This is a genomic window from Thermomonospora echinospora (assembly GCF_900108175.1).
GTDB classification, from domain to species: domain Bacteria; phylum Actinomycetota; class Actinomycetes; order Streptosporangiales; family Streptosporangiaceae; genus Thermomonospora; species Thermomonospora echinospora.
This window is the reverse complement of record NZ_FNVO01000009.1, coordinates 1-55,313: the sequence shown is the minus strand read 5'-3', so window position 1 is coordinate 55,313 and position 55,313 is coordinate 1. Positions and strand designations below refer to the sequence as shown.

General features: G+C 72.1%; 58 protein-coding genes (1 of these 58 running past the window's edge). 31 read left to right on the top strand and 27 right to left on the bottom strand.

What is annotated here, in order from left to right; genetic code table 11:
• From C4U03_RS20835 to C4U03_RS20825, 3 genes are all read right to left on the bottom strand, one after another.
• A protein-coding gene (locus C4U03_RS20835) for a HEAT repeat domain-containing protein (protein WP_200827368.1) crosses the window boundary here: on the bottom strand, positions 1–113 show its 5' portion. The gene continues 229 nt to the left of window position 1, outside the view; 113 of the gene's 342 nt are visible here — the first part of the coding sequence; its start codon is at positions 111–113; its stop codon lies off the left edge, out of view.
• A 63-nt stretch (positions 114–176) separates the two neighbouring features.
• A complete protein-coding gene (locus C4U03_RS20830; protein WP_103939515.1) occupies positions 177–620 on the bottom strand; it encodes a hypothetical protein in 444 nt (147 codons plus the stop codon).
• A gap of 144 nt (positions 621–764) precedes the next feature.
• Positions 765–2,096, bottom strand: a complete 1,332-nt coding sequence (locus C4U03_RS20825) for a helix-turn-helix domain-containing protein (protein ID WP_103939514.1) — start codon at positions 2,094–2,096, stop codon at positions 765–767.
• A gap of 162 nt (positions 2,097–2,258) precedes the next feature.
• On the opposite strand from C4U03_RS20825, the gene C4U03_RS20820 reads away from it, so the two are divergent.
• The 8 genes from C4U03_RS20820 to C4U03_RS20785 all read left to right on the top strand — a co-directional run bounded on the left by C4U03_RS20820 (position 2,259) and on the right by C4U03_RS20785 (position 10,426).
• Positions 2,259–2,594: a hypothetical protein gene (locus C4U03_RS20820; RefSeq protein WP_103939513.1), complete on the top strand. Its 336-nt coding sequence runs from the start codon at positions 2,259–2,261 to the stop codon at positions 2,592–2,594.
• A 577-nt stretch (positions 2,595–3,171) separates the two neighbouring features.
• Positions 3,172–6,057 carry a Na+/H+ antiporter subunit A gene (locus C4U03_RS20815; protein WP_103939512.1) on the top strand — a complete coding sequence of 962 codons (2,886 nt, stop codon included), beginning with the start codon at positions 3,172–3,174 and terminating at the stop codon, positions 6,055–6,057.
• Positions 6,054–6,467 (top strand): Na(+)/H(+) antiporter subunit C, encoded by a 414-nt coding sequence (locus tag C4U03_RS20810; protein ID WP_103939511.1) that lies wholly within the window; start codon positions 6,054–6,056, stop codon positions 6,465–6,467. The genes C4U03_RS20815 and C4U03_RS20810 overlap by 4 nt, the downstream gene beginning before the upstream one ends.
• Complete coding sequence (locus C4U03_RS20805; protein ID WP_103939510.1) at positions 6,464–8,014, top strand: Na+/H+ antiporter subunit D; 1,551 nt, start codon at positions 6,464–6,466, stop codon at positions 8,012–8,014. Before C4U03_RS20810 ends, C4U03_RS20805 begins: the two co-directional genes overlap by 4 nt.
• A complete protein-coding gene (locus C4U03_RS20800; protein WP_103939509.1) occupies positions 8,011–8,535 on the top strand; it encodes a Na+/H+ antiporter subunit E in 525 nt (174 codons plus the stop codon). Before C4U03_RS20805 ends, C4U03_RS20800 begins: the two co-directional genes overlap by 4 nt.
• Positions 8,532–8,798, top strand: coding sequence for a monovalent cation/H+ antiporter complex subunit F (locus tag C4U03_RS20795; protein ID WP_103939508.1), 267 nt, complete (start codon positions 8,532–8,534; stop codon positions 8,796–8,798). Before C4U03_RS20800 ends, C4U03_RS20795 begins: the two co-directional genes overlap by 4 nt.
• Positions 8,795–9,124 (top strand): monovalent cation/H(+) antiporter subunit G, encoded by a 330-nt coding sequence (mnhG, locus tag C4U03_RS20790; protein WP_103939507.1) that lies wholly within the window; start codon positions 8,795–8,797, stop codon positions 9,122–9,124. The genes C4U03_RS20795 and mnhG overlap by 4 nt, the downstream gene beginning before the upstream one ends.
• 3 nt (positions 9,125–9,127) lie before the next feature.
• Positions 9,128–10,426: an AI-2E family transporter gene (locus C4U03_RS20785; RefSeq protein WP_268817523.1), complete on the top strand. Its 1,299-nt coding sequence runs from the start codon at positions 9,128–9,130 to the stop codon at positions 10,424–10,426.
• Between the two features lie 277 nt (positions 10,427–10,703).
• Here the strand turns inward: C4U03_RS20785 and C4U03_RS20780 are convergent, their stop codons facing one another.
• Both C4U03_RS20780 and C4U03_RS20770 read right to left on the bottom strand, forming a co-directional pair.
• Positions 10,704–11,051 (bottom strand): hypothetical protein, encoded by a 348-nt coding sequence (locus C4U03_RS20780; protein ID WP_103939506.1) that lies wholly within the window; start codon positions 11,049–11,051, stop codon positions 10,704–10,706.
• Positions 11,052–11,489: 438 nt separating this feature from the next.
• Positions 11,490–12,374 (bottom strand): serine hydrolase, encoded by an 885-nt coding sequence (locus C4U03_RS20770; protein WP_103939504.1) that lies wholly within the window; start codon positions 12,372–12,374, stop codon positions 11,490–11,492.
• 267 nt (positions 12,375–12,641) lie between these two features.
• Between C4U03_RS20770 and C4U03_RS20765 the strand changes: the two genes are divergently transcribed.
• On the top strand, positions 12,642–13,214 hold the full coding sequence (locus C4U03_RS20765; protein ID WP_103939503.1) for an exonuclease: 573 nt from the start codon (positions 12,642–12,644) through the stop codon (positions 13,212–13,214).
• Between the two features lie 67 nt (positions 13,215–13,281).
• Here C4U03_RS20765 and C4U03_RS20760 read toward each other — a convergent pair whose 3' ends face one another.
• The 5 genes from C4U03_RS20760 to C4U03_RS20740 form a co-directional block, all read right to left on the bottom strand.
• Entirely contained in the window at positions 13,282–13,821 is a 540-nt protein-coding gene (locus C4U03_RS20760; RefSeq protein ID WP_103939706.1) for a hypothetical protein, read from the bottom strand.
• A gap of 90 nt (positions 13,822–13,911) precedes the next feature.
• Positions 13,912–14,982: an NAD(P)H-dependent flavin oxidoreductase gene (locus C4U03_RS20755; RefSeq protein WP_103939502.1), complete on the bottom strand. Its 1,071-nt coding sequence runs from the start codon at positions 14,980–14,982 to the stop codon at positions 13,912–13,914.
• 76 nt (positions 14,983–15,058) lie between these two features.
• The gene (locus C4U03_RS20750; protein ID WP_235018004.1) at positions 15,059–15,814 is read right to left on the bottom strand and encodes a CoA-transferase subunit beta; all 756 of its coding nucleotides are present in this window, start codon (positions 15,812–15,814) and stop codon (positions 15,059–15,061) included.
• A gap of 5 nt (positions 15,815–15,819) precedes the next feature.
• Positions 15,820–16,665, bottom strand: coding sequence for a CoA transferase subunit A (locus tag C4U03_RS20745; protein ID WP_200827388.1), 846 nt, complete (start codon positions 16,663–16,665; stop codon positions 15,820–15,822).
• Positions 16,666–16,720: 55 nt separating this feature from the next.
• Positions 16,721–17,512 (bottom strand): enoyl-CoA hydratase family protein, encoded by a 792-nt coding sequence (locus C4U03_RS20740; protein WP_103939499.1) that lies wholly within the window; start codon positions 17,510–17,512, stop codon positions 16,721–16,723.
• Positions 17,513–17,926: 414 nt separating this feature from the next.
• Here C4U03_RS20740 and C4U03_RS20735 point away from each other — a divergent pair, with 414 nt between their 5' ends.
• Together C4U03_RS20735 and C4U03_RS43150 are read left to right on the top strand one after the other, a co-directional pair.
• Positions 17,927–18,679, top strand: coding sequence for an SDR family oxidoreductase (locus C4U03_RS20735; protein ID WP_200827367.1), 753 nt, complete (start codon positions 17,927–17,929; stop codon positions 18,677–18,679).
• Between the two features lie 65 nt (positions 18,680–18,744).
• A complete protein-coding gene (locus C4U03_RS43150; RefSeq protein WP_103939497.1) occupies positions 18,745–21,093 on the top strand; it encodes an acyl-CoA dehydrogenase family protein in 2,349 nt (782 codons plus the stop codon).
• A 156-nt stretch (positions 21,094–21,249) separates the two neighbouring features.
• Here C4U03_RS43150 and C4U03_RS20725 read toward each other — a convergent pair whose 3' ends face one another.
• From C4U03_RS20725 to C4U03_RS20715, 3 genes are all read right to left on the bottom strand, one after another.
• Complete coding sequence (locus C4U03_RS20725; RefSeq protein WP_103939496.1) at positions 21,250–21,696, bottom strand: nuclear transport factor 2 family protein; 447 nt, start codon at positions 21,694–21,696, stop codon at positions 21,250–21,252.
• Between the two features lie 130 nt (positions 21,697–21,826).
• On the bottom strand, positions 21,827–22,702 hold the full coding sequence (locus C4U03_RS20720) for a TIGR03619 family F420-dependent LLM class oxidoreductase (protein WP_103939495.1): 876 nt from the start codon (positions 22,700–22,702) through the stop codon (positions 21,827–21,829).
• Between the two features lie 142 nt (positions 22,703–22,844).
• Entirely contained in the window at positions 22,845–23,624 is a 780-nt protein-coding gene (locus C4U03_RS20715) for a TetR family transcriptional regulator (protein WP_200827366.1), read from the bottom strand.
• 129 nt (positions 23,625–23,753) lie between these two features.
• On the opposite strand from C4U03_RS20715, the gene C4U03_RS20710 reads away from it, so the two are divergent.
• From C4U03_RS20710 to C4U03_RS20700, 3 genes are all read left to right on the top strand, one after another.
• Positions 23,754–24,695, top strand: coding sequence for an ABC transporter ATP-binding protein (locus C4U03_RS20710; RefSeq protein WP_103939494.1), 942 nt, complete (start codon positions 23,754–23,756; stop codon positions 24,693–24,695).
• Positions 24,695–26,317: an ABC transporter permease gene (locus tag C4U03_RS20705; RefSeq protein WP_103939493.1), complete on the top strand. Its 1,623-nt coding sequence runs from the start codon at positions 24,695–24,697 to the stop codon at positions 26,315–26,317. The genes C4U03_RS20710 and C4U03_RS20705 overlap by 1 nt, the downstream gene beginning before the upstream one ends.
• A gap of 199 nt (positions 26,318–26,516) precedes the next feature.
• Positions 26,517–28,709 (top strand): DEAD/DEAH box helicase, encoded by a 2,193-nt coding sequence (locus tag C4U03_RS20700; protein WP_200827365.1) that lies wholly within the window; start codon positions 26,517–26,519, stop codon positions 28,707–28,709.
• A 19-nt stretch (positions 28,710–28,728) separates the two neighbouring features.
• Here C4U03_RS20700 and C4U03_RS20695 read toward each other — a convergent pair whose 3' ends face one another.
• On the bottom strand, positions 28,729–29,424 hold the full coding sequence (locus C4U03_RS20695; RefSeq protein ID WP_146087448.1) for a hypothetical protein: 696 nt from the start codon (positions 29,422–29,424) through the stop codon (positions 28,729–28,731).
• Positions 29,425–29,721: 297 nt separating this feature from the next.
• Between C4U03_RS20695 and C4U03_RS20690 the strand changes: the two genes are divergently transcribed.
• A complete protein-coding gene (locus C4U03_RS20690; RefSeq protein WP_200827364.1) occupies positions 29,722–30,168 on the top strand; it encodes an ATP-binding protein in 447 nt (148 codons plus the stop codon).
• A gap of 71 nt (positions 30,169–30,239) precedes the next feature.
• Here the strand turns inward: C4U03_RS20690 and C4U03_RS20685 are convergent, their stop codons facing one another.
• The gene (locus C4U03_RS20685) at positions 30,240–30,713 is read right to left on the bottom strand and encodes a hypothetical protein (protein ID WP_200827363.1); all 474 of its coding nucleotides are present in this window, start codon (positions 30,711–30,713) and stop codon (positions 30,240–30,242) included.
• Between the two features lie 444 nt (positions 30,714–31,157).
• On the opposite strand from C4U03_RS20685, the gene C4U03_RS20680 reads away from it, so the two are divergent.
• The 11 genes from C4U03_RS20680 to hypE all read left to right on the top strand — a co-directional run bounded on the left by C4U03_RS20680 (position 31,158) and on the right by hypE (position 40,495).
• Positions 31,158–32,480 (top strand): hypothetical protein, encoded by a 1,323-nt coding sequence (locus C4U03_RS20680; RefSeq protein WP_235018003.1) that lies wholly within the window; start codon positions 31,158–31,160, stop codon positions 32,478–32,480.
• Positions 32,477–32,980, top strand: a complete 504-nt coding sequence (locus tag C4U03_RS20675; RefSeq protein WP_103939489.1) for a hydrogenase maturation protease — start codon at positions 32,477–32,479, stop codon at positions 32,978–32,980. Before C4U03_RS20680 ends, C4U03_RS20675 begins: the two co-directional genes overlap by 4 nt.
• 1 nt (position 32,981) lies before the next feature.
• Positions 32,982–33,359 (top strand): hydrogenase maturation nickel metallochaperone HypA/HybF, encoded by a 378-nt coding sequence (locus C4U03_RS20670; RefSeq protein WP_235018030.1) that lies wholly within the window; start codon positions 32,982–32,984, stop codon positions 33,357–33,359.
• Positions 33,356–34,414 carry an NADH-quinone oxidoreductase subunit B family protein gene (locus C4U03_RS20665; RefSeq protein ID WP_103939487.1) on the top strand — a complete coding sequence of 353 codons (1,059 nt, stop codon included), beginning with the start codon at positions 33,356–33,358 and terminating at the stop codon, positions 34,412–34,414. Before C4U03_RS20670 ends, C4U03_RS20665 begins: the two co-directional genes overlap by 4 nt.
• 46 nt (positions 34,415–34,460) lie before the next feature.
• Positions 34,461–36,254: a nickel-dependent hydrogenase large subunit gene (locus C4U03_RS20660; protein WP_103939486.1), complete on the top strand. Its 1,794-nt coding sequence runs from the start codon at positions 34,461–34,463 to the stop codon at positions 36,252–36,254.
• Positions 36,247–36,876, top strand: coding sequence for a NifU family protein (locus C4U03_RS20655; protein ID WP_103939485.1), 630 nt, complete (start codon positions 36,247–36,249; stop codon positions 36,874–36,876). Before C4U03_RS20660 ends, C4U03_RS20655 begins: the two co-directional genes overlap by 8 nt.
• Before the next feature lie 2 nt (positions 36,877–36,878).
• Entirely contained in the window at positions 36,879–37,460 is a 582-nt protein-coding gene (locus C4U03_RS20650; RefSeq protein WP_235018002.1) for a DUF5947 family protein, read from the top strand.
• A gap of 12 nt (positions 37,461–37,472) precedes the next feature.
• Positions 37,473–37,682, top strand: coding sequence for a hypothetical protein (locus C4U03_RS20645; RefSeq protein WP_103939483.1), 210 nt, complete (start codon positions 37,473–37,475; stop codon positions 37,680–37,682).
• Positions 37,683–37,990: 308 nt separating this feature from the next.
• Entirely contained in the window at positions 37,991–38,272 is a 282-nt protein-coding gene (locus C4U03_RS20635) for a HypC/HybG/HupF family hydrogenase formation chaperone (protein ID WP_103939481.1), read from the top strand.
• A 28-nt stretch (positions 38,273–38,300) separates the two neighbouring features.
• The gene (hypD, locus tag C4U03_RS20630; RefSeq protein ID WP_103939480.1) at positions 38,301–39,428 is read left to right on the top strand and encodes a hydrogenase formation protein HypD; all 1,128 of its coding nucleotides are present in this window, start codon (positions 38,301–38,303) and stop codon (positions 39,426–39,428) included.
• Positions 39,425–40,495: a hydrogenase expression/formation protein HypE gene (gene hypE, locus C4U03_RS20625; RefSeq protein WP_103939479.1), complete on the top strand. Its 1,071-nt coding sequence runs from the start codon at positions 39,425–39,427 to the stop codon at positions 40,493–40,495. Before hypD ends, hypE begins: the two co-directional genes overlap by 4 nt.
• Positions 40,496–40,557: 62 nt before the next feature.
• Here the strand turns inward: hypE and C4U03_RS20620 are convergent, their stop codons facing one another.
• The 7 genes from C4U03_RS20620 to C4U03_RS20590 form a co-directional block, all read right to left on the bottom strand.
• A complete protein-coding gene (locus C4U03_RS20620; protein ID WP_103939478.1) occupies positions 40,558–41,196 on the bottom strand; it encodes a hypothetical protein in 639 nt (212 codons plus the stop codon).
• A gap of 155 nt (positions 41,197–41,351) precedes the next feature.
• Positions 41,352–43,658 carry a carbamoyltransferase HypF gene (hypF, locus tag C4U03_RS20615; protein ID WP_200827362.1) on the bottom strand — a complete coding sequence of 769 codons (2,307 nt, stop codon included), beginning with the start codon at positions 43,656–43,658 and terminating at the stop codon, positions 41,352–41,354.
• Positions 43,636–44,286 (bottom strand): D-sedoheptulose-7-phosphate isomerase, encoded by a 651-nt coding sequence (locus C4U03_RS20610; protein ID WP_103939477.1) that lies wholly within the window; start codon positions 44,284–44,286, stop codon positions 43,636–43,638. The genes hypF and C4U03_RS20610 overlap by 23 nt, the downstream gene beginning before the upstream one ends.
• Positions 44,283–44,486 carry a HypC/HybG/HupF family hydrogenase formation chaperone gene (locus C4U03_RS20605; RefSeq protein WP_103939476.1) on the bottom strand — a complete coding sequence of 68 codons (204 nt, stop codon included), beginning with the start codon at positions 44,484–44,486 and terminating at the stop codon, positions 44,283–44,285. The genes C4U03_RS20610 and C4U03_RS20605 overlap by 4 nt, the downstream gene beginning before the upstream one ends.
• On the bottom strand, positions 44,483–45,100 hold the full coding sequence (locus tag C4U03_RS20600) for a D-sedoheptulose-7-phosphate isomerase (protein WP_103939475.1): 618 nt from the start codon (positions 45,098–45,100) through the stop codon (positions 44,483–44,485). The genes C4U03_RS20605 and C4U03_RS20600 overlap by 4 nt, the downstream gene beginning before the upstream one ends.
• A gap of 71 nt (positions 45,101–45,171) precedes the next feature.
• Entirely contained in the window at positions 45,172–45,561 is a 390-nt protein-coding gene (locus tag C4U03_RS20595; protein WP_235018029.1) for a PadR family transcriptional regulator, read from the bottom strand.
• A gap of 213 nt (positions 45,562–45,774) precedes the next feature.
• Complete coding sequence (locus tag C4U03_RS20590) at positions 45,775–46,311, bottom strand: carboxymuconolactone decarboxylase family protein (protein WP_103939473.1); 537 nt, start codon at positions 46,309–46,311, stop codon at positions 45,775–45,777.
• 58 nt (positions 46,312–46,369) lie between these two features.
• On the opposite strand from C4U03_RS20590, the gene C4U03_RS20585 reads away from it, so the two are divergent.
• On the top strand, positions 46,370–46,846 hold the full coding sequence (locus tag C4U03_RS20585; RefSeq protein ID WP_103939472.1) for a MarR family winged helix-turn-helix transcriptional regulator: 477 nt from the start codon (positions 46,370–46,372) through the stop codon (positions 46,844–46,846).
• Between the two features lie 130 nt (positions 46,847–46,976).
• On the opposite strand, the gene C4U03_RS20580 is transcribed toward C4U03_RS20585, so the two are convergent.
• Complete coding sequence (locus C4U03_RS20580; RefSeq protein ID WP_200827361.1) at positions 46,977–47,747, bottom strand: YwqG family protein; 771 nt, start codon at positions 47,745–47,747, stop codon at positions 46,977–46,979.
• A gap of 312 nt (positions 47,748–48,059) precedes the next feature.
• Between C4U03_RS20580 and C4U03_RS20575 the strand changes: the two genes are divergently transcribed.
• On the top strand, positions 48,060–48,455 hold the full coding sequence (locus C4U03_RS20575) for a hypothetical protein (RefSeq protein WP_200827360.1): 396 nt from the start codon (positions 48,060–48,062) through the stop codon (positions 48,453–48,455).
• 147 nt (positions 48,456–48,602) lie between these two features.
• Here the strand turns inward: C4U03_RS20575 and C4U03_RS20570 are convergent, their stop codons facing one another.
• Positions 48,603–49,034 carry an SgcJ/EcaC family oxidoreductase gene (locus tag C4U03_RS20570; RefSeq protein ID WP_103939702.1) on the bottom strand — a complete coding sequence of 144 codons (432 nt, stop codon included), beginning with the start codon at positions 49,032–49,034 and terminating at the stop codon, positions 48,603–48,605.
• 158 nt (positions 49,035–49,192) lie between these two features.
• Positions 49,193–50,095, bottom strand: coding sequence for an RNA ligase family protein (locus tag C4U03_RS20565; protein WP_160147044.1), 903 nt, complete (start codon positions 50,093–50,095; stop codon positions 49,193–49,195).
• 203 nt (positions 50,096–50,298) lie between these two features.
• On the opposite strand from C4U03_RS20565, the gene C4U03_RS20560 reads away from it, so the two are divergent.
• Complete coding sequence (locus C4U03_RS20560) at positions 50,299–51,252, top strand: sigma-70 family RNA polymerase sigma factor (protein WP_103939468.1); 954 nt, start codon at positions 50,299–50,301, stop codon at positions 51,250–51,252.
• Between the two features lie 64 nt (positions 51,253–51,316).
• On the top strand, positions 51,317–51,721 hold the full coding sequence (locus C4U03_RS20555) for a YybH family protein (RefSeq protein ID WP_103939467.1): 405 nt from the start codon (positions 51,317–51,319) through the stop codon (positions 51,719–51,721).
• A gap of 51 nt (positions 51,722–51,772) precedes the next feature.
• Here the strand turns inward: C4U03_RS20555 and C4U03_RS20550 are convergent, their stop codons facing one another.
• Positions 51,773–52,507: a TetR/AcrR family transcriptional regulator gene (locus tag C4U03_RS20550; RefSeq protein ID WP_103939466.1), complete on the bottom strand. Its 735-nt coding sequence runs from the start codon at positions 52,505–52,507 to the stop codon at positions 51,773–51,775.
• A gap of 122 nt (positions 52,508–52,629) precedes the next feature.
• On the opposite strand from C4U03_RS20550, the gene C4U03_RS20545 reads away from it, so the two are divergent.
• Positions 52,630–53,550, top strand: coding sequence for a TIGR03620 family F420-dependent LLM class oxidoreductase (locus C4U03_RS20545; RefSeq protein ID WP_103939465.1), 921 nt, complete (start codon positions 52,630–52,632; stop codon positions 53,548–53,550).
• 149 nt (positions 53,551–53,699) lie between these two features.
• Here C4U03_RS20545 and C4U03_RS20540 read toward each other — a convergent pair.
• Positions 53,700–55,313 (bottom strand): glycoside hydrolase family 6 protein (locus tag C4U03_RS20540; protein ID WP_103939464.1); only part of this gene is annotated, 1,614 nt, incomplete at its 5' end.

Genomic DNA, 55,313 nt, shown 5'->3' with positions numbered 1-55,313 from the left:
TCCTCGACGTAGGAGTCGGCGTGCTCGCGTAGGAAGTCGAAGCCCTTCTCGCGCAGCGCGGGGTCGGTGCTGCGCATCCGCTCCACCGCACGGGCGAACGGCTGATCCGGCACTGGCTTCCTCCCGGTCCGCGCTCCTCGCGGTGAATTGTCGCAGGTACGGCGTTCGACCCGAGGTCAGGGGGCCGACCGGCAGTACAGCCGGTGCCCCCGCCCAGCCGCCCGGCGGGCGACCTCCGCCAGATCCATCAGGAACTCGGCCAGATCGAGGGGATCCGCCTCCCCGTGGAACTCCTCCGACTCCGACCAGTGCACGGCGGTCTCCGCGATCATCGCCCCGTCCACCGTCGCCAGCGCCCGCGCCAGCGAGTCGGTCAACGTGACCACCCCCGGCTCGCCCGCCCGGGGAACCGGCCCCACCGGCCGGGCCGACCGCGGATCGGCGAAGACCTCCCGCAGCGGACGCCCGGTCAGCAACTCCTCCAGCGTCCCCATGTGCACCGCCGGGTCGATCCCCTTGGTGACCACCGAGTCGAACCCGCTCCCGTCAGGCCCGCCCCTCCGCCCGAGCACCGACGCGGCCTCCCCGTCATCGGCCGCCGCGAAGTAGTCGTAAAGCATGCCCGCATCCTGACAGAAACCACCCCCACCCCAGCACCCACGACCTACCCCGCCGGTCGGAGTCCGGGGCAGACCACTGCGTTGGACCGGAACGGCAGACGGCCTGTTGAACGGCCCGGGCGGCATGGTGCAGATGGGCGACGATCAGTTCTGGGCGGCGGGGAGGGTCAGGAAGTCGCGGTACTCCTTGACGGGTGGGCGGTTCGACTCGGATTCGGGGATCAGGAGGAGGACGTCGTGGGCGCCCTTTTTGAGGGACGTGGTCCGCTGCGTGGAGGGGAGGGCTTCCATAGTGCTGCGGGCGTGTTCGACGGCTTCGGTGATGTTGCCGTTGAGGACCAGGGACACCGCCTGGAGGAGCTTGATCTGGACGGCTTGGCGTCGCATGTCGGGGGGATAGGCGGCCAGTGCGGCGTCCAACGCGTCGTCGGCGGCCGGGCTACCGGCATGTGCGTAGACCCAGGCGCGGGTGTGCAGGAGCGCGGTTTCCGCCCAGAGCCCACAGTTGATGTCCTCGTACGGTGAGATTGAGGGCTGCTTTTCGAAGATCGGTTCCATCTGGTGCAGAACTCTTTCGGCTTCCCGGAGCCTGCCCATGGCGGAAAGGGCCTGGGCACGTGTGGCCATGGCCTCCAGTACGGAGGGGTCGGGGTCGTCGCCCGCGATCTCGATGGCCTCGTCGGTCATGGTGAGGACGACATGCAGTGGCCGCTGCCTGTACAGGGACGACATCGCCTCGAAGCCGCGCACCCACGCGCGCAGGGACGCCTTCTCCGCGTCGTCCGCCATGTGTCGTGCGACCCGCCACCAGTTCCGGGCATCACGCCGCATGTCGAGGCCGCCGAGAGCCATCGCCATCAGCATCGTCATGTGAGCGCCCACCGCGCACAGCGCGCGAGCGGTCGGCTCGCTCTCGCTGTTCTTGATCGCGTACTGCAGAGAGGCGACATCGACGGAGAGATCGCGAAGAACCTCGGCTGGATGTGTGACCAGATAGGTGTGCGAGTGCTCGACGGCGATCTCCTCCCAGTCCGAGACGGCGTACTGGGCCGCGTTGGGCAGCGAGGACGCCAGGGCGTGGCGGATGGGCTCCAGGGCCGTGGTGGCGGAGGCGACGCCGAGTGCGGTGAGGGTTTGCAGCAGGCGGCGGCGTTGATCGTCGAACTGAGCCATGTCGACCTCCCGGGTCGGTTGCTCTTGTCGAATGCGTAGATTCTCCAGCTCTGTTACCAATGCGTGCAATGCGATGAGGTGGCCGCCTGCCTGGAGTTCGGTGTCGATGCGGGTGATGGCGTCGGTGGGGGCGGGGCGTTCGGCGCGTTCCCATTTGGCGATCTGGGAGAAGTCGACGTAGGCGCGTTCGGCGAGTTCTCGCAGGTCAATGTTGCGGACCTCGTGGCGCCAGTGGCGGAGGGCGGCGCCGAGCAGATGGCGCGGGGATTCTTGTGGATCTATCCGGCGCGGTTGCTTCGGCATTGCGGCTCCGTTCGTGTCCGTGTGGGCGTGCCCGCGGCCCACAACAAAGTGCTGGTCAAGGTGTTCTGCTTCTGCGTCAATAAAAGCGTTGACGGGGCGCTGATGGGTAGCGAACGGCGAGTAACCGGAAGATTCATGTAGCCGGCGGGAAAGGACGGGGCGATGAGCGGGCCTGCCACTACGGAACGGTTGTTCTCCTGGACGGTCGTGGAACGGGGCGGCGATCCCCCGGCGCTCGGGGCGGTCGGGGTCTGTGACGACCAGGGAAAGGCCGTGCGGCGGCTGGCAGAGGCGTTGCGGGAGGCGCCGGCCGGGGCGCTGGGGCTCGTTCACTCGGTGACGCGGCCCTGGTGGACGGACGGCTACTGGTACGGCGACCTGCTCGTCCGCGTCCAGGTGGACTCGGGTACGGGGACGGTGGTCGCACGGCGGGGCGGCGGACAGCCGATGGACGACGTGTTCGCGGAGGCCGCTCGGGTGTGCGCCCAGATGTCCTGACGCGCCACGGACCGCGCGATGGCCGCCACGGTCACCCCCCAGACACGGCGGCCATCGCGCTGAGAGCCCGTACGGCACCGGCCGAAAGACGAGGGGAAGCGGCCGGACCCGTACGGACCGGCCGGTGGGCGGGCGGCTCCCGATATGGGTCGCTCACCGGCCAGGGGAGGGGCCGCGGTGGCTGGGGTGCAGCCGCGGCCCCGCTCCCGCCCACCGGAAGCAGAACGGCCCCGGCAGGTGGGGCTACACCAGTTCCCGGGGCCTTGACCAAGAACAGGTTCTCGGTCGAGCAAGATCATATGACGTTTCGCGGGCTTGCGCAGGCCCGAAACGATCTCAAGTTGGCCTTGGAACGCTCGCCGCGAAGGTTTCCGCAGGCATGCCTCAGGTGCGGACCGCTCACCCGTTCACCGTGGGTCCTGGAGGAGTCACCGGGGGCGCGTGGTCGCTGGCGAAGGGGGATGAAGTTCCTGGTCAGCGGTGAGAAGGGCTGATTTGGGCCGTTTCGGGCACGTCAGGTGGGTAGGTCGGTCGCACGCCCAGTGCGAGGGGGGGATGCGGTGGGGGACTCGCGGCCATGCTGATGCTCGTCCTGTTCCACGCCACCGTTGCGCTCGTCGTGCCCTGGGCGCTGCGGCATGACCGGCGGGTGATGACGTACGTGGCGGCGCTCGCCCCGCTGGCCACGGTGCTGTGGGCGGCCCGCCAGACGGGGGCGGTGGCCGAGGGGAGGCCGATCGCCGAGCGGTTCGACTGGGCGCCCGATCTGGGACTGGTGCTGCAGTTCCGGCTGGACGGGCCGGCCTGGGTGCTGCTGCTCCTGGTGGGCGGGGTCGGGGCGCTGGTGCTGGCGTACTCGGTCTGGTACTTCGGTCAGCCGCCGCCGCTGGGCATCGGGGTGCTGGTCGCGTTCGCCGGGGCGATGACGGGGCTGGTGCTGGCCGACAACCTGCTGGTGCTGTACGTGTTCTGGGAGCTGACCACGTTGTGCTCCTACATCCTGATCGGCGGGTTCAGCCCCGAGATCAAGGAGCACCGGCGGGCGGCCAACCAGGCGCTGCTGATGACGACCGGGTTCGGGCTGGTGATGCTCGCCGGGTTCGTGGTGCTGGGACAGGCGGCGGGCACGTACACGATCTCCGCGATCCTGGCCCGCCCTCCCCAGGGCGTCGCGGTGGACGTGGCGCTCGTCCTCATCCTGCTCGGGGCGTTCGCCAAGTCGGCGCAGGTGCCGCTGCACTCGTGGCTGCCCGCGGCGATGGTGGCGCCGACGCCGGTCAGCGCGTACCTGCACGCGGCGGCGATGGTGCAGGCCGGGGTGTACCTGGTGGCGAGGCTGACGCCCGCGTTCGCCGAGACCGGGGCGTGGCGGCCGCTGGTCGTCGTGGTGGGCCTGGTCAGCCTGATCGTCGGCGGGTGGCAGGCGCTCTGGCAGGACGACCTGAAACGGCTGCTGGCGTACGGGACGATCAGCCAGCTCGGCTTCCTCATGGTGCTGTGCGGGGCCGGAACGCGGACGGCGGCGCTGGCCGGGCTGGCGCTGCTGCTGGCGCACGGGCTCTACAAGGCCCCGATGTTCCTGGTGGTGGGCGTCCTGGACCACCGGTTCGGGACGCGGCGGGGCAGCGAGCTGTACCAGACGGGGCGGCGGATACCGTTCGCGGCGCTGGCGACGGCGCTGGCCGTGGCGTCGATGGTGGGGCTGCCGCCGTTCCTGGGGTACGTGGCCAAGGAGGCGGCGCTCGAAGCGTTCACCCATGGCGGAGTGGACGTGGCCGTGCTGGCGGGGGTGGTGGCCGGTTCGGTGTTCACGGTGGCCTACGGGCTGCGCTTCCTCCAGGCCGCGTTCGGCGGGAACACCGAGACGCCGACCGTCCAGGGGCTCAAGGACGACGCGGTGAGCGTGTGGCAGAGCGCGTTCCGCGGGGCCGACGGAGCGCGGGTGCGGCTGCCCCGGGTCGCGCTGTGGCCGATCGTGCTGCTGGCAGTCGCCGGGTTCGGTGCGGGGCTGGTGCCGGGACTGTGGCAGGAGATGATCGCCCCTTACGCGGACCGGCTGCCGGCCGTGGGCAAGGGCTATGAGCTGTCGCTGTGGCACGGGCTGGGGCTGCCGATCGCCCTGGGTGCGTTGACCTGGGTGCTGGGGGCAGGGCTGTACTTCCTCTCCCCACGGCTGCGGCCGGTGTGGGCGGCCCTGTCGCGGCTGCCCACGGGCCGGCAGGGCTACCACGTCGTCCTCAAGGGCCTGTTCAAGACGGCGCGCGGGCTGACGCGGCGGACACAGGTGGGATCGCTGCCCGTCTACCTCGCGGTGATCGTGCTGACCGTTCTGCTGCTGCCGGGGACGAGCCTGGTGATGGCGCTGAACAGAGGGACGGTGCCCAGCCTGGAGACCGGCCGCGTCCAGCCGTGGGACCACCCGGTGCAACTCGTCATCGGCGTGGTCGTGGTGAGCGCGGCGGTGATGGCCGCATGGGTGGGCCGCAGGCTGTCGGCGGCGCTGCTGCTGGGCGCGGTGGGCTACGGCGTCGTGGGGCTGTTCGTCGTACACGGAGCGCCGGACCTCGCGCTCACCTCACTGGTCGTGGAGACCCTCACGCTGATCATCCTGGTCTTCGTGCTGCGGCGGCTGCCGGAACGGTTCCCGCCCCTGCGGCGGACACGTGCCGCCCGGGTCGGGTCCGCCGTGATCAGCGTGTGCCTGGGGGCGTTCGTCACGACGTTCCTGGCGGTCGCGGTGCTCAGCCGGCAGTACGCCCCGGTCGGCCCCGGATACGCGCGGGAGGCCGCCGAGGAGGACGCCAAGAACGTCGTGGACGCGCTCCTGGTGGACCTGCGGGCGCTGGACACGCTGGGGGAGATCTCGGTGCTGGCCGCGGCGGCGGTGGGCGTGGCGGCACTGGTGCTGACCGGCATGCGCGAGGAACGGCCGCGCCACCGGGACGTCCCGGAGCCGGCGGAGACGCCCGGGGGAAGATGGCTGACCGCCCCCGGACACCCGCCGCTGGGACCCCCTTCGGTGCTGCTGGCGGTGACGGCCCGGGTGCTGACCCCGACCATCCTGGTGTTCTCGGTCTACCTGCTGTTCGCCGGGCACAACCAGCCCGGCGGCGGCTTCGTGGGCGGGCTGGTGGCCGGGACGGCGTTCGTCCTGCGCTACCTGGCCGGCGGGATGCGGGAACTGTCGGCCGCGCTGCCGGTGGACGCGTCGGTCCTCATCGGCGGCGGGCTGGCGATCGCGCTGTGCACGGGCGCGGGCGGGTGGCTGGCCGGCGGGAACTTCCTCCAGTCGACGGTGCTGGAGTGGACGTGGCCCGTCTTCGGGCACGTCAAGCTCCCCACCGGTTTCTTCTTCGACCTGGGCGTGTACGTCCTGGTGCTCGGGCTGGTGCTGAGCCTGACCAGGACGCTGGGCAGCAGCCTGGAGAAGGAGCCGGAGAAGGTCTCCGGAGGGGCGTCATGAGCCTGGTGCTGCTGGTCGTGGTGGGCGTGCTGTTCTCGATCGGCTTCTACCTGCTGATGCAGCGTTCGCTGATCCGGATCGTGGTCGGGTTCGTGCTGCTGGGGCACGCCGCCAACCTGGGGCTGCTGCTGGCGGGCGGCCCGGCGGGGGCGCCTCCGCTGCTGGGCAGGCACCTGCCGGGCGGGGAACGCATGACCGACCCGCTGCCCCAGGCCATGGCGCTCACCGCGATCGTCATCACGTTCGGGGTGACGGCGTTCCTGCTGGCGCTCGCCTACCGGAGCTGGCTGTTCCTGGATGAGGACAAGGTGCAGGACGACGTGGAGGACCGCCGGGTCAACGCCGAGGCGCGGCGTGGCGCGGGCGACGAGTACGCCTCCCACGAGGTCGCGGAGGAGGACCACGGGTGAACGTCCTACTGCCGCTGCCGTTCGTCCTGCCACTGGCCGGGGCGGCGCTGATGCTGCCGGCCTGGCGCTCGCAGACCTGGCTGCGGCTGCTGGGGGTGGGGGTGACCGCCGGGGTGGTGGCCGTGTCGGTCGCGCTGGCGGTGGAGGTCGCGCGGGAGGGCGTGATCACCACCCAGACGGGGGGCTGGCCCGCGCCGCTGGGCATCACGCTGGTGGCCGACCGGCTGACCGTGCTGATGCTGGTGGTCTCCAGCGTGGTGCTGCTGGCCATCCTGCTGTACGCGGTCGGGCAGGGCGTGGTCGGGCACAGCGAGGCCCGGCCCAGCGTGTACTACCCGGCGTACCTGATGCTGTCGGCCGGGGTGTGCCTGTCGTTCCTGGCCGGCGACCTGTTCAACCTGTTCGTGGGCTTCGAGGTCATGCTGGCCTCCAGCTACGTGCTGATCACCTTGGCGCCCACCCCGGCGCGGATGCACGCCGGGACGATGTACGTGGTGGTCAGCCTGACGTCCTCGATCCTGTTCCTGACGACGATCGGGCTGACCTACACGGCGACGGGGACGGTCAACCTCGCCGACCTGTCGACGCGTACCGAGGACCTGCCGGCGGGGACGCGGACGGCGCTGGCGCTGATGTTCCTGGTGGTGTTCGGGATCAAGGGAGCGGTGGCGCCGCTGCACCTGTGGCTGCCCGACAGCTACCCGGCCGCCATCACCAAGATCACCGCCATCTTCGCGGCGCTGCTGACCAAGACCGCCGTGTACGCGATGATCCGCACCCAGACGCTGCTGTTCCCGCAGCACGACGTGGGCACCCCGCTGCTGGTGCTGGCCGCGCTGACCATGGTGGTCGGGTTGCTGGGGGCGCTGACCCAGCAGGACATCCACCGGATCCTGTCGTTCGTGCTGGTCGGCCATATCGGGTTCATGGTGTTCGGGCTGGCGCTGTTCTCGGTGGCGGGGCTGACCGGCGCGATCCTCTACCTCGTCCACCACATCATCGTGCAGGCGACGTTGTTCCTGACCAGCGACCTCATGCAGGACGAGACGGGGGAGACCTCGCTGGAACGGATCGGCGGGCTCGCCGGCGCCTCGGCGTTCACCGCCGTGCTGTTCTTCGTCCCGGCCATGAGCCTGAGCGGGGTGCCGCCGCTGTCGGGATTCGTCGCCAAACTGGCGCTGTTGCAGGCGGGATTCGGGTCCGGCCGGACGCTGGGCTACGCGGTGACGTCCGTGGCGGTGCTGGCCAGCCTGCTGACGCTGGTGGCGATGAGCCGGATCTGGACGATGGCGTTCTGGCGTCCCCGATCCCAGGCCCCCGCCCCCGAACTGCCGCCCGAGGAGAAGGCCGGGGAGGAGCCCGGCCTGTCGCGGCAGCAGCGCTACAGCCACCGGCTGGTGCGCACGGTGACGGCCGGCATGGTCGCCTGCGGGCTGGCGGTGGCGGTGCTGGCCGGCCCGCTGACCTCCTGGAGTGTGCAGGCCGCGGGCGACCTGCTCGACCGCACCGCCTACCAGCACGCCGTGCTGGGTGAGGAGGCCCCGTGAAGATCCGGCTGACCTCGCGGCTGGTGATGGCGGTCTGGCTGCTGGCGGTCTGGCTGGCGCTGTGGGGGCGGGCGGACGCCACCACGGTCATCGGCGGCTGTGTGCTGGTCGTGCTGGTCGGCCTGGCCACCCGGCTGCCGGCGCTGCCGATCTTCAGCCGGGTGCATCCCGCCCCGCTGGCCCGGGCGCTGGTGGCGTTCACCGCCGACCTGGTCGTCTCCAGCGTCGTCGTCGGGTGGTACGCGCTGCGCAGGACGGCGTCGGTGCGCGGCGGGATCGTCGCCGTGCGGTTCCGGTCCGGCACCGACGTGACGCTGCTCATGGTCGCGCACAGCGTCTCGCTGCGCCCCGGCTCGCTAGTGGTGGATGTCGACCGGCCCGGCTCGTTGCTTTACGTGCACGGGATGCCGATCCACGGTGAGCGGGACGCCGAGCGGGTACGGCGGGAGGTGCTCGACACCGAGCACAGGATCATGCGGGCGTTCGGCCCGCCTCGTCCGGGAGAGGAGGTGCGGCGTTGAACGCCGTCTACGCGGTGACCCTGGGGCTGCTGTCGGTGGCCGCGCTGCTGACACTGGTGCGGCTGCTGCGCGGGCCGACCGTGCTGGACCGGATCCTGGCGCTGGACGTGCTGTCGGTCCTGCTGGTCGGCGGGGTCGGGGTGCGGGCCGCCATGCTCGGCTCCACCGCCGACGTCGCCTCCCTGGTGGTGATCGCGCTGCTGGGGTTCGCCGGGACGGTCACCGCCGCCCGGCTGGCGGCCGAACGGGGGCGGCCGGAATGAGCGTCGCCGACCTGGTCACCGCCGTGCTGCTGCCGGCCGGGGCGATCTTCTCGGTGCTGGGCGCGCTCGGCATGGCCCGCTTCCCCGACCTCCTCACCCGGCTGCACGCCGCGACCAAGCCGCAGACCATCGGCCTGCTGCTGGTGCTGGCCGGGGTGGCGGCGCAGATGCACTCGATCTCCGCGGTCACCCCGCTGGTGCTGGTGGCGCTGTTCCAGCTCATCACCTCCCCCGTCATCGCGCAGACGATCGGGGCGGTGGCCTACCGCACCGGAGAGGTGGACCGCGGCATCCTCACCGTGGACGAGTCCGGCGACGGGGAGTAGCCGATGCCGTCGCATCCGGACACGCCGCCGCCCGCCACCCCGCCGCCCGCCACCCCGCGGTCGTCGCCGACCGTCCCGGCGGGGCTGCGCAACGCCGCGGTGACCGTGGCCTGCCTGCTGGTCCTCGCGGCGGCCCTCTACCTGCTGGTCTACCTGCTGGGCAGGCTGGCCCCGCTGACGCTGGCGGTCGTGGCGGCGCTGCTGATGGCCGCGCTGGTCTCCCCGGTCTCCGCCAAGCTGCGCCGGCTGCACGCCCCCGGCTGGCTGGCCGCCCTCGGCGGGGTGCTGACCCTGCTGGGGGCCGTCGCGCTGCCGCTGACGCTGATCACCGAACAGGTGGTCGGCCAGTGGTCCGGCCTGAGCGAGCAGGTCACCCGGGGCCTGCACCGGTTCCGCGAACTGCTGGTCAACGGCCCGCTGCCGATCAGCGAACGCCAACTGGACGCGGCGATCGAGGGGCTGATCAGGACCGTGCGCGAGGCGGCCCCCAGCCCGATCCGCGGGGCCGGCGCGGCGGTGGAGGTGCTGACGGCCGTGCTGCTGTCCCTCCTGCTGCTGTTCTTCCTGCTCAAGGACGGCCGGGAGATGACGCGCTGGGCGCTGAACCTGGCGCCCCGACGGCACCGGCAGCGGCTGGAGGCGGCGGCCGTCGAGGGCTGGCGGACCCTGGTCGCCTACATCCGGGGGACGTTCGTGATCGCCGCCGTCGACGCCACCGGCATCGGGCTGGCGCTGTTGCTGCTCGGCGTCCCGCTGGCGCTGCCGCTGGCCCTGCTGACGTTCATCGCCGCGTTCGTGCCGATCGTCGGCGCCACCGTCGCCGGGGCGATCGCGGTGCTGGTCGCGCTGGTCGGCAAGGGCGTCACCGCTGCGCTGCTGACGCTGGTCGCCGTCATCGGCGTGCAGCAGGCCGAGGGCCACCTGCTGCAACCCCTGATCATGGGGCGGGCGCTGCGGCTGCACCCGGCGGTCATCCTGGTCGCCGTCACGGCCGGCACCCTCCTCGGCGGCATCCCCGGAGCCCTCGTGGCCGTCCCGATCACCGCCATCACCTACCGCGTCACCCTCACCCTGCGCGCCCTGCGCACCACCGACCATCCCACCGAACCACCCCCCAAAGCCTCCGAGCCCGCCCCGGCCCCCAAAGCCACCAAGTCCGAACCGGCCCCCGCCCCGGCGCCCACCGGCCTCGCCCAGGACCCCGCCGAACAGCCGAGACAAGACCCCGGAGACAAAGCCCTCCAACCCGGCAAGAGCCACCGGACCACCGACGCCCACCACGACGACCCCGAGCACCGCTAGGCGCGAGACAGGCCCGGTCGCCCCCTCCTGGAGTGGACCGGGCCTGTTCGCGCTGGCCACCGCCTAGGGTTACGGGCTGGCCAGTGCCCTTTCCCGGCTCGGCGAGGGCGTCACGCAGCGCCTTCTCCAGCGCAGACGGGACACGCGGTCACCCTCAGCCTGGTGGATTCGTACGCAGCGAAGAAGGTCATGGACGGAGGCTGCTCGCCCGGCAGACCTCAAGCCGCCAAGTTCCCAACACCCACGGACGGCGACACGAAACCCGAGATATGCCGGGTCAGGCGCCGGCGAACTGGGTACGACGGACCTTCGGATCCCGGGTCCGTGGCTTGAACGTCGGCCATTCGGCCGTCCCACACCCCGCAGCATGCAGCGCAGCCCGCAGGTTCGCCGCGAACAGGCGAAACGCGTCGTCCTCGCTGTCCGCCTCGATCCCCATCAGCACGCTCACCCACCGGTCGGCGATCCGCACCGTCACATCCGGGTCGACGATCCCCGGGTCCACCTCGGCCAGGTCCAGCAGCTCGTCGGCGATGGCGTCGGTGAACTGGTCGAAGTCCTCGTCGGTACCGCCGTCAGGGTCAGCGCAGTCGAAGGTGAGGTCTGCAGCCAGGTGGTAGATCATCGGGCTTCACCGTCCTTCCAGCACGTGGCCCGGTGCAGCTGACCGAGCAGGTTCTTTACATAGTTCGGGTCTGAGGGGGTCAGCGCCATTGACTTCTTGCACTTGCGTGGACAAGGGCAATACATCCGCCAGTAACGTTTGCCTCGTTCGACCCGCCAGCCTCGCCGCTCTGCCTCCTTGCGTACTGCTTCAAGCTCCTTACGGAGGTTCGGGGACATGGGGGTGTTCCCTTGCTGCCGAGTGTAGGTGGGGACCTCATGGTGGCCTAGAGCAGGGTTCGATACTTGGCGATTCCGATATGAACATGGGACGTAGCGGTAAGTGACCGAACCCGGACAGCAGGGGTAGACACGCGTCACCCAGCTCGAATCTCTGCGTTCTACTGAGCCCGGACTCGCCGGATCCCTGCGATGCCCGCATGGCAGGCGGCGGGAGTGGTCAGGGGAGGGAGCGGGTGACCAGCTTGGTGACGTGTTCGACCGTGGTGATGCCCTTTTTCAGGGAGGGGCTGCGGTCGGACAGCACTGCGATCAGGTAGTCGTGGGTGCCGGTTCGGACCCGGCCGATGCTGTTGACGACCCAGCGGCCGTCGTCGGCGGTGCGCGGGAGCCAGCCGTTCTTCAGGGCGACCGGGGAGCCGGGAGCGGCGGCGCTGACGCCCCAGTCCTGGCCGGCGCTCACCGAGCTCATCAGGGACAGCGCGTAGGCGCGGCTGCGGGCGTCGAGCGGGCCGTCGCCGGCGGCCAGGACGGACAGCAGACGGACCTGGTCGTGGGCGCTGGTGCTGGTCAGGCCCCAGTAGCCGCCGGACGCGGGGGTCGTCTCGGTCAGCCCCAGGGTCTGGTTGGCCCGGGTGAGGCCGGGGGCTCCGCCGATGGCGTTCCACAGGGTGGTGGCGGAGGCGTTGTCGCTTTTGCGGATCATCCGGGCGGCGAGCTCCCGCTCTTCCTCGGTGAGGTCGCGGCGGGCCTGCTGGGCCTGGAGCAGCAGGGCGGCCAGGATGTCGGCCTTCACGATGCTGGCGGTCGGAAACCGTTGCGAGGAACCGTAGGCGTAGAAGGTGCCCGTCGCCAGGTCGCGCACCTCGACCGACAGCCGCCCCCCTTCCCGGCCGGCCAGGTAGCCGGCGACGGACCGGGTGAGCGCCGCGCTGCGGCTTTCCTCCAGGGGAACGAGACCGGTGGGCGCGGCGGACACCGCATCCTCATACCCGTGCGAGGGCCAGGGCACGAGCACACCGGCCAGGAGCGCGATCACGAGTCCGGCCGTCAGGACGGCGAGACGGCCGCCGCGGCCACGCGCCCGCCCGTTCACCTCGGCCACCGGCGGGCGGGAACGGACCGGGCCAGAACGCGGTCATTGCGCCTGTGACCTGCGGAAAGGTCGATGTAGGGGGGTTCGTCCACCGACATGGGGCCAGACCCTGACGGGCCTGCCTGAACGCAACCGCAGACCTGGCTGAAAGTTGTCTGAAGATCATGCGAGGGCGCTCCGGGACGGACGGCCCTGCGGCCTGCGGGAAGTGGGGTGCCCCTGCACCCCGGCGTTAATCCGTTGCCGGTGCGGATCGCCCTCAGTAGCTTGATCGCCATGTCCAGGCTGCCGGAGCTCTACATCGCCGCCGACGTGGAAGCCGACGGGCCGATACCCGGCCCCTACAGCATGATCTCGCTCGGGATGGCGGTCGTCGGCCGCCCCGACCTCACCTTCTACACCGAGCTGCGGCCGATCTCCGACGAGTTCGTGCCCGCGGCGCTGGCCGTGTCGGGGCTCGACCGCGACCGCCTGCTGCGGGAGGCCCCGCCGGCCGAGGAGGCGATGGCGGCCGCCGCCAAGTGGATCAACGGCCTGCGGACCATCGGCCGGCCCGTCTTCCTGGCCGGCCCCGCCGTCTGGGACGGGATGTACATCCACTGGTACTTCCTGCGGTTCCTCGGCAAGAGCCCGTTCAGCGCCAGCGGTGCGGGCATCGACCTGCGCAGCTACTGGATGGGCCGTAACGGCTGCGAGTGGGCCGCCTCACGCAAGAGCGACATCAAGCAGAAGCTGAAGCTCACCGGCCTACCGCACACCCATCACGCGCTGGAGGACGCCCTGGAGCTCGCCGCCGTCTTCGAGGCGATGCTGGCCTCCCGCGAGGACACGCCGCCCGCCGACGGCTGAGCCCACGCGGACGCCGGACGGGCCAGGGCGGCGGTCGCCTCCCCTCGGCTACCGGACAGCCCCTCGGCTACCGGACAGGGTGCGCGCTCGGCCAGGTGAAGGCCAGGCTGCCGCCGACGTCCAGGGCGTTCCAGAGCGGGGCGACCTCGTCGAGCCTGGCCAGCACACGCTCCACCGCCGGCCTGTCCTCCTCGGAGATCTCCGGCTCCGTGACCCACGGGGGCCGCTCGCCCCGGCTGAGACGGCGGCGCCTCCAGGCCAGGTCGCAGACTGCGGCCAGGTGCTCGGAGCGGGCCATGTCCGCCGAGCCCGCATGGTCCTTCTCGCGCAGATGGGCCTCGCGCTTCTTCAACCTGCGCTGCTTTCGGCTGCGTTCGCGCCGCCCCGGTACATCCCCCAGCAGCAGGAAGCTCCCGCCGCCCTTCGCCGCCCGCCCGTACAGCCCCGCCGACAGCTTCAGTTCGGCTTCCACGATGTAGTGAACGAGGTCGTGCGGAATATGGTCGTCGTACCCGGGGGCCGGATCCATTCCTCGCGGCGGCGCTCCCGGCGCGGTGATGGTCAACCCATAACGCCGTTCGCCCGTCCGCGTGAAGACCACGTCCATGCCGTCACCGTAGGACGGCCATATCGTCGTCGGCACCTCAATTTCCGCCGGCAGCCCGGCGGACGGCATCGCTTCCGGCCCCTGGGGCCGTCACAGGCGCTTGCCCTCCAGGCGGTGCAGGGTCGTTTCGGCCTCGGTGATGATGCGGTCGATGAGGTCGGCGACGGTGGGGAGATCGTCCAGGACGCCGGTCACCTGGCCGGTGGGCAGTACGCCGGCCTCGGGACGGCCCTCCACCAGGGCGGCCCTGATGAGCAGGGGAACGTTGATGGAACTGGCCACCTGGAAAAGGGTCATGTCCTGCTCGCGGCGCATCGCCAGGCCCTCGCGGACGGCCTTCAGCGGGGACTGGCCGGTCAGTTCGCGCAGGCGGGTACTGGCGCGCAGGATGCGTACGCCCCGCCGCCACGAGGACTCGCCTTCCAGGGCGGTGATGAACGGGGTGGAGATGACGCGCTGTGGCATCCCGTCGACGGCGGTGGTCACCAAGGTCTGGGTGACTCCGGCCTTCAGGTAATCCTGCTTGACGTGCTCGGGGACGCGGCTGTCGGCGGTGAGCAGGAAGCGGGTGCCCATGGCGACGCCGTCCGCCCCGTAGGCCAGGGCCGACACCAGGCCGCGCCCGTCGTGGAAGCCGCCCGCCGCCAGCACCGGGATGTCGGCGCCCACGGCGTCCACGACCTGGGGCAGCAGCAGGGAGGTGGGGACGGAGCCGGTGTGGCCGCCGCCCTCACCGCCTTGGGCGATCACCGCGTCCACGCCCAGCGCGGCGACCTTCTCCGCGTGCCGCCGCATGCCGACGGTGCACACGCACAGCACGCCCGCGTCGTGCAGCGCCGAGACGGTGTCCTTGGTCGGGGCGCCCGCGAACGACACCACGCGCACCCCCTCGTGGGCCAGCGCTTTGACCCGTTCGGCGATGTCGGGCTGGTCGGGACGCAGGTTCACCCCGAACGGCGCGTCGGTGCGCTCGCGCATCTCCCGGACGGCCGTCAGCATCTGCTCGTCCGACATCGTGACGGCCGCCAGGATCCCCAGCCCCCCGGCCGCCGCGGTGGCCGCCGTCAGATGGACGCCCGACACCCACCCCATGCCGGTCTGCACGATCGGATACCGCACCCCGAACAACTCGCACACCCGCGTACGCAGCGCCGGATGCATCACACCACCCCCCGCCACCCGGCCCGAGACGACCGCGAACGACCACGGGCGGACGGTGCCGGACGCGTCGAGCGCATCAGTCCTTCACCTCGCGCAGCCGCAGGCCGCCCGGGTCGAGGCGTTCGATGGCGGCCAGCTCGTCGGGGGTGGGCAGGCGGGTCTGCGGGACTTCGTCGGGGATGGCCAGCTCGAAGCCGGTCGCCGCGACGACCTCCTCGACGGTGACGCCGGGGTGGACCGAGCGCAGCCGCATCCGGTGGTCGGGGGTCTCGAAGTCCAGCACGGCCAGGTTCGTGATCACCTGGCGGAGGTCGTGGAAGCGCGCCACCTCGCCCAGCTCGGCCGCCCGGTCGTAGCCGATGCCGCAGACCAGATCGACCTTCTCCACGAACACCCGGGTGCCGTGGTTGGGGACCCAGTAGCTGGTCGGGTTGTTGATGGTGTTCCCGGGGGCGCCGCGGAAGCCGATGAGCTGGCGGGCGGGCCGGTCGGGATCGGGGCCGATGGCCGCGATGTTCTGGTTGCCGTACCGGTCGATCTGGCTGGCGCCCATCATCACGTGCCGCCGGCCGTTCCACAGCACGTCGAACATCCGCCGGTACGGGTTCCAGCCCTCGACCACCTCGGGGGCGGCGCCGAGCGGGTGGACCTCACCGGCCAGGTGCGCCTCCCCGTCGGTCATCACCAGCCGGGGCTCATGCAGCGCGCGGGCCAGCCGGCCGCCGAGGACCGGCAGGTTCCCGATGGGGTTGGCGAGGATCTCGCCGTCGCCGCGGAAGCAGTCGGCGATGGCGACCGCGCACACGTCCGCCCGTCTCACCTGCTGAGCCACGTGCGTCATCCCTTCACCCGGGCCTGGTAGGCGGGCTCGTCCAGCCCGTCGATCCACTCCTTGCGGAACCGCTCCCAGCCGTCGGGGTCCTTGGCGGAGGCCGCGTAGTCCCGCTGGAACGCCTCGTCGCGCGGGTAGTCGGGCGCGCAGGAGGTGGGGTGCGCGCCGCCCGGGGCCTCCACCACCCCGTCCACCATCAGCCGGGTGACCTTCAGCGACTGCACCGGGCCGGCGGCGGTCAGCTCGGCGGTCGGCACGATCCGCTCACAGGACAGGAAGCGCAGCCCGGCCGCCTCCAGGAACAGGTCGTCGAAGTACGGGTCGGGGCCGAGGACCTGCCCGTTGCCGCCCGCGTCGGCCCGGTTGACGTGGACGATCGCCGCGTCCAGGTGCAGCGCGGGCACGGCGATCAGCTCCTCGTGGGTGCCGCCCGGGGCGGGGTAGGGGGAGGTCACCGTGCGCAGCGACGGGTCGAGGCGCGGCAGGTCGGAGCCCAGGCCCACCCGCGTCGGCAGGAACGGCACCCGCCAGGCCGCCGCCTGCAGTCCGAGCAGCATCATGCCCTCGTCCACCTGCCGGGCCGCGACCGCCCCGGACTCGCGGGCCCTGCGGAAGTGGGGCTCCAGCGCGATCGTGTCCAGCGAGACGAACGCGAAGACCACCTCCCGGACCTTGCCCGCCGCGCACAGCATCCCCACGTCGGGGCCGCCGTAGGAGACCACGGTCAGATCCCGCAGCGGCGACCGGCAGATCTCCCGGACGATCGACATGGGCTTGCGCCGGCTGCCCCAGCCACCGATGCCGACGGTCATCCCGTCGGCCAGCCGGCCGACGACCTCCGCCTCCGACATCCGCTTGTCGTTCACGTTGTCCTCGCTCGTGTCGTTCGTTCGCCCGCCGCCCGTGTCACTGGTCGAACTTCGCGTCACGCCCCTCGACGAAGGCGGCGCGGGCCTCGTCGGAGACTCCCGACAGGTTGAGCTCGAAGGTGAAGCCCTGCTCGTAGCGGTAGCTGCGGCGGACGTCCCACAGGTCGATGCCGTTCAGCGACTCCTTGGCCGCGCGGATCACCCGGCCGCTCTTGGCGGCGATGCCGCGGGCCACCGCGAACGCCTCGTCCCGGAGCCGGTCGGCGGGCACGACCGCCAGTACCGAGCCCCAGGCGTGCAGCTCCCGGGCGGTGGCGGGCTCGGCCGTGTAGACCATGGCGCGCATCTTGTGCTGGGGGACCAGCCGGGCCAGGTGGGTCGCGGCGCCGAGCGCGCCCCGGTCCACCTCGGGGAGCCCGAACGTGGCGTCCTCGGCGGCCACGATGATGTCGGAGTTGCCGACCAGCCCGATGCCGCCGCCCAGGCAGAAGCCGTTGACGGCGGCGACGACCGGGACCTCGCACTCGTAGACGGCGGCGAACGCGGCGAAGCAGCCGCGGTTGGCCCCGATGAGCGCGTCGTATCCCGGATCGGCCTGGAGCTCCTTGATGTCCACCCCGGCGTTGAAGCCACGGCCCTCGGCGCGCAGCACCAGTGCCCGGACGGCCGGGTCGCCGCCGAGCGTGCGGACGGTGTCGGCCAGCTCGAACCACCCGGCCACGGTGAGCGCGTTGACCGGAGGCCGGTCCATGACGACCTCGGCGATCCCGCGGTCGGGCCCGTCGTCGTGGACCCGCCACACGATGGCGCCGCTCGGCGTTCGCTGCACCTGGCTCCTCCCGATGCGTCCCGGAGGACTGCAAGCATCGACGGTCACGGCCCGGCACGGCGGAGCCGTCCCACTGAGCGGGTCTGGACCCCGCCCGACACGGCTGTGAGGCTCTTCACACCGGTCGGCGCGGTGCCGGGTCGGCCGGTGGGTTCCGGCCTGGCGGGTGTGTTCTCCCGGTGGGCGGCGGTGCTCCTACTGGATGGGACGGGAAGCGGTCCGGTCTTTGCCGTCGTGCGAGAGTTTCCCGGCCGCCTGACCGGACCGGCGGCAGGCGGCACGGCTGTGATCGTCGCGGAGCCGTCCGCCGTGGTGGTGCGCGGTACCGGCCGTGGCCGGGTGCGCGTCCGGCGCGGTGGCCGCGGGCGGGACGGTCGTACTGGTCCGAGCGTGGGAGTCGGGTGGGAGTCGAGATTGAGCGGTTTGCTGGAAGGCCGGGTCGTGCTGGTCACGGCGGCGGCGGGAGCCGGGCTCGGCTATGCGACCGCCAAGCGGTGCGCCGAGGAGGGCGCCCGCGTGGTGATCAGCGACATGCACGAGCGCAGGCTGGCCGAGGCCGCCGAGCGGCTCACCGAGGTCATGGGAGACAAGCCGGCCGCGATCGGCTGTGACGTCCGTGACACCGCCCAAGTGGACGCGCTGATCGAGGCGGCCGTACGGGCCGAGGGGCGCATCGACGTCCTGGTCAACAACGCCGGGCTGGGCGGTGACCGGCCGGTCGTGGAGATGACCGACGCCGAGTGGGACCGGGTCGTCGACGTCAGTCTCACCAGTGTCTTCCGCGCCACCCGGGCGGCGCTGCGGCACATGCTGCCCCGCCGGTCGGGCGTGATCGTCAACATGGCGTCGGTGTCGGGCTGGCGGGCTCAGGTCAACCAGGCGCACTACGCGGCGGCCAAGGCGGGCGTCATGGCGTTCACCCGCTGCGTGGCGCTGGAGGCGGCCCCGGCGGGAGTACGCGTCAACGCGGTCGCGCCCAGCCTGGCCATGCACCCGTTCCTGGAGAAGACGGTCAGCCGGGAACTGCTGGAGGAGCTGACCTCGCGCGAGGCGTTCGGCCGGGCCGCGACACCGGAGGAGGTGGCCAACGTCGTGGTCTTCCTGGCCAGCGACCTGTCGTCGTACATGACCGGCGAAGTGGTCTCGGTCAGCAACCAGCACCCCTGAGGAACATCGATGACCGAGGAAGCGGCCTGCCACGAGCGGCGCGGCGGCGTCAAGGAGCACTGCTGATGGACCTGACCTACACGCCCGCCGAGGAGGCGTTCCGCAAGGAGGTGCGCGAGTGGCTGGCGGCCAACGTGCCCGCCGAGCCGCTGCCGTCCCTGGACACCCCGGACGGCTTCGCCGCCCACCAGGAGTGGGAACGCAAGCTGTACGACGCCCGCCTGTCGGTCGTGACCTGGCCGGAGGAGTACGGCGGACGTAGCGCCACCCTGGCCGAGTGGCTCATCTTCGAGGAGGAGTACTACCAGGCCGGCGCCCCCGTCCGGGTGGGCCAGAACGGCATCTTCCTGCTCGCCCCGTCCCTGTTCGAGTTCGGTACGGACGAGCAGCGGCGGCGCTACCTGCCTCCCATGGCGGCCGGTGAGGAGGTGTGGGCGCAGGGCTGGTCGGAGCCCGAGGCGGGCAGCGACCTGGCCGCCGTCCGTTCCCGCGCGGTACGCACCGACGGCGGATGGCTGCTGTCGGGCCAGAAGACGTGGAGCTCCCGCGCCGCCTACGGGCACTGGCTGTTCGGCCTGTTCCGCACCGACCCCGGCTCGTCCCGCCACCACGGGCTCACCTACTTCCTGGTGCCGCTGGACGCCGAGGGCGTCACCGTCCGGGGCATCCGCCAGCTCGACGGGGAGCCCGGCTTCGCCGAGGTCTTCTTCGACGAGGTGTTCGTCCCCGATGACCAGGTGCTCGGCGCGGTCGGCAAGGGCTGGCAGGTGGCGATGTCCACCACCGGCTCCGAACGTGGCCTGACCCTGCGCTCTCCCGGCCGCTTCATGGCCGCCGCCGACCGCCTGGTGTCGCTGGCCCGCGCCGCCGCCGGTGGCCTGGGCGAGGCCGAACGCCTGGAGGTGGCGCGGGCCTGGACGAACACCGACGCCTACCGGCTGTTCACCTTCCAGACCCTCACCCGTGTGCAGGACGGCGAGACCATCGGCCCCGAGTCCAGCATCAACAAGATCTTCTGGTCCGAGGCCGACCTGCACCTGCACGAGACCGCGCTGCGCGTCCTCGGCGCCCGGGGCGAGCTGACCGGCCGGGCCCCCGACGCCGCGGACGCCGGCCGCTGGCTGGACGGCTTCCTATTCTCGCTGGCCGGCCCCATCTACGGCGGCACCAACGAGATCCAGCGCAACATCATCGCCGAACGCGTCCTCGGCCTGCCCCGCGAGCCCCGCCCCGCCGGGAAGGGACCGGGCGGCCCCGGCAAAGCACCGGCGGGACCAGGCCCGTCCGCCCCACGCTCCGCGGATTCGGTGGCCGTCTCCTCGGACGGTCGCCCCGGAGCACGGGCGGAGCAGGAGGCGTCCGGTCCGCGCTCGGGGAATCCGGCGGCCGTTCCGGAGAAGAGCGGGTCGGGTGACCGTGCACTGGCGGATTCGGCCTCTGGCGGAGCGGGGCGGATGCGGTTCGGTCTGACGGGGGAGCAGCGGCAGTTCGGGACGGTGGTCGGGGAGTTGCTGGCCAAGCCGGACGCCGATCGCTGGGCCGCGCTGGCCGAGCTGGGGGTGACGGGCGTGCTGGTCCCCGAGGAGCACGGTGGCCTCGGCGGTGATGAGACCGACCTGCTGGCCGTGCTGGAGCAGGCCGGGCGCGGCGCGCTGGCCGAGCCGGTCGTGGAGGCGGCGGTGGCCGCCCGGGTTCTGGCCGGTCTCGGCGGTGAGCCGGCCGCCGAGTGGCTGCCGAAGCTGGCCTCCGGTGAGTCCCTCGTGGTCTTCGCGGACGGTCCGTACATCCCGTACGGCGACCGGGCCGGTCTCGTCCTCGTCGAACGGGACGGCGCGCTGTGCGTCGCCGAGCCCGGTGCGGCGCAGCCGTCCACCGACCCGGCCCGCAGGCTGTCCGGCATCGCCCGCACGACCCCGATCGGCGAAGGGGAACGGGTCGGCGCCCTCCTCGCCGAGGCCCGCGACCGGGGGGCCGCGCTGACCGCCGCCTATCTGGTCGGCGTTGCCCGCCGCATGATCGACATGGCCGTCGGGCACGCCGGGGAACGCGTCCAGTTCGGCCGTCCCATCGGCTCCTTCCAGGCCGTCAAGCACCACCTGGCCGACGCCCTGGTGGCGGTCGAGTTCGCCCGTCCGCTCGCCTACCGCGCCGCGTACTCGCTGGCCACGCAGGCTCCCACCGCCTCCCGCGACGCCTCGATGGCCAAGGCGGCGGCCTCCGAGGCCGCCCTGCGCACCGCCCGTACGGCCCTGCAGGTCCACGGCGCCATCGGCTACACCCTCGAATACGACCTGCACCGCTGGATGCGCCGTGCCTGGACCCTCGCCGCGGCCTGGGGCGACGCCACCCACCATCAGCGCCGCGTCGCCATCGCGCTGCTCGACACCCAGAACACCCCGGAACGCCTTCCGTAGCGAGATCAGGTGTGCTGCGCCTGGGGTCTGAGGCGGTGCCACCCGTCGTCGCCGTGCCGCCCGACGTTCAGGGCGGCCTCGGACATCTCTCCTCGCGGGACGCGAGTTCCGCGCTGGAGTTTCGGCGTCAGAGCGCGTGCGTTGAGCGGTGCGGGGTCAGGGGGTGGTCAGGGTGGCCATGGCGCGGTCCGGTTCCCAGTGGGCGCGCAGGGAGGTGATCAGGCCGGTGTCGTCGACCGTGTAGACGATCACGCAGTCGATCGTCATGGTGGTGCCGCCGTCCAGGGTGGTGGTGATGGTGGTGACGTTGGCGCAGCAGGGGCCGTTGGCGAAGGAGTCGGCGACGTGGAAGTGGAACGCGCGTACCGTGCTGACGTGGTCGTCCCAGAACTTCCCGATGCCGTCGTGGCCGTGGTGGCCCTTGCCCGTGGGGTCGAGCATCGAGGGGCCGACGGGGTCCTCAACGAGGGCGTCCGGGGCGAACAGGGCGAGCCAGTCCTCTTTACGGCCGGCGATGGCCGCGGCCATGGACCGTTGCGCGGCCCGGCGGGCGGGGTGGTCGCCGTCGGGTGCCTGCCAGACGATGGCGGGGGACTCGCTCATGGCTGAACTGTAACGTGTTCTCGTTTCTGGTCAAGGGTGGCCGCCCGGCGCGTTCCACCGGGCCGCCGGGCGGGTACCGGACGGGCGCCGGACGGGCGCCGGACGGGCGCCGGATGGGCGTCGGGCGGGTTCAGCCGACCTTGGCGATCACCGACTCGGCGAAGCGCTCCAGGTGCTCGATCTTCTTGGCCAGCGGCTGGGTGTCCGGGCCTTTGACGTAGGGGTTGCGGAAGCCGACGATCAGGTCGGTGACGCCCTTGTCGGCCAGCCGCTTCACCCCGTCCACCGTGTACGCCTCGGGGGAGATGGCGTGGATCTCGAAGGGCCGGTCGGCGGTGCCCTCCTCGGCGCGCAGCGCGGCCAGCCTGGCCAGCAGCGTGTCCAGTTCGCCGGGGTCGCCGCCGCCGTGCATCCAGCCGTCGCCGAGCCGGGCGGCCCGGCGCAGCGCCGCCTCGCTGTGCCCGCCGACCAGGATGGGGATCGGCTCGGTGGGGGCCGGGGACATCTTCACCGGCGGCAGGTCGTAGAACTCGCCGTGGTACTCGAAGTAGCCGCCGCCGGTCAGCCCGCGGATGACCGCGATGGCCTCGTCCATCCGCCGGCCGCGCCGCGCCCACGGCACCCCCATCACCGCGAAGTCCTCCGGCCACGGGCTGAGCCCGACGCCCAGGCCCAGCCGGTTGCCGGTCAGGAAGGCGAGCGAACCGGCCTGCTTGGCGACCAGCACCGGCGGGCGGACCGCCAGTTTGAGCACGAACGGCGTGAACCGGATCGTCGAGGTCACCGCCCCCATGGCCGCGATCAGGGTGAACGTCTCGACGAAGCTCTTGTCCTCCAGGAACTCCCGGTCGCCGTCGGCGGTGTACGGATAGCCGGCGTCCGACTCCCGTGGATAGACCAGGGAGTCGGCCACGGCGATGCTGCTGTATCCGGCCGCCTCGGCGGCCTGGGCCAGCGGCAGGTGGTACGACGGGTCGGTCATGGCCTCGGCATAGGTGAACCGCATGGCACGGAGCATAGTAGAACGTGTTTCAGTTTCAATATGCCGGCCGGTGGGGCGTGCGGCCGCGGACCTCTGGCACGCCCGTCTCATAACCGTCTCGAAACTGTCGCACTACCGTCGCGAAACCCGGGCGGCCGTCGCGGGGTCAGGATCCGGCGAGATGGCGGTAGACCGTGGCGCGGGAGACGCCGAGCGCGGCGGCGATCTCGGTGACGCTGTGCGTGCCGGCCGCGTACATCCGGCGGGCCTGCGCGCCCTTGTCGCCGTCCATCACGCTGGGCCGCCCGGCCCGCCGCCGGGCCGGGCGGGGCGGCGGCGCAGGCGGGCCGGGCGGGCCGGGCGGGCCGGCGGACGGCGGCCCGTCGGGCGCCGGGGCCAGCAGGGTCCGCACGCCCGCCAGGATCTCGGCCCGGATGCGCTCGTCCGGCACGTCCGGGAAGAACATCACCGGGTCGCTGATCATCGCGATCGCCTGCACCGCGCGCACGCCCCGGCGCAGGTCGGGGTCCGGACCGGCGACGATCTGGTGGACCTGCTCGATCAGCCCGACGAACCGCTGGAACGCGTGGTCGTGCGCCAGCAGCGTCAGGTCGTGCATCAGGACGCGCAGCAGCCTGCGGTGCCGCAGGTAGGCGTCCAGGACGTATTCGATCATCACCCACCGCGCCCGGTCCGGGTCGGGGCGCACGGCGGCCTCGTCCAGGGCCTGCCTGATGGACTCCTCCACGTCCTCGGTCAGCGGCTCGCTGAGCGCGGCCAGCAGATGGGCCTTGGACGGGAAGTGGTAGAAGACCGCCGCCTTGGTCAGCCCCAGCCGCTCGGCGATCTCGCGCATGGAGGTGCGCTGGTAGCCCTGTCCGGAGAACAGGTCGAGCGCGGTCTCCAGGATCCGCGCACGGGTGTCAAGGGCCGTTGTGCCGTCCACTCCTTCACCCTAGGGCTCTGGCCCGTCCGAGGGCGGAGCCCGTAGGCTGTCCACTGACCGACGGTCAGTGCGGTACGGGCGCCCGTCCCGCCGCACGGCCGGACTGCGGCGACGACGAGGACCTTCGCGATGACGGATGCGATCACGGTTTCCGACCTGACCAAGACCTTCGGGGACGTACGGGCACTGGACCGGTTGAATCTCACGGTCCGGGCCGGGGAGGTGCACGGCTTCCTCGGCCCCAACGGCGCCGGGAAGTCCACCGCCCTGCGCGTGCTGCTCGGGCTGCTGCGCAGGGACTCCGGCGAGGTCCGCGTGCTCGGCGGCGACCCCTGGCGGGACGCCGTGGCGCTGCACCGCCGCCTGGCCTACGTGCCCGGCGATGTGAACCTGTGGCCCAACCTGTCCGGTGGCGAGGCGATCGACCTGTTCGGCTCGCTGCGCGGCGGGCTCGACAAGGCCCGGCGCGAGGAGCTGATCAAGCGGTTCAAGCTCGACCCGACCCGCAAGTGCCGCACCTACTCCAAGGGCAACCGGCAGAAGGTAGCCCTCGTCGCGGCGTTCGCCTCCGACGTCGAGCTGTACATCCTGGACGAGCCGACCTCCGGCCTCGACCCCCTGATGGAGGCGGTCTTCCGCGACTGCGTCGAGGAGGCCAGGCGGGCCGGCCGCACCGTGCTGCTGTCCAGCCACATCCTCGCCGAGGTGGAGGCGCTGGGAGACCGGATCAGCATCATCCGCGAGGGCCGGATCGCCGAGTCCGGGACGCTGGCCGAGCTGCGCCACCTCACCCGCACCTCGATGTCGGTGGAGACCGCCCGGCCCATCACCGGCCTGGACGCGCTGTCGGGCGTCCACGACCTGCACGTCGACGGCACCCGCGCCCGCTTCCAGGTCGATGCCGAGCAGATGGGCGCCGTGCAGCGCCACCTCGCCGAGCTCGACGTGCGCACCCTCACCAGCACCCCGCCCACGCTGGAGGAGCTGTTCATGCGGCACTACGGCGACCGCCCCGAGCCGCCCGGCGACCGGGACGCCGAGGCGACCGCCGCCAGGGCGGGGAGGGCCTGATGGGCGCGTTCACCGGCACCGCCCGGCTGGCCCGGCTGGCGCTGCGCCGCGACCGCGTTCAGCTACCGGTCTGGCTGGTGGCGCTGACCGTGACCGTGGCCGCGAGCGCGTCCAGCGTCACCAGCCTGTACGACACCGAGCAGGAGCGCCGGTCCTACGCGCTCACCAACGCCGGCAGCGCGGTCTCCCGGGTGTTCAACGGCGGACTCGCCGAGCCCAGTGCCGGCGCGATCGCGATGGCCGAGACCTTCAGCTTCGCCGGCGTGCTGATCGCGCTGATGAGCCTCATGGCGGTGGTGCGGCACACCCGGCAGAACGAGGAGACCGGCCGGGCGGAGCTGGTCGGGGCGGCCGTCGTCGGCCGGTACGCCATGCTGACCGCCGCACTGCTGGTCACCGTCGCCGCCAACGCGGTGCTGGCGCTGCTGCTGGCGGGGGCGCTGGTCGCGGCCGGGCTGCCGGTCGCCGGTTCGCTGGGCGCCGGGCTGGCGTTCGGGGCGGTGGGCACGGCCTTCGCCGGGATCGCCGCGGTCACCGCCCAGGTCTCCCAGAGCGCCCGCGGGGCCAACGGCCTGGCCGGCGCCGTCCTCGGCCTGATGTTCCTGCTGCGCGGCATCGGGGACGGGCTCGCCGAGCCCACGGACGGCGGCCTGCGGGTCGTCAGCCTGTGGCCGTCGTGGCTGTCGCCGCTGGGCTGGGGCCAGCAGATGCAGCCGTACACCGGCGGACGCTGGTGGGTGCTCGGCCTGTACGCGGCGTTCTTCGCGGCCATGGTGTGGACGGCGTACCGGCTGACCGACCACCGTGACGTCGGCACCGGGATGATGCCGGTGCGCCGGGGCCCGGCGACCGCCCCGCGCGGCCTGCTCAGCCCGTTCGGCCTGGCCTGGCGGCTGCAGCGCGGCGTGCTGCTCGGCTGGGGGGCGGGCGTGGCCGTCATGGCCGTGTCGATGGGCGTGCTCGGTGACGAGGCCGAGGAACTGCTGGGCGGCAACGAGGACCTCGAACAGTACTTCGCCGAACTCGGCGGGGGCGGCGCCAACCTGGTCAGCGCCTACTTTGCCACGATCACGGCCCTGTTCGGCATCGTCATCACCGGATACACCGTCCAGGCCCTGCTGCGGATCCGCGCGGAGGAGACCGGCCCGCTGGAGGCGGTGCTGGCCACCGCGGTGAGCCGGCCGCGCTGGATGCTGAGCCACATCACCTGCGCGGTGCTCGGCACGGTGGCGCTGCTGCTGCTCACCGGCCTGGGGCACGGCCTGTCCTACGGTCTGGTCGCCGGTGACATGTCGCAGACGCCGGATCTGCTCGGCGCGGCCCTGGCGCAGCTCCCGGCCACACTGGCGCTGGCCGGTGTGGTGGTCGCCGTGCTGGGCCTGCTGCCGCGCTGGGCGGTGGCGCTGTCGTGGACGGCCCTCATCGGGTGCCTGTTCACCTCACAGCTCGGCCCGGTACTGGAACTGCCGCAGGCGGTCATGAACATCTCGCCGTTCACCCACGTCCCGTACCTGCCCGTCGCCGATCCCGCCGCCACCCCGATGGTGGTCCTGACGGCCGTCGGCGCAGCCCTCATCGCCATGGGAATCGGCGCGTTCCGTAACCGCGACCTGGCCCTCTGACGCAAAGAGCCCGCCACGTCACCCGTGTGCCGTGGCGGGCTCGCCGCGACGCCGCGACCTGGCCCTCTGACGTCGTCATCCGTGCCGTGGCAGGCCCGCCATGACGGACTCGCAGAACCGTTGTGGCGGGATCGTGCTCCCTTCCCTATGCCGGGGCTGTCACCATTGGTGCGGTCTGGACGTGTGAGGGAAGTGGGCCGTGAGCGGGGTCGTGTACCAGGGGCCGCCACCGCGGTCGAACGCGGGCGCCAAAGCGGTGTTGCAGGAGGCCGAAGCCCTGCTGGACGCGGCCCGTACGCTCCGGGCCGACCACGAACGGGCCCGCGCCGAGGTCCACCAGGCGCTGCACCCCATCCGCGCCGGGCTGGCCAAGGGCGAGCTGGCGCGCATCCCCACCTCGCGGCTGAAGGACGTCACCGGGGGACGGCTGCGGCTGAACAGCCTGGAGCAGGCGGGCCGCACCAACGTCCTCCAGATTCTGGAAGCCGGCCCGTACGGGCTGCAACTGCTGCCGGGGGTCGGGCCGCAGACCGCGTCGCAGGCGTACGCCGCCGCCCAGCAGATCGCCCGCGCGGTCGAGGAGACCGTGACCCTGCGGATCGACGTCGAACGCCAGCACGACCCGGCCATGACGGCGCTCGTGGTGGCGCTGCACCGGCTGGTGGCGGCAGGTCCGCAGCTCCCGCGCACCGTCGAGCTGGCCGCCTCGATCGAGGAGGCGCTCGGGCCGGCGGTGGCCGCCGCGCGTCCCGCCCGCAGCAGGCTGCGCATGGCCTTCACCGGGCGCGCCCGCCGGGAGGAGATCTGGCAGGCCGTCGAACGGGTCGAGCAGGTGCTCGCGGGCGCCCGGGACACGCGCACCGCGTTCGCCCAGGCGTCGGCGGACCTGCTCCGCCCGCTCGCGTCCGGCATCGAGGCGTGGACCGACTTCGAGCACGACTCCGCCGCCTACTACGGCCTGCTGGTCGAGATCGCCGGGCTGGAGCCCGACCGGGCCACCGCCGAGGGCCACCTGCCCGGCGAGATCGCCGACCGGGTCAGGGCACAGCCGCTGGACGACACGCACTGCCGGGTCTCGCTGCGCGGCTACCAGGCGTTCGGTGCCCGCTTCGTGCTGGCGCAGCGGCGGGTGATCCTCGGGGACGAGATGGGCCTGGGCAAGACCATCGAGGCCATCGCGGTCCTGGCGCACCTGCGGGCGGAGGGCGCCGGCCACTTCCTGGTGGCCTGCCCCGCCAGCGTTCTGATCAACTGGCTGCGGGAGGTCGAGGCCCGCAGCACGCTGCGCGCGGTCCGGGTGCACGGCCCGGAACGCGACGGCGCCTTCGCCGACTGGATCGCCCGGGGCGGGGTCGCGGTGACCACCATCGACGCCCTGCACACCCTGCGAATCCCCGACGACCTGCCGCTGGGCATGCTGGTCGTCGACGAGGCCCACTACGTCAAGAACCCGCAGACCCGCCGCTCCAAGGCCGTCGCCGCGTGGGCGCGGCGCACGGACCGGGTGCTGTTCCTGACCGGCACGCCGATGGAGAACCGGGTGTCGGAGTTCCGCAACCTGGTCGAGCACCTTCAACCCGACCTCGCCGGCCGGATCGAGGACGGCGACGGCGCGGCGGGGCCGCAGGTCTTCCGCAGGGCCGTCGCGCCCGCCTACCTGCGCCGTAACCAGGAGGACGTGCTCACCGAGCTGCCCGACCTGGTCGAGGTGGAGGAGTGGGAGTCCTTCAGCGCGCAGGACATGGCCGCCTACCGGGAGGCGGTGGCCTCCGGGAACTTCATGGCCATGCGCCGCGCGGCCTTCCGCGACCCGGCCGCCTCGGCCAAGCTCGAACGGCTCCGCGAACTCGTCGCGGAGGCCGCCGACAACGGCCACAAGGTGGTGATCTTCTCCTTCTTCCGAGACGTGCTGGAGACCGTCCGGCAGGCGCTCGGCCCGGCGGCGCTGGGGCCGATCACCGGGTCGGTGACCGCGGCCCGCCGCCAGCACCTGGTGGACGAGTTCACCGCCGCGCCCGGCCACGCGGTGCTGCTGTCCCAGATCCAGGCCGGCGGGGTGGGCCTCAACCTGCAGGCCGCCTCCGTGGTGATCATCTGCGAGCCGCAGCTCAAGCCGACCCTGGAGGACCAGGCGGTGGCCCGCGCGCACCGGATGGGGCAGGTCCGCAAGGTGCAGGTGCACCGGCTGCTGGTGGCCGACAGCGTGGACCAGCGGATGCTGGAGATCCTGCGGCGCAAGAGCGACCTGTTCGACGCCTACGCCCGGCGCAGTGACCTCGCCGAGTCCGCCCCCGAGGCGTTCGACATCTCCGAGCAGGCGCTGGCCCGGCAGATCGTCGAGGCCGAGCAGCGCAGGCTGGCCGGGGAGGCGGAGATCGGCGAGGTCTCCTGACGGGGTTCCGCGCGGTCGTCTACCGGCGCTTGCCCAGGGCGAACGCGGCACCGGCCACCACGACCCACAGCACGCCCGGCACCAGTGCGATGTACTGCACCGGGAAGAGCTGGGTCAACGCGATCAGCGCCGCCATCGCCGCGCTGAACACCGCCAGCCCGCGGCCGACCACCCGGCGGCGGAACCCGGCGACGGCGACCGCGCCGGCCGACAGGCCCGCGCCCGCCCACAGCCAGGCCATGGTGTTGTAGATGGCCAGGTTGGCGGCGATGGTGTCGGGGTCGGCGTCGGCGTAGCGGCGCAGCCCGTGGTACAGCTCGGTGCTGATCCCGCCGCCGACCAGCAGCATTGCGGCCACCAGCAGCATGCCCGCGAAGGCCAGCAGCGGCAGCAGGCTGCCGTCCGGCTCGTCCTGGGCCAGCCGCCGCCGCAGCCCGGCCCCGAAGACCAGCACCAGCAGCGCGGCGAGCGAGGTCCCGGCCTGGACGATCCACACGATCGTCTTGTCGCCTTGGATGGCCTGGACGAGCCGGGCGTTGTCCCCGAGCAGGCTCTCGTCGACGTTCGTCAGCTCCACCGAGAGGAAGAACAGCGTCACGAACGCCACGAGGGCGCCCACGACCCCGGACACCGCCCAGGCCCGGCCGCCCGTGGCAGATGGCTGCGGGCCGGCGTGCGCCGGGTGCGTTGGCCGGTCTGTCGAAGAGGTGGTCATGATCGGGGCTCCTTACGTCCGTGCGCCCCTGATCCGAAACCGGAGCGCCAGTCAACGGAGCCCACTGTGCGCCGAGGGCGCCGGCGCGCGCATGATGCGGCTGTCCTGTCCTTCCTGGGTGCGCCGGCCCGGGACAAAGACCCGGTCGGCGGGGTCGTTCCGGTGTCGCGGGGGCCAGCGCTGGTGGGTGCGGCGGCGGTCCTGGGCGGCGCGGCGGGTACGGTGCCGGTGTGCGGACGCCGTCACCGCCGGGAGCGGTGATCGTGTAGGAGGCTTGGGACGGACATGGTCGGATCCGTGCCGAACCCACCGGCCAGACCCCCCGAGGTCGTCGTCATGGTCGGCCTGCAGGGCAGCGGCAAGTCGACGTGGGTGGCCCGGCATCTGGCCGCCACGCACGAGATCGTGAGCAAGGATCACTGGCCGAACGCCCGCCATCGCGAGCGCCGCCAGCGTCGTGTGCTGAACGAACTGCTCGCCGCGGGCAGGGATGTCGTCGTCGACAACACCAACCCCGCCCCGGCCGACCGCGCCCCGATCATCGAGATCGCCCGCGCGCACGGCGCCACGGTACGGGCGGTGTACCTCGATGTGCCCCTGCACATCTGCTTGGCCCGCAACGAAAATCGCCAGGGCCGGGCCCGCGTGCCGCTGGTGGGCGTGCTGGCGGCGCTGAAACGACTGGTGCCCCCGTCCGCCGACGAGGGCTTCGACCGCGTCGACACGGTCACCACCGGGCCCTGACCGTCCGGACCCATCTGCCTGCGGGCTGCGGACCTGCGAGCCTGCGGGGCTGCGGGGCTGCGGGGCTCGGGTCAGACGCCGGTGGCCTCCAGGGTCCGGTACGTGACCACTCCGTAGGCCAGGTGGGGGATCACGTCGCTCGCCCAGTCCTTGCCCGACCAGTTCCGCGGGTCGGTGACCCCGACGGCGGCCATCGACGTGTCCATGGCGGCCATCGCCAGCGCGCCGATCGCGATCGGCTCCAGCCAGGACGGCATCCGCACCCCGGCCGACCGCAGCGCGCCCGCCGCCATGCCGATCCCGACGCCGGCGGCGATCCCCAGCAGGGCGCCGAGGCCGGTCAGCCGGTTCTCCCTGGTCCGCTCGTCGCCGGGTACCGGAAGTCCGGAGATCTCGCTGAGCCGCTCCGCCGAGCGTTCCGGCGCGGAACTGGACGGCCGCCCGCGCCACACCATGTCCAGATAGGTCACGGTGTTGAGCGCGGTGGTGCCCGCCGCCCCGGCCAGCGCCCCCCGCCCGATCCCTGCGCACATTCCTGTCGACATGCGCGCCTGCGTGCCCCGGGCCGCACTTCCCAAACACCTGACCGGTCCGTCCGCGTGGCATGGTCCCCCAGCCGTTCAGGGCACGCGCTTTTCCTGGGGAAACCATTGTCCGATCATATTTTGCCGCCCCGTTGGGAAGTTCGTTCAACGCTCTGGCATTGCGGATGGATACCTTGCCGGAAGGGCTGCCGTGATAACCGTTCCATGGCGGGCTTCGCAGGTCACGGGCCCTCCATAAATAGGTGTGCGTGTCATATAAGGTCCGGGAACACTTACCGGATCCACGGCGACCGGGTTATACCGGGAAAGGTCGCCGTGTGCACCGCCTGGCCGGGCAGCCGTCCTGTGCGGGACGGACGGCGTGTTCTGCCCCCGTACAGGAAGAGGCCACAGCACATGTATGCGAAACCGGTCGCCGCAGCCGGCCTCGGGGAGGCACGGGCGGTGGCCGACGCGATCCTCTACGAGGGATATCTGCTGTACCCCTACCGGCGGTCGTCCGGCAAGAACAAGGTGCGCTGGCAGTTCGGCGTGCTCTTACCGCAGGCGTGGGCGCAGGCGCACGGGCTGTCGGACGCCGGGGTGGCGGGCTCGGCCGAGTCCTGGTGGCAGCAGACCGAGTGCCTGTTGGAGGGGCCGCGCGACGCCCTGGTCGACGTGCGGATCCGGTTCCTGCAGGTGCAGCGGCGGTCGCCGGAGGAACTGCTGCCCGACGGGGACCACCGCCCGGCCGACACGATCGAGCTGGGCTCGCGGTTGGAACTGGGCTTCGACGAGGCCGTCCCGCAGGAGTTCCAGGTGCGGGCGACCGTCGCCGAGGTGCTCGGGGGCGCGCGTCGGGTCGTCCTGAGGGCACCGGGCGGCGAGGAGAGCGAGCCGCTGACCGACGAGCAGGGGCGACGGGCCGGCCGGGTGCTGCGCCGCAGATGGCCGGTGACCGCGGTGGTGACGCTCTCGGCGACCGCCTGCCGGACACCGTTCCCGCTGCACCGGCTCCAGGTGCGCGTCGAGAACACCGGGGAGGCGACCCCGCCGGAGGCGGCCCGCGACGAGGCGCTGCGGAGCTCGCTGATCGCCTCCCACGCCCTCGTCGCCGTGCACGGCGGCTCGTTCGTCTCGCTGCTGGACCCGCCGCAGTGGGCGCAGGAGGCCGCGCACGAGTGCGCGAACGTCCACACGTTCCCGGTGCTGGCGGGCGAGCCGGGGCGGCGCGACCTGGTGCTGTCCTCGCCGATCCTGCTGTACGACCACCCGCGGATCGCGCCGGAGAGCCCGGGGGACCTGCACGACGCGACCGAGATCGACGAGATCCTGTCGCTGCGCACCCGCACGCTGACCGAGGAGGAGAAGCGGGAGGCGCGGGCGACCGACCCGCGGGCCGCCGCCATCCTCAACCGCGTCGACACCATGCCACCCGAGGTGATGGCGCGCCTGCACGGAGCCGTCCGCTCGCCGGACCCGGCCTCCGAAGCGCCCTGGTGGGACCCTGCCGCGCACGCGTCCACCTCGCCCGACACCGACAGCGTGGTGGTGGACGGCGTGGCCCTGGCCCGGGGCAGCCGGGTCAGGTTGCGGCCGCGGCCGTACGGCACCGACCCGCAGGACAGGTTTCTGGACGGACGGACCGCGCTGGTCGAGGCCGTGCTGCTCGACGTGGACGGCGCCTACCACCTGGCCGTGACGTTGGAGGACGACCCCGCGGCCGAGCTGAACCAGTGGTACGGCCGGTACCGCTACTTCGCACCCGATGAAGTGAGGCCCCTGTGAACGGACAACGAGTGCTCGTGGCGGGGATCGGCAACGTGTTCCTCGGCGACGACGGTTTCGGCGTGGAGGTCGTGCGCCGGATCGACCGCGCCGAGCTGCCGCCCTGCGTGGACGTCGCCGACTACGGCATCCGGGGCGTCCATCTGGCCTACGAACTGCTGGACCGCCGCCACCACACGCTGATCATGATCGACGCCGTTCCGCTCGACGGGCCGCCCGGCACCCTCGCGGTGCTGGAGGCCGACCCGGAGGACGGCCCCGGCCTGCCCGTCCTGAACGGCCACGGGATGCACCCGCAGGCCGTGCTGCACCTGCTGCACACCCTGGGCGGCGAGGTGGACCGGGTGCTGGTCGTGGGCTGCCGGCCCGCCGACACCGCCGAGCGGATGGGCCTGTCCGAGCCGGTCGCCGCCGTCGTGGACGACGCGGCGCGGCTGGCCGTAGAACTCGCCCGGAAGGCCGCCCTGGCCGGGACCGAAGCGGAGTACGCCCGTGCATGAGATGGGGCTGTGCGAGGCCATTGTCGACGCCACGCTGCGGCGGGCCGGGGGACGCCGGGTGAGCGCCGTGCGGGTCCGCGCCACCGGGCATCCGGTCGATCCCGGGGTGGTCGAGCAGGGCTTCCGGCTGGCGGCGGCCGGCACCGTCGCCGAGGGCGCCGCACTCGACCTGGTGGTCGAGCCGCCCGCGGTGCGCTGCCGTTCCTGCGACGAGACCTCACCGGTCACCACCGCGACCGCGCTGGCCGCCTGCCCGCGCTGCGGCGGCCTGGACGTGACCGTCCCCGCCGGGGACGGCCTCGTCGTGGAATCGATCGCCACCACCGACAACGAGCCCGCCTCCGCGCGCGGAGGCGGGCGCCGAGGGAGGCCGGGATGACCCAGACGGCGCCGACCGCCGACCGCCGTGTCGGCTTCGAGGAGATCAGCATCCTGTGGATCTCCGAGGGCATGAGCTGCGACGGCGACACCGTGTCGATGACCGCGGCGGGCCAGCCCGGCATCGAGGACGTGGTGAACGGGGTGATCCCCGGGCTGCCCAGGGTGAACCTGCACAACAAGGTGCTGTCGCCGACCGTGGGCGGCGAGGAGTTCCTGGCCCCGTTCCGCGCCGCGGTCCGCGGTGACCTGAGCCCGTACATCCTGGTCATCGAGGGGTCGATCCCCAACGAGAAGATCAACGGGGACGGCTACTGGACCTCGTTCGGCAACGACCCGGACACCGGCGAGCCGGTGACGCTGAACTGGTGGATCGACGCGCTGGCGCCGGGCGCCTTCGCGGTGGTGGCCGCCGGCACCTGCGCCACCTACGGCGGTATCCACGCGATGGCCGGCAACCCGACCGGCTGCATGGGCCTGGCCGACTACCTGGGCTGGGACTTCCGCTCGGCGGGCGGGCTGCCGATCGTCAACGTGCCCGGCTGCCCCATCCAGCCGGAGAACTTCATGGAGACGCTGACCTGGCTGCTGTACCACGCCGCCGGGTCCGCGCCTCCGCCGCCGCTGGACGACAAGCTGCGCCCGCAGTGGTTGTTCGGCAAGACCGTGCACGAGGGCTGCGACCGCGGCTCGTACTACGAGCAGGCCGACTTCGCCAGGGACTACAACTCGCCCAAGTGCCAGGTGAAGATCGGGTGCTGGGGGCCGGTGGTCAACTGCAACGTCCCCAAACGGGGCTGGATGGGCGGGATCGGCGGCTGCCCCAACGTCGGCGGCATCTGCATCGCCTGCACCATGCCGGGCTTCCCGGACAAGTTCATGCCGTTCATGGACCAGCCGCCGGGCTCCAGCCTGTCGGCGCTGATGATCAAGCCGTACGGCACGCTGATCCGCCGGCTGCGCGGCATCACCAACCGCACCGCCAACACCGAGCCGCGCTGGCACCACAACCGTGACGTGCTGACCAGCGGCTTCAATCCGCGTTACCGCCCGTAGCGGGCGCTGTCAGCGGCCGGCCCACAGCAGGAAGGACCACGTACCGATGGCGATCACGGAGCGGCAGCCCGTCACCGGCGAGCCGGGGCAACTGGTCGAGATGTCCTGGGACCCGATCACCCGGATCATCGGCAACCTCGGCATCTACACCAAGATCGACTTCGTCGATCGGCGGGTGGCCGAGTGTCACAGCACGTCCTCGCTGTTCCGCGGCTACTCGGTGTTCATGAAGGGCAAGGACCCGCGCGACGCCGGGTTCATCACCAGCCGGATCTGCGGGATCTGCGGCGACAACCACACCACCTGCTCGGTGTACGCGCAGAACATGGCCTACGGCATCAAGACGCCCGTGCTGGGCGACCTGATGCTCAACCTCGGCGAGGCGGCCGAGTACATGTTCGACCACACGATCTTCCAGGACAACCTGGTCTTCGTGGACTTCTGCGAGGCCATGGTCAAGGACACCAACCCCAGCGTGCTGCGCCGGGCCGAGACCACCGAGGCCCCGCGCGGCTCGATCCACGGCTACCGCACCATCGCCGACATCATGCGGGCCTACAACCCGTTCGAGGGCGAGGTCTACAAGGCGGCGCTGCAGATGAGCCGGATCACCCGGGAGATGTTCTGCCTGATGGAGGGTAGGCACGTGCACCCCTCCACGGTCTATCCGGGCGGGATCGGGGCGATGCCGACGCCGACGACGTTCACCGACTACCTGTCGCGGCTGCTGCGGGTGGTGGACTTCGTCAAGAAGGCCGTCGCGATGAACGACGACGTGTTCGACTTCTTCTACGAGGCGCTGCCCGGGTACGAGGAGGTGGGCCGCCGCCGGATCATGCTGGGCTGCTGGGGCGCCTTCCAGAACCCCGACGTGGTCGACTACCGGTACGAGACGATGAACGAGTGGGGCAAGGCGATGTACGTCACCCCCGGCATCGTGGTCGACGGCGAACTGGTCACCAACAACCTGGTGGACATCAACCTCGGCATCCGCATCCTGCTCGGCTCCTCCTACTACGACGACTGGGTGAACGAGGAGCCGTTCGTCACCCATGACCCGCTCGGCAACCCCGTCGACATGCGGCACCCGTGGAACCAGACCACGCTGCCGGTCCCGCAGAAGCGCGACTTCAGCGACAAGTACAGCTGGGTGATGAGCCCCCGCTGGTACGACGAGCGGACGGGGGAGCACCTGCCCCTCGACACCGGCGGCGGCCCCTTCGCCCGCCTGTACGTCACCGCGCTGTCCAACCTCGTGAACACCCCGTACGTCAGGTCCACCGGCTCCAGCGTGCAGATCAACCTCCCCAAGGGGGAGTCGCTGCCGGAGACCACCCTGGAGTGGCGCATCCCGCCGTGGTCCAACGCCCTTGAGCGCAACCGGGCGCGGGTGTACTTCGTCGCCTACGCCGCCGCGATGGCCTTCCAGTTCCTGGAGACGGCGATGGACCGGGTGCGCCGCGGTGACCAGAAGGTCTTCCAGGACTTCGACGTGCCGGACGAGGCGATCGGGGTGGGCTTCCACGAGGCCGTGCGCGGGGTGCTCTCGCACCACCTGGTCATCCGGGACGGCAAGATCGCCAACTACCATCCGTACCCGCCGACCCCGTGGAACGCCAGCCCGCGCGATGTCTACGGCACGCCCGGCCCGTACGAGGACGCCGTCCAGGACATGCCGATCTTCGAGGAGAACGGCCCGGAGGACTTCCGCGGCGTGGACATCATGCGGGCGGTGCGCAGCTTCGACCCCTGCCTGCCCTGCGGCGTCCACATGTACCTGGGCAAGGGCCGCACGCTGCAGAAACTGCACTCCCCGATGTTCGGCGCCGACCATGGCTGAGCCGGCCGCCGAGCCGGCCGCTGAGTCGGGCGCCGGGCCGACCGTTGGGGCGGTCGCCGAGGGGGCGGACGGGCGGACCAGGCTGGACGACGCGCGGATCGTCGGGCGGCTGGAGCGGCTGGAGGAGGTGCTGTCGCGTCTGGAGCAGGTTCCCGGGCCGACCACCGAGACGGCTCTGGACGCGGTGACCCTGCTGGTCGAGGTGTACGGGGAGGCGCTGGCCCGGGTCATGGACCGGCTGGCGCTCCAGCCGGGCTTGGCCGGCGAACTGGCCGGCGACGAACTGGTGGGCCATCTGCTCGTCCTGCACGGCCTGCACCCCGCGCCGGTGGCGGAACGGGTCGCCCGCGCCATCGACGGCGTCCGCCCGTACCTGCGCTCGCACGGCGGTGACGTGCAGCTCGTCGGGATCGAGGACGGTGTGGCGCGGGTGCGGCTGTCGGCGCGGGGCTGCGGCTCCTCGACGGCGCTGCTGCGGGAGGCCGTGGACGCCGCGGTCGCCGCGGCGGCCCCGGAGCTGTCCGGCGTCGAGCCGGTGCGGGCCGGCGGCCCGGCCGCGTTCATCCCGGCCGAGGCGCTGCTGAGCAGGCCGGTGCCGCACGCGCCGGAGGGGGTGGCGTGACGGTGAGCGCGCTGAGCCGGGTGATCACGCGGGCGGCCGCCCGGTCCCGCGAGGGGGCCGAGCGGTGCGAGCTGTGCAGCGCGGCCGTACCCGAGGGGCACGCCCACGTCCTGGACGAGCGGGCGGGGGAGGTGCTGTGCGCCTGCCGTGCCTGCGCGCTGCTGTTCGAGCAGGACGCGGCGGCCGACGGCCGGTACCGGCGGGTGCCCGACCGCCGGATCCGCCTGTCCGGGCTGTCCCCGGCCGACCTGGGGGTCCCGGTCGGGCTGGCGTTCTTCGTGAAGCGGCCGGACGGCGGCGTGGACGCCCACTACCCGAGCCCGCTGGGCGCCACCCGCTGGGACGTGGACCCGGACACCTGGAGCCGTGCCGTCGCCGGCTGCGAGCCGCTGCGGACGATACGGCCCTCGGTCGAGGCCCTGCTGGTCAACACCTCCCAGGACGCCGACGAGCAGTGGCTGGTGCCCATCGACGAGTGCTACCGGCTCGTCGCCGTCGTCCGCCGTCACTGGACGGGCCTGTCCGGGGGAGGGCAGGTGTGGAAGGAGATCGAGGCGTTCTTCGATCGGCTGGCCGGCCGATGAGAGGAGAGGACCATGGCTGAGATTCGGGTGGGCGAACCCGACGTGTCACCGGACGCGCCCGCGCACACGCGCGGCGTCCGGGAGGGCAACACCCGGGGCGCGTACCGGCACGAGGTGGGCCACCACATGGACGACACCGTCGACGCGCGGAAGTCGACAGGCGTCAGGCCCCAGGACCGCGACCCGATCCTGCCGTCCATGCCCAACCTGCCGCCGGGCTGACCACGAGGAGGCGGACAGCATGACGAAGACGGGGACCTTGGCGAGAACGGGGACCGTCGCGAAGAAGGCGAGTGCCACCGCGAGGACAGGGACTGTCGCGAGGAAGGCGGGGGCCTTCGCGAGGACGGGTGCCGTCGCGAGGAGGACGGGTGCCGGGAAGACGGGCGCCATGAAGGGGGGAGGGGCGGTGCGCCGCAGGAGGCGGATGGTGCCGTTCATCGCGGCCGGCGCGGTGCTGGCCATGATGATGTGGCGGGAGGTGCCCGCCATGCGGCGCTACTACAAGATTTCGAGGATGTGAGCGCCGGATGTGCCTGGGCATTCCGGGGGAGATCGTGGCGCTGCTCCCCGACCGGGCCGACCTGGCCACGGTCGAGATCGCCGGTGTCCGGCGGGCCGTCAACATCGGCCTGCTGGGCACCTCCGGCGACAGCGGGGTGGGGGTCGGCGACTGGGTGCTGGTCCACGTCGGGTTCGCCATGTCGAAGATCGACGAGGCGGAGGCCGCCGCCACCCTCGCGCTGCTGCGGGGGCTGGGCGAGGCCTATACCGACGAGCTCGACGCGCTCAAGGGCTCGGACATCACCTGACGATCACCGAAAGGCGGAAGAGAACCCGATGCGGTTCGTCGACGAATACCGCGACGCCGACCGGGCTCGCGTGCTGGCGGCGGGCATCGCCGCGCTGTGCGAGCCCGGCCGCCACTACAAGTTCATGGAGGTGTGCGGCGGCCACACTCACGCTATCTACAAGCACGGATTAGAGGACTACCTCCCCGAGGCGGTGCAACTGGTGCACGGCCCCGGCTGCCCGGTGTGCGTGATCCCGATGGGCCGGGTGGACGACGCCATCGCCATCGCCCGCAATCCCGACGTCATCTTGACCTCGTTCGGGGACATGCTGCGGGTGCCCGGCGGGCACGGCTCGTTCCTGGACGCCAAGGCGGCCGGCGCCGACATCCGGATGGTGTACTCGCCGCTGGACGCGCTCAAGCTGGCCCGGCGCAACCCCGACCGCCGGGTGGTCTTCATGGCCATCGGGTTCGAGACCACCGCACCGTCCACCGCGATGACCGTGCTGCGCGCGGCGGCCGAGGGGGTGCAGAACTTCTCGGTGTTCTGCAACCACGTGACGATCATCCCGGCGATCAAGGCCATCCTGGACTCGCCGGACCTGCGGCTGGACGGCTTCATCGGCCCCGGCCACGTGTCCACCGTGATCGGCTGCCGCCCGTACGGATTCATCCCCCGCGACCACGGCAGGCCGCTGGTGTGCGCGGGCTTCGAGCCGCTGGACGTGCTGCAGGCGGTGCACATGCTGCTCAGGCAGCTCGCCGAGGGACGGGCCGAGGTGGAGAACCAGTACACCCGGGTCGTCCCGTGGAACGGCAACCACCGGGCGCTGGAGGCCATCAACCGGGTGATGGAGCTGCGCCCCTACTTCGAGTGGCGCGGGCTGGGCTTCATCTCCCACTCGGCGCTGCGGATGCGCGACGCCTACGCCGCCTTCGACGCCGAACGGATCTTCCAGGTGCCCGGGGTGCGGGTGGCCGATCCGAAGGCGTGCCAGTGCGGCGAGGTTCTCAAGGGCGTCCTCAAACCCTGGGAGTGCAAGGTCTTCGGCGTCGCCTGTACCCCGGAGACCCCCATCGGCACCTGCATGGTCTCCGCGGAGGGGGCCTGCGCCGCCTACTACAACTTCGGCCGGTTCACCCGGCAGCGGACGAGGAAGGCCAGCCGCGCATGATCACCGAGGAGCAGGTGCTGGAACGCATCCGGCGCGCCCGTGAGCGCAGGCCCCGGGTCCGGGAGGAGCGCATCACGCTGGCCCACGGCGCCGGGGGCAAGGCCACCCAGTCACTGGTGGAGGCCGTGTTCGTGGACGCCTTCCGCAATCCGGCGCTGGAGGGGCTCGGCGACGGCGCGGTCCTCGGGGTGGACGGCGCCCGGCTGGCCTTCACCACCGACTCCTACGTGGTCTCGCCGCTGTTCTTCCCCGGCGGGGACATCGGCGACCTGGCGGTCAACGGCACGGTCAACGACCTGGCCGTCTGCGGCGCCCGCCCGCTGTACCTGTCGGCGGGCTTCATCCTGGAGGAGGGCTTCCCCGTCGCCGACCTGGAACGGATCGTCGCCTCGATGGCCGCCGCCGCGACCCGCGCCGGCGTGCACATCGTCACCGGGGACACCAAGGTCGTCGGGCGCGGCAAGGCCGACGGCTGCTACGTCAGCACCGCCGGCGTGGGCGTCCTGGAAAGGCCGCTGACCCTGGACGCCACCGCGGTACGGCCCGGCGACGCCGTCCTGGTCTCCGGCCCGATCGGCGAGCACGGCGTCACCGTCATGCTGGCCCGGGGCGAACTGGAGATCGAGGCCGACCTGACCTCCGACACCGCCCCACTGAACGACCTGGTCGCGGCGCTCCTGGACGCCGTCCCCGCCGTTCGCGTCCTCCGCGACGCCACCCGCGGCGGCGTCGCCACGGTGCTCAACGAGATCGCCCAGTCCGCTCGTACCGCGATCGTGGTGGACGAGGCGGCCGTCCCGATCCGCCCCATGGTCGCCGGCGCCTGCGAACTGCTCGGCATCGACCCGCTCTACGTCGCCTGCGAGGGCCGCTTCGTCGCCGTCGTCGACGGCGCCCACGCCGACGCCGCCCTGACGGCTCTGCGCACCCGTTCCCTGGGCGAGCACGCCGCCGTCATCGGCCACGTCCAGGACGATCCGCCGGGCCTGGTCCTGGCCCGCACCGCCTTCGGCGGCACCCGCGTCGTCGACACCCTGGTGGGCGACCCGCTACCCCGTATCTGCTGACCGGAGGGTCCGGCTCCCCGTGACCACCGGTCCGCCCGGAGGCCACGGGGAGCCCGGATCCCCTAGTTCACATCCGCCGATGACACCAGGCCGCTCTCCAGCAGGAGCCTCATCCAGCCGTCCCGATGCCGGCCCCGCCGGTCATGGTGGGCACGCCGGCTGCGCGGGACGCGGTTGGGGATGCCGTGGCGGTCGATGACGGACTCGATGAGCTGTGGATAACCGGCGCCCAGGACGTGGAAGTCGAAGAACGTGACGATGTCGGGGGCGAGTTCTGTGGTCTCGACGATGTCGACGGGGTTCTCATAGGCGAAGACGTAGTCGTCTCCGTCGCAGAAGTAGACGTCCCCGTCCTTCAGATCCAGGTAGATGCCGCTGCCGCACTCGATGTCCTCGGGGGCGCCGAAGCGCTCACAGCCGATCCCGAGCGGGTTGCCCAGCGGACAGTACGGATCGACATGCCGTTCGGCCCAGGCCCGCGGACCCGCTGTCTCCTCGGGCTGCGCGAACCGGAAGTAGTCCCCGCCCAGCCGGGAGAAGAGCCCGAACACCTCGGTGACCCCCTCGGGAAGCTCCGGAACGCGCTCCAGCTCCCTCGGCCCCTCAATGATCACCCCGAACCCGTGCTCCGCCTCCACCCGCCTGAGCAGCTCCAGCTTCGCCCTGATCCCGTCCAGCGTCTCCCGCCGGTCCCCGCCCACCGAACGCCCCCTTCACCTCGACCGAACTCCATCACCTCTCAGCACGCCCCAACGTACTGCCGGCGGCACCGGCTCACCGGAGTCATCGGAGGGCACGGCGGCGACGGCATGACCGAGGGGACGCGCGTGTTCGAGGCCGGTCGCGGTCGCCGGGGTCACCTGGTGCCGGTGCGGGTGGCGGCGATGATGGCCTGGCCGAGGGAGATGCCGCCGTCGTTGGGGGGGACGCGGGAGTGGACGAGGACGCGGAAGTCGGCGCGTTCCAGGCCGGAGACCAGGCGGTCCAGGAAGACCATGTTCTGGAAGACGCCGCCGGACAGGGCGACGGTCTTCAGGCCGGTACGGTCGCGCAGGACGCACACCGCCTGGAGGACGGCGCGGGCCAGGCCGTTGTGGAAGCGGGCGGCGATCCGGCCGTGGCCGACGCCGTTGGCCAGGTCCTTGACGGCGGCCTGAACGAGGTCGCCGCCGGTGATGAGCAGCGGTGAGTCCTCCCGCACCGTGACCGCGTAGCCGCCGGTCTCGTGCCGGTCGACCCGGCGTTCCAGCTCGATGGCGGCCTGGCCCTCGTAGCGGACCACGTCACGGCCGCACAGAATCGAGGCGACGGCGTCGAACAACCGGCCCGCGCTGGACGTGCGGGGCGCGTTGGTGCCGGTGCGGGCCAGCGAGACCATCGCCGCCCACCGTTCGCGCTGCCGCCGCACCACGGCCAGGTCCGGTACGGCGTCGCCGTAGACCGCGTCCAGGTAGGCCACGGCCATCCGCCAGGGCTCGCGGACCGCCGCCGCCCCGCCCGGCATCGGCACCGGCTCCAGATGTCCGGCCCGTTCGAACTCCGCCAGGTCGGCGATGAGCAGTTCGCCGCCCCACAGTGTGCCGTCGGTGCCGTAGCCGAGGCCGTCGAACGCGACGCCGATCACCGGGCCGGTCACCCCGTTGTCGGCCAGGCAGGAGGCGATGTGCGCGTGGTGGTGCTGCACGCCCACCGGCTCCAGGTCCTGGCGTTCCAGCGCGTACTTGGTCGACAGGTACTCCGGATGCAGGTCGTGCGCCACCACCTGCGGCTGGACCGCGAACAGCCGGCAGAAGTGCCCGATGCCCTCAGTGAAGGACCGCAGGGTCGCGTAGTTCTTCAGATCGCCGATGTGGTGGGACAGGAACGCGCGGGAGCCCTTGGCCACGCAGAAGGTGTTCTTCAGCTCCGCCCCGCACGCCAGCACCGGCCGGGAGAACGGCCACTTCACCGTCACCGGTGACGGCACGTACCCGCGCGCCCGGCGGATCGGCATCTCCCGGTCGCGGAACAGCCGTACCACCGAGTCGTCGGTACGCACCTGGATCGGCCGGTCGTGCACGAGGAACCCGTCGGTGACCGGCGCCAGCCGTTCGAGGGCGTCCTCGTCCCGGTAGACGATCGGCTCGTCCGACAGGTTGCCGCTGGTCAGCACGAACGGGCGGCCGACCTTGGCGGCGAGCAGGTGGTGCAGCGGCGTGTAGGGCAGCATCACCCCCAGCTCGTGGGCACCGGGCGCCACCGCGTCGGCCACCCGGGCGTCCAGGCGGCGGGGCAGCAGCACGATGGGGCGGCGGACCCCGGTCAGGACGCGCTCGGCGGCCGGGCCGAGCCGCACCAGGGCACGGGCCGCCTCCAGGTCGGGCACCATCACCGCGAACGGCTTGTCCTCGCGGTGCTTGCGGGAGCGCAGCGCGGCCACCGCCCGTTGCAGGTCGGCGCGTACGGCGAGGTGGTAGCCGCCCAGGCCCTTGACCGCCAGCACGCGGCCGTCCCGCAGCCACCGGGCCGCCGTGGTGACGGGGTCTCCCGACACCGCCGTCCCCTTCCCGTCCAGCAGCCGCAGCACCGGCCCGCACGCGGGGCAGCACACCGGCTGGGCGTGGAAGCGCCGGTCCTCCGGGTCGCCGTACTCCCGCGCGCACTGCTCGCACATGGCGAAGGCGGCCATTGTGGTCCGGCCCCGGTCGTAGGGCACGTCCTGGACGATGGTGAACCTCGGTCCGCAGTTCGTGCAGTTGGTGAAGGCGTAGCGGTGGCGGCGGGCGGACGGGTCGGCGATCTCGGCCAGGCAGTCGGCGCACGTGGCGGTGTCAGGCGCCACCAGGGTCTCGGCGGCGGCCTCGGTGCCGCTGCCGACGATCCGGAACCCGCGTTCCCCGGTCGGGTCGGCCCGCTCGCTGGTGATCCGCTCGACCACGGCCAGCGGCGGCGGCCGGCGGGCCAGGTCGGCGGCGAACTCCGACAGCGCCCGCGCCGCACCCTCCGCCTCGACGAACACCCCCCGCGCGTCGTTGCCCACGAACCCCGCCAGGCCGTACTCGCCCGCCAGCCCGTACACGAACGGGCGGAACCCGACCCCCTGCACGACGCCCTCGACGCGGATCCGCATCCGCACCGTGACCTCCGGATCGATCAGCACGTCACAGCCCGCCCTCCACCGCATGCCGGGTCAGCTCCCACAGCACGTGGAAGAGCGTCGTCTGCGCCTCCTGGATCCGGTGCACGGACGCCGACGGCACGACGAACAGGTGCTCGATCGTCTCCGCCTCGGCCATCGCGCCGCCGTCGTACCCGGCGAACCCGACGGTCATCAGCCCCCGGCGGGCCGCCTCGCCGAACGCGCGCAGCACGTTGGCCGACCCGCCGCTGGTGGACAGCCCCACCGCGATGTCCCCGGCCCGGCCGTGCGCGGCCACCTGCCGGGCGAAGACCACCTCGAACCCGACATCATTGGACAGCGCCGTCAGCGCCGCCGTGTCCTGGGGGAGGGACAGCGCCGGCAGGGGCCGGGCCGGTGCGGGCGGGCTGGTGAACAGCGCCGCCAGGGACTGCGCGTCCGTGCCGCTGCCGCCGTTGCCGAACGCCAGCAGCCGGCCGCCCGCCCGGAACGCCTCGCCCATCCGCCGCGCGCAGGCCACCAGCGGTTCGCCGTGCGAGGCCGCCAGAGTCTCGCGCAGGGCGACGATCTCCAGCGCCTTCTCGGCGGTCGACCTGCGTACCTCACTGAGAACGTGCCCGGTGATGCCGCCACCGTCGTACAGGAACGGATAGAGGGTCTCGACCCCGGTCATGACGCCCGCTCCGACACCGCGATGGCCTCCTTGGCGTGGACCAGCACCACGTCCCCGGGCCGGGCGTCGACCAGCGCCACGCTGACCTTCTCGGCGCCCGCCTCGGTGTCGACCAGGGCGAGCCCGTCGCCCAGCAGCGCCCGCACCCGCACCGGGACGGCAGTGTCGGAGCAGGTGACGCAGACCTCGCCCGGGGTCATTGGACGGCCTCCGGCTCCAGCAGGCCGGACTGGTCGAAGAACACGTGCACCAGCTCCCACAGCAGGTGGTACGTCGTCACGTGGATCTCCTTGACGACGCATGGGTCGGCGGACCGCGCGATCAGGCAGTGCTCCACCACTCCGCCGCGGGCGATGTCACCGCCGTCGCCGCCCACCAGCGCGACGGTGAGCGCCCCCAGCTCCGCCGCGGTCTCCAGGCCGCGCAGCACGCTCGCGCAACGGCCGTCGGCGGACAGGCCGAGCGCGATGTCCGCCGGGGACGCCAGCAGCCGGAGCTGGGCCGAGAACACCGCGTCCAGTCCCTGGGAGCCGGCGATCGCGGTCAGCGTCGCGGCGTCACCGGCCAGGGAGACCGCCGGTAACGCGCGTCTGCCGACAAGGACCGGATGGACGAACTCGACGGCCACGTGCTGTGCGTCGGCCGCCGCGCTCCCCTCGCCGAAGACCAGCAGCCTGCCGCCCCGGTGGAAGCGCCGGGCCATGTCATGGCAGGCCCGCGCGACCGCCTCCGCGTCCTCGGCGAGCCCGCGTCCCGGTGCCGTCCGCCGTACGAAGGCGTCCCGCACCAGGTCCGCCGCCGACCGCCGTTCCATCGGGCCTCCCTTCCCACTGCTCTTGCCCGTCGAGTCCGGCCGCCGTCGGCGGCCGTCGCTCCTGTTGCCGTTCACGGCCGTACGGCGATCGCCGGGCCGTGCCGGCCGCGCTCTGATCCGCCGTTGAGCGAACGGCGGGACGATGATTGCGAAGCCTTGCCCCACCGGGCCAGGCAGGAGTCGAGCACCTGGCCGAGCCGCGCCAGCCTGCCCATCCACGCCTCCAGCCCGGCCAGCCCGTCCGGGGTCAGCTCGTAGCACCGGCGGGCGGGCCCGGAGTCGGACGGCACCCAGGTGGAGACCACCAGCCGTTCCCGCTCCAGCCCGCGCAGCACCCGGTACACGTGGCCGGGCTCCACCTCGGCCGCTCCCAGCCGCCCCAGACGTTCGATCAGCTCGTATCCGTGCCCCGGGCGCTCGAAGATCAGCAGCAGCAGAAAGGGGTGCAACAAGCCCCGCACCTCGCCGCCCTCCATGTGCCTTCCCCCGTCCGCGCCACCGTGAGACGGAGGTTGTCCTCCCCATCCCGACCTGCGCCGACACCCGCCCTCTACGCACCCCGCAACGGCGGTACGGCACCCGTCCTGGCGTGTCTTTCCGGCGTCTTGGCCCACCGGCCGATCAGGTCATGCCCCGGTCCACTGGCCGGCCTCCGGGGACCGGGGGCGGGCGGTTCAGGCGAACGGCTGCATGGCCGCGTCCAGGGGCGCGTCGGTCATGCGGTTGGCCAGGGTCGACATGGTGTAGACGCCGATGCCGAGGACCACCTCCAGGGCGTTGCGCCGCGTGTATCCGTGGCCGACGAACTCCTCCATGGCCTCGGCGGAGACCGCGCCGGCAGTGTCCAGGACCTCCAGCACGAACCGCCGCATCGCCTCCAGCGGCGCGTCGTCCAGGGGCCGGCTCTCGCGCAGGGCGGCGATCAGGCCCGGGTCTGCGCCGAGCGAGGTCAGCGTGGCCGAGTGCAGGGCTACGCAGATGTGGCAGCCGTTGCGGGTGGCCATGGTCATGACGAGCACCTCCCGCGCGAGCGGGCTCAGGGTGGTCGTCTCGAACAGGCCGTTGGCGCGCAGGAAGCCGTCGAGCAACTGGGGGGAGGCGGACATGCGGGCGACACCGGCGGGCAGGTACCCCAGCTTCTTGACGACGGCCTCCATGGACCGGCGGGCGGCGGGCGGGGCGGACTCGATCGTGTGGTCGATGAACGTCATCAGGGTTCGTCCCCTAAAATCGGCAACGTGGTTGTCGAAATAGTAAACACGGTTGACGATGTCCGCAACGGCTGACGACCGGCCGGGCTTCGAGCTGCCCCTGCTGCTGCTCGCGGGATTCCGCACGCTCATCGACGAGCTGCACGCCGAACTGGCCCGCCAGGGCCATCCGCACATACGGCCGGCCCACGGGTTCGCGCTGCAGGCCATCGGCCCCCACGGCGCCTCGGCCACCGAGGTCGGCCGCCGCCTGGGCGTCTCCAAGCAGGCCGCCGGCAAGACCATCGACCGGCTCGCCGAGCTCGGCTACGCCGAACGGGCCGACGACCCGGCGGACGGACGGCGCAAGCTCGTCCGCCTGACCCCGCGCGGCATGGACGCGCTCGGCCGGTCAGCGGTGATCTTCGACGAACTGCGCTCCCGGTGGGCGGCCACCCTCGGCACCGGCCGCCTCGCCGACCTGGAGGACGCCCTGCGCACGGTGACCGGCCCCGCCGGCCTCCGCGTCGACACCGTCAGCTGGTTCACCTCCTGACGCCCTGCAAGGCCCGCAGGAGGCGTGGCGCTCCGGGCGGCCTCCCCGGCCGAGAGGGGCGGGAGCGGGGCGTGGCCGGTCCGGCGCGGGTGCGGTATCCGCCCCGGCGTGATCGTCCGTACCAGGACCGTCAGGAGCAGTGCATGTCGATGCGGACCTGGCCGAAGTCACCCTTCCGCAGCGCGTCGGCCGGGATCGTGAAGTACAGGACGCCCATGTCACCCCACTGGAAATGGTCGTCGCTGTCGAGCTGGAGAAGGTGGACCTCGTCCTCCTCCATGACCGGGCTTTGAAACGGCCACGGCCAGCCGAAGGCGCGATGGCCCTCCTGCTGCGCGTCCGACGGCCAGGTGGTGCGGATGTTGTACGCCTCCATCACCGGCCACTTGTCCTCGTTGCCGGGGCCGAGATCGAGGGAAGCGACGACGGACTCCTCGTTCCCCGGCAGGGTGAGAAGGGGACGGGCCGTCACCGGACGCTCATCGAAGACGGTCGCGGGCGCAGGCACGGAGGTCTCCACCGCGAACGCGGGGTCGGCGGCGATGACCCGCCGGCACCGCTCATCGCCCAAAAAGTCGAGATGCCGATACTCCTCGTAGGGCAGGTCGGGCTCAAGAAAAAAGAAGTTGAGCAACCCGGGCCTGACGGGAAGCTCCGCACCGAGCCACCGCGCCAGAGCATCGGTGTCCAGAACCGCGAGAAGACTGAGCGGAATCCCCTCGACCTCCGGCCAGGGCGTGCCCGACTCCAACAGCGCCGCCCCACCCAGCCGACTACGACCCGCCGGGGCCTCCCCGTCACCAACCGGAACGAGGGCATGACCGCGCCGTACCAACGCCGCCATCTCCGCCCCGCCGTGCTCCCCCAGCACCTCGACACAGTGCCGCTCGATCTCGGCCATCACCCGACTGACGTCCATCACTCTCCTGACACGCGGAAGCTCCGGCCTGCAGAAAACGGCGGAAAGCATTCAACCAAACTCGAACCGGTCATCCGCCGAGCTTCGCGACACGGCCATGCGATCCGGCGATGCTTTCCCGGCTCGGGCATGGCCTGCGGCCTATGTCGTGCCGGGGTGTCCGGTGCGCCGTTGGCTGGGGTGGCCTGGTGTCTTCGGGCGGGGTGTGGCAGTGTTCGCCTGTGCGCTTCTGTCCCTTTTGGGCGGGGCCATGCGTCAGGGGGGATGAACCGACCTGATGCGAGGAGTGAGAGCGTGCCTGGACAGATCCCCGACAGCTTGGGCGAGGTCGGCCGGGGCTGGCATCCGTTGCTGCTGCGCCTGCACGAGCAGTTGCTCGCCGTGAACCCCGGATACCGGGTCAACCAGGTCAAGGAGAAGTACGGCACGCTGCGCGTCTACCTCGTCAGCGGCCTGCTCCTCGAACCGTACTTCGGCAGTGGCCGGTTGCCTGACCCTCAGCGGTCGGCAGAGATCGAGAGGGAGAACGCGCAGGCGCGGCGGCTCGTCGCCGCCGCCGAGGAGGAGTCGGCCCGGACCTGCGAGGCCTGCGGCAACCCTGGGCGCACCAGGGATGGCCACTGGCTCAAGACCCTGTGCGACGACTGCCACGGACCCGGCCCCTGCGCCGGCCGCCGGGAAGGCCGGTGAGGGCTTCCCGGCCACGCCCGGTTCGGTAGGGCGCGGTACGACCTGCGGCTCGGCCGGACGGTGTGCCGGGCGGCACGGGGCCTTGCCGCCCCGCGCCGCCCGCCGGCCTCGTCAGTCGGCCGGGTCTCGTCAGTCGGCCGGGCCTGGTCAGGCGGGCGGGGGCTCGATGGCGGTGTTCTGACCGGCCACGATCTTCCAGCCGTCCTCCTGCTCGGCGAACACGTAGAGCGCCGCTCCGTGGGCTCCCTCGACCGGGTTGCCCGAGCTGTCGGTGGGAGTCTGCGCCACGTTCACCGCGATCACCCCGGGTGCGATCTCCAGTTGCTTGACCACGTTGTAGCGCGCGTAGGAGTCGCGCAGGAAGCCCTGCATCGCCGGAGCGGCGGACTCGGCGATGGCCCGGCGGCCGTCCAGGCGGATGCCCATGGCGTTGGACCAGGACGTCTGCCGGGCGAACTGCTCGCTCAGCGCGATGGGGTCCTTGGTGTTGAACGCCTTCTCCAGCGCTTTCACCACGTCGGTCACCGCCGCCTGCGTCCGCGCCGGAATGTCGCCCACCACCAGGATGTCGTCGGTCATGGCCGTGCCTTTCTCAGTGCCGGACCCCCGTCCGGGGCGGCGATGATCACCGCCATCGCCCACCCAACATCCTGAACTTGAGTTGAGGTCAACCTCGATCCGAGGTCTTCCGGGGCACGGGCCGGACGGTGGGCGCGAAAGGGACCGTGGCCGTCCCTTCAGGCCAGGGTGACCAGTGTCCGTACTCCCGGGGTCAGGGCGGCCGCCAGGGACGCGCGGTCGGGTGCGGACAGGCCGCCGACGTCCTCGGCGAGGTCGGTGAGCAGGTCGTCGAGCACCTCGGCGGCCAGGGCGTCCGGCTTCGCCGCCGGGCCGAGCTTGCTGCGGCCCGAGGCCACCCGGGCCGGGGTCAGCCGGTCGACCGCGGCCGCCAGCAGCCAGGCCGGGACGCCGGCGGCCCCCTCCGGGGGCGGGATGAAGGGGCGGGAACCGTTGTAGCGGTCGTCCTCGGCGAACGCCGGATGCTTCACCTTCAACGTCGGGCGCTCGCCCTTCTCCCATGACGGCCAGGAGCCGGCCGGTTTGAGGACGTACCCCTCCGCGCGGTTGTCCGGCAGCTCCGGCAGACCCAGCCCGGCCGGTACCCGCGTCGGAAACTCGACCGGCAGCTCGCGCAGCTCGTTACGTCGTCCCCGGCCGAGCAGCGGCACGCATCCCAGCCCTGTGCGCGACAGGCGTTCCTCCAGCTCGGCTCGTCCCAGCCACAACGGGCCGGACGCGGTCCGCGCCACCGCGTCGAACCCCAGCCACACCAGGTCCGGGCTGTACCAGACCCCCGTCTGCACAGGGGCGAGGCCCGCCACCTCAGGCACGTGCGGATGGGGATAGCGGCCTCCCGCCAGCTCCCCGAAAAGGACGACCTCGGTGACGTCCGGACGCTCCCGGACCAGCTCGCGGGCCACCGCCACCGCGGACGTCGCCAGCACCGGCCAGATCCGCGCGAGCCCGAAGAAGGCGTCCAGCTCGTCGGTGTCCAGCAGCCCCCGGCGGGAGGCCGCCCGTGCCCGTACCCCATCGGTGACCAGCGCCAGGTTCGCCCCGTGCACCTTCTCCTCGGCCACCCACGCGCCCCTCGGCAGCGGCCCGTCCCCGAACCTCTGCGGAATCTTTGGATAGCGCACCGTCCCGCCCCCGTCCTGCCGACCGCCCGGACACGACCCCCGTGTCACCGCAACGGATCCCGGCGAGCAGAATCCACGGCCCCCATCCCGAGATCAACTCATTTGAGTACGTTGGGCGCGGGTGGCGGAGCAGGGAGGCGGGTGTGTCGGCGGAGCTGGTGGCGGCGGCTCAGGATGGGGATGGGGAGGCGTTCCGGCGTCTGGTGGAGCCGTTCCGGGGGGAGCTGTACGCGCACTGCTATCGGATGCTGGGGTCGGTGCACGATGCGGACGACGCCGTTCAGGAGACGCTGGTGCGGGCGTGGCAGGGGCTGCGGCGGTACGAGGACCGGGGGGCCGTTCGGGCCTGGTTGTACCGGATCGCCACCAACCGGTGCCTGTCGATGATCGAACGGCGGGGGCGGCGGGAGCTCGCGGCGGATCCGAAGGCCGAGGCGGTGCGGGTGGAGCCCTGTCCGGAGGAACGGCTGGGGCCGGAGGACGCCGTGGTGGCCCGCGAGGGGGTGGAGCTGGCGTTCGTGGCGGCCTTGCAGCATCTTTCGGGGTTGCAGCGGGCGGTGTTGGTGCAGCGGGAGGTGCTGGGCTTCTCGGCGGCGGAGGTCGCCGAGATGCTGGGGACCTCGGTGGCGTCGGTCAACAGCGCGTTGCAGCGTGCCCGCCGGGTGGTGGCGGGGCTGTTGCCCGAGACGACCCAGCGGGAGACGCTGCGCAGGCTGGGGGATCGGGCGGTGCGGGACCTGGCGCGCCGGTACGCCGCGGCGTGGGAGGCGGGGGACGTCGAGGCCATCGTGGCGATGCTGACCCAGGACGCCAAGTACTCCATGCCGCCGCTGCCCGCCATGTACCAGGGACACGAGGACATCCGCGCGTTCCTGCTGGAGGGGCCGCTCGCCACACGGTGGCGTTTCCTGCCGGCCCGCGCGAACGGGCACCTGGCGTTCGGCACCTACATGTGGAACGCGGAGCGGGGCGTCTACACCCCTGGCGGGCTGGACCTGGTGACGTTGCGGGGAACGAGGATCGCCGAGGTCGTCTCGTTCCTGACCGTGGACCTGACGGCGTTCGGGCTGCCGGAGGAGTTGGCGGCCGGGCGATGAGTTCGCCGCCCGGGCGGGGTTGTAGGGGCGGACAAGCCGAACGACGACCCCAGGAGGCACGACGATGACGACCGACGACCGGGAGCGGATCGAGACGCTGATCCGGCGGTGGGCGGCGGCGGTGCACGCCGGTGACATGGCCGGCGTGCTGGCCGACCACGCCGACGACATCGTGATGTTCGACGTGCCGCCGCCCCAGGAGGGGATCCGCGGCATCGACGCCTACCGCGATGCCTGGCCGCCGTTCTTCCGGTGGCAGGCCCAGGGCGCCCTCTTCGAGATCACGGAACTGGACGTGACGGCGGGCCGGGACACGGCCTTCGCCCACGCCCTGCTGCGCTGCGGCACCCCCCAGGACCTGGAACGCGACCCCGGCAACCGGCTGCGCCTGACCATCGGGCTGTGCAAGCGGAACGGCCGCTGGACCGTCACCCACGAGCACCACTCCTTCCCCTTCAACGGCCAGTGAGCGTGGAAAAGGCCCGGTAGATCCACGAGGCCGCCGCCGCCTCCTCGGGCGTCAGCTCCGTTCCGGAGTCGTGGCCGCTCTGCGGCGGCGGTGGGCCTTCTGGCGGCAGGCCGGGCTGCAGTAGCGGGCGGGGCGCCCGGTGGGTGAGGGGGCCAGGGGGGTGCCGCAGACATCGCACCGACGGCTTTCGTCATCTGTTTCGTTACGGCGAGTGTGTTTCGTTACGGTAGTGGGCGGGCGGAGGACCTCAGTCGTCAGGGCGGTGAGGCGGCCGGAGGGCACCGAGGGACGGTGGCTCCGTTCCATGGCCAGGCAGCCGCTCATGAGGGCCCGCACCTCGACCACGTCGATGTCGGAACGGACGGCGCCGGCCTGCTGGGCGCGCTGAAGCAGGGCGTCCACGGCCCTGGTGAAGGCGGCGTCGGTGTCCTCGCACCGGAACTGCTCCATGCCGGCGCCGTCGGCCAGGGCGTCGCAGAGGGCGTGGTTGAACATGGCCTGCTCGACGACCCAGGTGAAGAAGGTGTAGAACGCGGCGCCCGGGTCGGGGGCGGTGAGGAGTCCGCGCGCCTCGGCCACTATCGCGTGCAGGCGGACGCTCACCACCTCCCGGAACAGGGCCTCCTTGGTGGGGAAGTGGCGGTAGACCGTCCCGGCGCCGACCCCGGCACGGCGGGCGATCTCGTCCAGCGGGATCAGCCCGCCCTTCTCGGCGAACGCCTCCCCGGCCGCCCGGAGCACGCGCTCCCGGTTGCGCCGGGCGTCGGCGCGCAGCGGTGGACTCATCGGGGCGACTCCTCCGAAGGTGTTGACAAGCGGGGCGATCGTTCCGGTACGGTCGCGGATAACCGGGCCGATCGTTCCGATTCTAGGGAGGGCGGCCCGCACGGCCGAGCGAGAGGCGAACGATGACGAACGCGGTGGTGGACGACTCAGTGGAGGAGGCGCGGGGACGGCTGGGGCGGATCGGGGCCGGGCTGATGGTACCCATCGCCCCGGCCAACGAGTGGCGCCGCACGGTCGCCCGCCTCGAACAAGCCGGATACGGATCGGTGTGGATCAACGAACTCATCGGGGGCAGGGAGTCGTTCGCCCAGGCCGGCCTGCTGCTCGCGGCCTCCGAACGGCTGGTCGTGGGCACCAGCGTCGCCAACCTCTGGGCACGTCACCCGGCGGCCATGCAGGGCGGCGCGGCGGTGCTGGCCGACGCCTACCCGGGCCGGTTCGCCCTCGGCATCGGTGTGAGCGCGGAGGTCCTCGTCGAGGCGAGCGGGCAGAAGTGGGAACGTCCGCTGCAACGCATGCGCGGCTACCTCGACCAGATGGACGCCTCCACAGCGAGCGCCCCGCGCCCGGCCGTGCCGTTCCCCCGGCTCCTGGGGGCGCTCGGCCCGAAGATGCTGGCGCTCGCCGCCGAACGCGCCGACGGCGCCCTCACCGCCACCATGCCGGTCGAGCACACCCGCAGGGCCCGCGAGATCCTGGGCCCCGGCAAGCTGCTCATCGTCGGGCAGATCGCCGTTCCGGAGACCGACCCGGACACCGCACGTGCCATCGCCCGGCAGGCGTCCGCTCTGGACATGCCCGGCTCCCCCTACGCCAAGGCCCTCAGCGGGCTGGGCTATCAGGACGCCGACCTCCGCGACGGCGGCACCGACGCCCTTGTCGACGCCCGCTCGCCCTGGGGCGATGCCGAGACCATCGCCGCCAGGCTCCGCGCCCACCTGGACGCGGGCGCCGACCACATATGCGTCAACGTCCTGGCACTTGACCTGGACTCCGCGGCCGACCAGTTCGAAAAGCTCGCCCCCGCCCTGACCGTCCTCTGAGCCGGAGCACGAGAAGAGGCCGGGCGGCCCATGACCCGCCCGGCCCCCTCCGTCACCAGTTCGAAAAGCTCGCCCTGCTTTGACCGTCCTGTGGGCTGAAGAACGCGAGGAGGCCGGGCGGCCCAGGATCCGCCCGGCCTCCTCCGTCATCAGGGCAGCGGCGGGTAGGCGTTGCGCATCAGTTCCTGGAACTGGGCGGAGAACCAGTGGCCCGACAGGGGGGCGTCGGGGAGGGCGCCGGACATGTTGTTGCCGTTACGGGCGTTGCCGGGGTACGTGGGGTCGCACATCCGGTCGAAGCCCTTGCCCTCGGTGTTGGGGATCTCCCGGCTGGCTCCGTCCGACTCGCCCGGGGGCTTGATCCAGACGTAGGCGTCGATGCCGGACTCCGGGGCGGCCTTGGGGCGTTCGCCGAGGCCGGCGCCGGACTGGTTGCACCAGTTGCCCAGGTGGATGCGGCGGTCGAGGCGGCCGCCGTTGACGTAGGTGTCCACGTTGGTCATCGGGCCGGGGCCGGTGGGCCGGTTCGCGCCGCCCCAGCCGTTGCGGGAGGTGTCGATCAGCATGCCGACGTTCGGGGAGAACCCGGCCTGCACGGCCCGCTGCCGGAACGCCTGCGCGTAGGACAGCTCGTCGGTGTAGCGGTTCCAGTCCACCCACTTGGACTGGCGCACCGAGGTGCCGTTGACCGAGTCGTTGATGGTGAAGTACGGCTCCTTCAGCGCCGAGTAGTTGGCGGTGTTGGCGATGAAGCCGTGCACGTTGGCCGGGGTGCTGCCGGAGGCGTTGGCGGCCTGGAAGAACAGGTCGGCCGCCGGGCCGAAGTTGTCGTCCCAGCCGAGCCAGCCGTGGTGCCCGGCGTCGATGTAGTTGTAGACGTTTCCGATGGCGCCCAGCTTGTTCAGCGCGTACCCGACGCCGTTGACGTAGCCGCCGTTGGCCTTCATGGTGTCGCACTGGGGGGTGGCGGTGGGCCGGCCGCCGGCGTTGGTGATGAGGTTCGGCAGCGAGTCGATCTCGATGATCGCGACGATCCGCAGCCGGGCGTACCGGGGGTCGCTCATGATGGTGGCGATCGGGTCGATGTACTCGGCCTTGTAACGGGGCAGGTCGTTCGGGCCGAGTTCGCCGTTGGAGGCCAGCGCCGCGCAGTCGCGGCCCGGCAGGTTGTAGATGACGAACTGGATCAGCCCGGCGCCCTGGGTCAGCGCCTCCTCCAGGTGGTCGCGCAGGCCCATGCCGCCGTTCACGCCCTCGATGGCCGCGATGCGGTCCAGCCAGACGCCGGTCGGCTGGCCGGCGATCCGGTTGCCGCCGGGCTCGGCCGCCGCCTTGGCCGACCACTCCGGGTTCACGTAGACCTTGGCGCCGGCGTACGGGTTGTCGACGCGGGTGTCCGGGGACTGGGTGGGCGACACGGTCGGGGTGGTCGGCGATGTCGTCGGGCCGGTGCCGTTGCAGGGGGTGTCGTTGAGGGTGAAGGCGGTGGGGTCGATGTTGGTGCCGGTGTAGGTGAACTGGGCGCCGATGTTGGTGGTGGCGCCGGTGGACAGGTTGCCGTTCCAGGATTCGTTGTGGACGGTGATGTTCTGGCCGGTCTGGGTCCAGCGTCCGCTCCAGCCCGAGGCCAGGCGTTGGTTGCCGGTGTAGGAGTACTTCAGGGTCCAGCCGGTGAGCGCGTCACCGGTGTTGGTGATGTCGATCGAGGTGGTGAAGCCGGTGCCCCAGTCGTTCTTCTTGTAGACCACCTTGCAGGCGACCGC

Excerpts from the sequence above, each read along its gene's own strand:
- C4U03_RS20830 (WP_103939515.1), bottom strand. The coding sequence starts at position 620 with ATGCTTTACGACTACTTCGCGGCGGCCGATGACGGGGAGGCCGCGTCG.
- C4U03_RS20825 (WP_103939514.1), bottom strand. The coding sequence starts at position 2,096 with ATGCCGAAGCAACCGCGCCGGATAGATCCACAAGAATCCCCGCGCCAT.
- C4U03_RS20820 (WP_103939513.1), top strand. The coding sequence starts at position 2,259 with ATGAGCGGGCCTGCCACTACGGAACGGTTGTTCTCCTGGACGGTCGTG.
- C4U03_RS20815 (WP_103939512.1), top strand. The coding sequence starts at position 3,172 with ATGCTGATGCTCGTCCTGTTCCACGCCACCGTTGCGCTCGTCGTGCCC.
- C4U03_RS20810 (WP_103939511.1), top strand. The coding sequence starts at position 6,054 with ATGAGCCTGGTGCTGCTGGTCGTGGTGGGCGTGCTGTTCTCGATCGGC.
- mnhG (WP_103939507.1), top strand. The coding sequence starts at position 8,795 with ATGAGCGTCGCCGACCTGGTCACCGCCGTGCTGCTGCCGGCCGGGGCG.
- C4U03_RS20785 (WP_268817523.1), top strand. The coding sequence starts at position 9,128 with ATGCCGTCGCATCCGGACACGCCGCCGCCCGCCACCCCGCCGCCCGCC.
- C4U03_RS20780 (WP_103939506.1), bottom strand. The coding sequence starts at position 11,051 with ATGATCTACCACCTGGCTGCAGACCTCACCTTCGACTGCGCTGACCCT.
- C4U03_RS20765 (WP_103939503.1), top strand. The coding sequence starts at position 12,642 with ATGTCCAGGCTGCCGGAGCTCTACATCGCCGCCGACGTGGAAGCCGAC.
- C4U03_RS20760 (WP_103939706.1), bottom strand. The coding sequence starts at position 13,821 with ATGGACGTGGTCTTCACGCGGACGGGCGAACGGCGTTATGGGTTGACC.
- C4U03_RS20755 (WP_103939502.1), bottom strand. The coding sequence starts at position 14,982 with ATGCATCCGGCGCTGCGTACGCGGGTGTGCGAGTTGTTCGGGGTGCGG.
- C4U03_RS20745 (WP_200827388.1), bottom strand. The coding sequence starts at position 16,665 with ATGTCGGAGGCGGAGGTCGTCGGCCGGCTGGCCGACGGGATGACCGTC.
- C4U03_RS43150 (WP_103939497.1), top strand. The coding sequence starts at position 18,745 with ATGGACCTGACCTACACGCCCGCCGAGGAGGCGTTCCGCAAGGAGGTG.
- C4U03_RS20725 (WP_103939496.1), bottom strand. The coding sequence starts at position 21,696 with ATGAGCGAGTCCCCCGCCATCGTCTGGCAGGCACCCGACGGCGACCAC.
- C4U03_RS20720 (WP_103939495.1), bottom strand. The coding sequence starts at position 22,702 with ATGCGGTTCACCTATGCCGAGGCCATGACCGACCCGTCGTACCACCTG.
- C4U03_RS20710 (WP_103939494.1), top strand. The coding sequence starts at position 23,754 with ATGACGGATGCGATCACGGTTTCCGACCTGACCAAGACCTTCGGGGAC.
- C4U03_RS20705 (WP_103939493.1), top strand. The coding sequence starts at position 24,695 with ATGGGCGCGTTCACCGGCACCGCCCGGCTGGCCCGGCTGGCGCTGCGC.
- C4U03_RS20695 (WP_146087448.1), bottom strand. The coding sequence starts at position 29,424 with ATGACCACCTCTTCGACAGACCGGCCAACGCACCCGGCGCACGCCGGC.
- C4U03_RS20685 (WP_200827363.1), bottom strand. The coding sequence starts at position 30,713 with ATGTCGACAGGAATGTGCGCAGGGATCGGGCGGGGGGCGCTGGCCGGG.
- C4U03_RS20670 (WP_235018030.1), top strand. The coding sequence starts at position 32,982 with ATGGGGCTGTGCGAGGCCATTGTCGACGCCACGCTGCGGCGGGCCGGG.
- C4U03_RS20665 (WP_103939487.1), top strand. The coding sequence starts at position 33,356 with ATGACCCAGACGGCGCCGACCGCCGACCGCCGTGTCGGCTTCGAGGAG.
- C4U03_RS20660 (WP_103939486.1), top strand. The coding sequence starts at position 34,461 with ATGGCGATCACGGAGCGGCAGCCCGTCACCGGCGAGCCGGGGCAACTG.
- C4U03_RS20655 (WP_103939485.1), top strand. The coding sequence starts at position 36,247 with ATGGCTGAGCCGGCCGCCGAGCCGGCCGCTGAGTCGGGCGCCGGGCCG.
- C4U03_RS20645 (WP_103939483.1), top strand. The coding sequence starts at position 37,473 with ATGGCTGAGATTCGGGTGGGCGAACCCGACGTGTCACCGGACGCGCCC.
- C4U03_RS20635 (WP_103939481.1), top strand. The coding sequence starts at position 37,991 with ATGTGCCTGGGCATTCCGGGGGAGATCGTGGCGCTGCTCCCCGACCGG.
- hypD (WP_103939480.1), top strand. The coding sequence starts at position 38,301 with ATGCGGTTCGTCGACGAATACCGCGACGCCGACCGGGCTCGCGTGCTG.
- hypE (WP_103939479.1), top strand. The coding sequence starts at position 39,425 with ATGATCACCGAGGAGCAGGTGCTGGAACGCATCCGGCGCGCCCGTGAG.
- hypF (WP_200827362.1), bottom strand. The coding sequence starts at position 43,658 with ATGCGGTGGAGGGCGGGCTGTGACGTGCTGATCGATCCGGAGGTCACG.
- C4U03_RS20610 (WP_103939477.1), bottom strand. The coding sequence starts at position 44,286 with ATGACCGGGGTCGAGACCCTCTATCCGTTCCTGTACGACGGTGGCGGC.
- C4U03_RS20605 (WP_103939476.1), bottom strand. The coding sequence starts at position 44,486 with ATGACCCCGGGCGAGGTCTGCGTCACCTGCTCCGACACTGCCGTCCCG.
- C4U03_RS20600 (WP_103939475.1), bottom strand. The coding sequence starts at position 45,100 with ATGGAACGGCGGTCGGCGGCGGACCTGGTGCGGGACGCCTTCGTACGG.
- C4U03_RS20590 (WP_103939473.1), bottom strand. The coding sequence starts at position 46,311 with ATGACGTTCATCGACCACACGATCGAGTCCGCCCCGCCCGCCGCCCGC.
- C4U03_RS20585 (WP_103939472.1), top strand. The coding sequence starts at position 46,370 with ATGTCCGCAACGGCTGACGACCGGCCGGGCTTCGAGCTGCCCCTGCTG.
- C4U03_RS20580 (WP_200827361.1), bottom strand. The coding sequence starts at position 47,747 with ATGGCCGAGATCGAGCGGCACTGTGTCGAGGTGCTGGGGGAGCACGGC.
- C4U03_RS20570 (WP_103939702.1), bottom strand. The coding sequence starts at position 49,034 with ATGACCGACGACATCCTGGTGGTGGGCGACATTCCGGCGCGGACGCAG.
- C4U03_RS20555 (WP_103939467.1), top strand. The coding sequence starts at position 51,317 with ATGACGACCGACGACCGGGAGCGGATCGAGACGCTGATCCGGCGGTGG.
- C4U03_RS20550 (WP_103939466.1), bottom strand. The coding sequence starts at position 52,507 with ATGAGTCCACCGCTGCGCGCCGACGCCCGGCGCAACCGGGAGCGCGTG.
- C4U03_RS20545 (WP_103939465.1), top strand. The coding sequence starts at position 52,630 with ATGACGAACGCGGTGGTGGACGACTCAGTGGAGGAGGCGCGGGGACGG.